Below are 56515 nucleotides of genomic sequence, written 5' to 3'. Positions count from 1 at the left end.
CGCAACTGGCGCAGCACCCGATCATCGGCTACGTGGACGACCTGGTCTTCAGTTCGGAACTGCGCTACATGGACAACGTGGCGCCCGATTCCCTGCGCGCGTTTCGCAGCACCAGCGTCATCGCCCAGTACCACGCGGCGCGCGCGGGCCAGGCGCTGGCGATCCTGCCCTGCTTCGTGGCCCAGCAGTCGAACGAACTGGTGCCCGTGCTCGACGGCGAGATCGACCTGCTGCGCGCCTTCTGGATGATCTCGCCGAGCGAACGGCGCAATATCGCCAGGGTCAGCGCCCTGTGGAACTACCTGCGCAGCGCCATCGATTTGAACCACGCCTACCTGATGGGCGAAACGGCCACGCCCAGCTGGCCAGCTTGAGCACGCTGCCGCGCGCTACACTGTCGCCACATACTAATAAGGAGAACGCCATGCTGATGGATGCGAACCAGGCCGTACTGGTCATTGTCGACCTGCAAGGCCGCTTGATGCCGGCCATCCACGATGCGGGCCTCGTGCTGGCGCAAAACCTGCGCCTGGCAAAGATCGCCCGCCTGCTCGACGTGCCCGTGCTGGGCACGGAACAGAACCGCCAGGGACTGGGGCCGAACGTGGAAGAGATCGCCGCGCTGTGCGAACGGACCTTGCACAAGACGCATTTCGGCGCCTGTTTTGATGGCTTGCAGCAGATGCTGCCCGCCGGGCGCAAACAGATCGTCGTCACGGGGTGCGAAGCCCATGTGTGCATGCTGCAAACGGCCATCGGCCTGCTGGAGCTGGAATACGAGGTCATCATCGCCATCGACGCCGTCGGTTCGCGCCAGGGAGCCAGCCGCGACGCGGCGCTGGCCCGCCTGGGCAAGCTCGGTGCCCATCTGGTGACGGTGGAGATGCTGGCCTTCGAATGGCTGCGCGACTGCAAGCACCCGCGTTTCCGCGAAGTATTGGCGCTGATTAAATAGCCATACTTTTACGCAGGATCAAGCCCGACCGCCGCTCATTTGCTAGCTTGGTAACAGCGCCGCCATTCCGAGCGGCGCGCCGTCCACATCAGCAAGGGAGCCATCATGGCCTATATCCTGAGAGGCAAGCTATGCGGCTTGATCTGTGCCGAGTGCCCTGAAGCATTGTCCCACGTCATCGTGCGCCTGTACCGGCCGCGCGAGTCGCAAAACGTCACGGCGCTGGCCATGGCCAGCGCCAAGGAAACCTTCGCCATCCTCACGGAAGAAGAGGTGCAGGCGAAAGCACCGTTCCTGCTGGCCGAAGCGCGCACGGACGAGGACGGCAACTATAGTTTCACCTTGGCAGGCGATTACCAGGGCGAGGCCGTGGAAGTCGATATCCTGTGCCCTACCGTGCCGCGGTTGAAACCGGGGCCGAAAGACCCCGTGCCGCTGCAGTTTTCCATCACCACCATTCAGCCCCGCTGGCGCCAGGCCGAAAACGACTATCTCGCCATCTGGGACTATTGCCTGCCGCAACGCTTCTGGTGCCTCGTGCGCGCCCGCTTCGGCGCCTGGACCATCTGCGGCCGCCTGCGCACCTGCGACGCTCCCCACGCGCCGATCGCCGGCGCCACCGTGCGGGCCTTCGACGCCGACTGGCTGCAGGACGATGCGCTCGGCGTCGCGGTGACGGACGCCAGCGGGCGCTTCCGCATCGATTATCTGACGTCGGACTTCACGCTCACACCGTTTTCACCGTTCATCAACGTGGAGTTCGCCAGCGGCCCCGACGTGTATTTCACGGCGCAACTGGGCAGCGTGGCCATTCTGTCGGAAACGCAGGCCAACGGGCGCCAGCCGGGCCGCGAAAACGTGGGCCACTGTTTCTGCGTGGAATTGTGCTCGAAAGAAGTCTTGCCGCCCGACGTGGAAGGCGTGCCCCACTGGCAGCAGGTGGAAATCTTCGACATCCACCCGTTTCCCTCGCTGGCCGGCTTTTCCGCGCAAGGCTATGCAGGCGGCCCCGGCGCCTCGTATGTATTCGCCGGCGGCGTCACCCTGAAGGGCAATTGCCCGCTGCGCAACAGCGCCATTCCCGCGAACCCGCTCGAATACCGTTTCCTCATCGGCGAATGGTCCTGGCCCGGCGGCAGCGACGACCCGACGGCCATCCCCCCGGTCGCGCCCGCCAGCCTGGCGCCGTTGACGCAAATCCTCGGCACGCACGTCGGCTATGTGTTTTATACGAATGGACTGGGTCTCGGCGATTCGGCGCCCGTCATCATCGATGCGGGCGACTTGAAACCGGGCGGCTGGATACGGGTGGACGGCAAGCCCGTCACCGTGGACATGCGCGACGGCACGACGGCCATCGTCAACGTGGCGCCCAACATCTTCCTGCGCACGTTCGACTTGCTGACCGTGAATACGCCGGCCATCACGAGCTTGCACCCGGCCAAGCTGCCGGGCGGCTTGCCCATCCTCGACGCGGGGCGCAGCCTGACGGCGGCCGAGAGCGAACCGATACGCCGCTACCGCCTGGGCTTCGAAGTGCGCGACGGCATCAGCCTGGCGCTGGTGTCCACGGACGGGCTCGATTCCATCGTCTTCGACAACTCGCCCGTCATCGTGGCGCTGGACCTGGAAGAGCTGCGCAGCAATGCCTGCAATCCCATCGCGGGCGGCCTCGTGCATATCTTGTACACGATAGACCACCCGCATCTGCGCTTTTTCAATGTCACGATTTCCAACAACAACGGCATTACGCATCCGCCGCCACCGCTGCCGGCCGCCAGCTTCACGCCGCCACCACCGTCCAGCAACTATCTGTTCCGTGGCGGCGCGGGCGGGCCTCATTTATCGGGCAACAATGGCGGCTTCCCCGTCAACGTGGCGCTCGATCCGCCGTGCGCCTACCGGGTGGCCATCGGTTGGCAGACGCGGCATTACCTGGCGTCGCCGCACAGCATTGACCGCCTCTACTGCAAATAGGCGAGCTCAGAAGTAGCGCACCCAGGCCTGCTTCGAGGTGCGCTTGTAACTGGCGAACGCGCGGCAAGGGAAATACAGCACGGGCATCAGGGCCAGCGCGATCAGCCACACTTGCCAGATGTGCTCGACGCCATAACGGTTGCCATGGTTGGCGCCCAGCACAGCCGTCAAGGTGATGCCGATGGCCAGCAGCAGATACAGGTGCAGCAAATAATAGAACATGGGCGCGCCGCCAAAGGTGGCGCAAGCCCGCGTAAACCAGTTATCGACGCTTTCCAGCCAGGCCATGCCCAGCAAGCCCAGGCCCAGGGTGAACAGCAGGAAGTCCAGCGACGGCGGATACTTGGTGAAGTTCAGCACGCTCATCGCCGTGCGCAAGGCCGTGTCGCCGGCCCCCCACGGCAAGGTCTCGCCATAGATATTGAAGCCGCGCAGCACGGCCAACAGCAGCAAACTGCCGCCGCCCAGCGCCAGCAGCAGGCGGCGACGGCCTTCGGCAGACAGCCCGCGCGCATACAGGGGCCCGGCTGCATAGCCGAGCACAATCACGCCTATCCACGGCAGCAGCGGATAGCTGACCTTGATTTTCATGGCGCCATCGGCGACCAGATAACCGCGTTGCAGCAGCACCGTCAGCAGATAGTAGCCAAGGCTGCCCTCTTCCGCGTGCAGCCAGGTAAACAAATGCTGGCCGGCGATAATCGCCACGCCCAGCACGACCAGCACTTTCAACGGCAGCTTGTGCAGCACGGCCAGCGCCATCATGGCCAGGCCGATGACCCAGATCACCTGCAGATACAGGATCGCCGGCGTGAAAGTGCCCATCCAGGCAAAGTTGACGAACACCAGTTCCAGCACGACGAGCAGCAAGCCCCGCTTGAACAAAAAGCCGGTAGCACTGCGCGGACCGGCGGCCGGATGCGCATAGAGCCAGGCCGACAAACCCGTCAAAAAGACGAACATGGGCGCGCATACGTGGGCGGCCAGGCGCGTGAAGAACAGGGCCGGGTCGACGTGGGCAGCATCCATCGGGTCGCTGACCTGGTGATGCAGAAAGAACGTTTCGCGCACATGGTCGAACAGCATGATCAGCATGACGAGGCCACGCATGACGTCGATGACGGCGATGCGGGCGCGCAGGATGGCGGGGGAAGTCAGGGGAGTGGTCATTGGTTGATGTAAAAACTTTAGTGAGTCGACAGTGTTATTTCAGCCCACAGGCAAAAACTGGGGTCAGACCCGGCGGGTCTGACCCCGGCTCTATGCTGCTGGTTTCGAACAATTCTGTGGCATGTACAGAGGGCCACAGTTAAAACCTGTAATGCGCATTCAACGTCACCATACGCTCGGCCCCCGACGCCACCCACAGCTGGCTATACGAACTCGCATAGTAGCTGCGGTTGAACAGGTTTTCCACGTTCAGGGCCAGGCGCAGTTTCGCCGTCGGCGAATACGATGCCAGCAGTTTGGCCGTCGTGTAGGCCGGCAAGGTAAATTTGCTGCTGACGGCCACGTCACCGAGGCGCTCTCCCACGTATTGCAGGCCGCCACCCACGCTGGCCGTGCCCGTGCCCAGCGCGAATTGCTGCGTGGCCAGCAGGTTGGCGCTATGGAGCGGCACGTTGGCGAAGCGGCTGCCCGTCACGATCGTATTGTCGCCGCGCGTGACGGTGGCGTTGGTGTAGGCATAGACGCCCGAGACGCGCAAGCCGCGCGCCATTTCGCCCGACACGTCGAGCTCCAGGCCCCGGCTGCCCACCTCGCCCGCCGCGATGGCGAAGTCCGTGTTGGCGGGATTGGTCGTCAGCACATTGCTCTTGCGGATGTCGTACACGGCCACGGTACCCGTCAGCTTGCCCGTTTCCAGCTTGGCGCCCAGCTCATACGAGCGGCTGCGCTCGGCCGGGAACGCCTGGTTGGCTATGCTGATGCCGCTGTTGGGCCGGAAGCCCTTGGCCGCGCTTGCATACAGCGACCACGCCTTCGTCGGCTGGTAGACGAGGCCAGCGCGGGGGCTGGTGGCCGACAGCGACTGGCGGTTGCTCACCTGCAGGCGATTATTCGTCACGTCCTGCGTGTACGTATCGTGGCGCACGCCAACCAGCGCCTTCCATTGCGCACCGAGGTCGATCTGGTCCTGCGCATACAGGCCGCGCGCCCTTTGCCCTTCCTGCGTATCGATGGACAGGGCCAGCGGATCGGCCTTGCCGCCGTACACGGGATTGAAAATATCGATGGCATAGGCATTCGCGGCCGAGGGATTGCGGCGCAGCTGCACCCGGTGGTCGTCGAAATGATAGGCGTCGACGCCGGCCAGCACTTCGTGCGCCAGCACGCCCGTCCTGAACTTGCCCAGCACTTCAACGCGTGCCGACACGTCGGTGGCCGAGAAATCGCGGTGGCGGCGCTGGCGTTGCAGGGTGCGGCCATCGGCCAGCAGCCTGTTCGCCTCGGTTGAATAACCGCGCAATTCGCTGTCGCGGTAGGACGCGCCCGCCTGCACCGTCCAGTCGTCGGACAGCACGTGGTGGATGAACAGCTGCTGCCCCAGCGACTTGACCGTCATGGGGCCGTCGCCTGGTTCGCCCAAGAAGCGTGACACGGGGACAAGTCCCAGCTGGCCATTCACGGCCACGACGCCGCGGTCGAATGGCGCGCGCTGCCGCACGGCTTCGATTTCATACGACACGGTCGTGTGCTCGCCCAGCAGCCAGAGGAAGGACGGCGAAAACAGGCTGCGCTCGACTTTCACCGTATCGCGGAAGCTGTGCCCTTCTTCATGTGCCGCGTTCAGACGGTAGGCGATGGTGTCGCTCAACGGTCCCGTCAAATCCAGGGCGGCGCGGCGCGTCTGGAAGCTGCCCAGCGATACATCGGCGCTGTATTCAGGCGCGAACTTCGGCTTTTTCGTCGTGATGTTCACCGTGCCGCCCGGCTCGCCCCGGCCGTACAGGGCCGATGCGGGGCCTTTCAGCACTTCGACAGCCTGCGTATTGCCGCCGTCGCGCATGCCGTTGTAGCCGCGGCTGGAACTGAAACCATTGACCATGTAGTCGGAGCCGAAATTCGGGTCGCCCGTGAAGCCGCGCATGGCGTAGCTGTCCCACAGGCCGCCCAGCGGGCTTTGTTTTGCAATGCCGCTGGCCAGGTCCAGCGCTCCGGCCAGGGTCGTCACGCCGGCATCGCGCAGCAGGTCGCCTGTCAGCACGCGCACGCTTTGCGGCAAGTCCATCAGCAAGGCGTCCGTCTTGGTGGCGCCCGTGGCGGACAGGCTGCGGTAATGCTGGCGCTCCGCCTTGACGGTGACGACGTCCTGCGCGTCGGGCTGGTCGGCGGCAGGGTCGGCTGCCAGCGCCAGGGGACTGGCGGCGGCCAGAAAAAGCGCCACGGGGCGGCGTAAAAACACGGACATGGGGATTCCTGACATGGGCAATTCAATGCAATAGGCTTGCATTATAATTGATAATCAATTCTCATTAAAGCCTTCATCAAACATCTGCGTCAAAAACTCCACGAACACCTGCACCTTGGCCGCGCGCAGCTGACGCGGATGGAACAGCGCCCACAGGCCCGGCCCCCGCGTGCGGAACGGTTGCAGCACGGGCACGAGGCTGCCCTCACGCAGCGGCTGCAGCACGGAAACGGACAGCGCCTGGACGATGCCGCAGCCGGCCTGGGCGGCGGCGATCATCGATTCGACATGGTCGAAGGACAAGGCGGCCGGCGGCGTGTGTGCATACGCGGCAGCGCCCGCCTCTCCTTCCATGGCCTGGAACAGCCACGGCCGCACCTGGCGCGATTTCGGATACAGGAAATGCAGGCAGGCAAACTGGTCCAGCTCCTGCGGCGTGCGCGGCAGGCCATGCCGAGCAACAAAGGCGGGCGAGGCGCAGCACAGATAATCCATGTTCAGCAGGCTGCGCGCCACCAGCGACGAATCCTGCGGTTCGCCGATGCGCAGCATCACATCGATACCCTCTTCCACCATGTCGACCAGGCGGTCGCTGACGGTCAGGCGCAGGGAAATGTCGGGATAGGCGGCGGTAAAGCGGGGCAAGGCGGGCGCCACGAGGTTGCGGCTGATGCTGCTGGGCATATCCACGCGCAAGCTGCCCGATGGTTTCCCGGCCGCTTGTTCAAGACTGGACTCCAGCGCCGCCATATCGGCCAGCATCTGGCGCGCCTGCGCGTGGCATTGCCGGCCTTCGGCCGTCAGCGACATGCTGCGCGTGGTGCGCTGCAAGAGGCGCACGCCGAAGTGTTTTTCCAGCGCCGCCACCTGATTCGTCACGGATGAGGTCGAGATGCCCAGGCGCTGCGCCGCCTTGCTGAAGCCGCCCGCCTCGACCACGGCGCAAAACACCTGCATCGCTTCCAGCCTGTCCATGCATTCCCCTCCCGTTTGCCTATGATTATCCACGATATCGAAATAGTGCATGGGGCCGCGCCCTGTTTTTCTTTGTGCCGTCACCGCCTAGACTGAAGCATCAACCACAGGAGAACACCATGCAAGCCCTCGTCCTCACCAGCTTTGCCGCCCCCATGACCATCGAAAACGTTCCCGTGCCGCAGCCCGGCCCCGGGCAAGTCCTCGTGCGTATCGCTGCCAGCGGCGTCAATCCGCTCGACACGAAAATCGCCGCCGGCGCCGCCCCGCACGCCCGGCCCCGCCTGCCTGCCATCCTCGGCATCGACGTGGCCGGCACGGTGGAAGCCGTCGGCGATGGCGTGACGACTTTTCACGTTGGCGCAACAGTGTATGGCATGGCGGGCGGCATCGGCGGCATCCAGGGCTCGCTGGCCGAGTACGGCGTCTTTGACGCCGCGCTGCTGGCGCCCGTGCCGCTTGGGCTGAGCATGCGCGAAGCAGCCGCCCTGCCCCTCGTCTTCATCACGGCTTGGGAAGGATTGGTCGATCGTGCCCACGTGAAGGTGGGCGACAGTGTGCTCGTGCATGGTGGCGCGGGCGGCGTGGGCCACATGGCCGTGCAGCTCGCCGTGGCCCTTGGCGCCACGGTGTTTGCCACGGGCAGCGCCGCCAGCCGCGACGCCATCGAGGCGCTGGGCGCGCGCTTCATCGATTACCGGACCAGCACGGTGGACGACTACGTGGCCGAATACACGGGCGGCGCCGGCTTCGACATCGTCTACGACACGGTGGGCGGCGCCACCCTGGACGCCAGCTTCCAGGCGGCACGCCTCTACGGCGGCCACGTCGTCAGCTGCCTCGGCTGGGGCACGTTCGCGCTGAGCCCGCTGACGGCGCGCGCGGCGACGTACTCGGGCGTGTTCACCCTGCTGCCCCTGTTGAGCGGTGAGCATCACGCGCGCCATGGCGCCATCCTGCGCGAAGCCAACAAGCTGATCGAGGCGGGCAAGCTGCAGGTGCGGCTTGATCCACGCCGCTTTACCTTGCACACGGCGCACGATGCGCACGCGGCGCAAATCGACGGCAGCGCGCGCGGCAAGCTGGTGGTGGAGATGCGGGATTGAACGCGGGCTTGTTACTTGCAAGAGGAAACGTTAATATGCAAGAATAAACTTGCATATTAACGGGGCTCTTGATGCGTGAAAATCTGGAAAAACTGCTGGCGCAGGGGCGCGACAACGCGCTGCTGCGCTTTGGCCTGGGCGACGCCTGCCTGAAAGAGCATGACGCCGAGCAAGCGGCCCTGCACCTGGCGCAAGCCACCGTGCAGCAGCCCGGCTATTCCGCCGCCTGGAAACTGCTGGGCAAGGCCTTGCACCAGCTGGGCCGGCTGGACGAAGCGCAGGCCGCCTGGACCACCGGCGTGACAGTGGCCCAGCAGCAAGGCGACCTGCAAGCCGACAAGGAAATGACGGTATTCCTGAAACGCCTGCACAAACAGCGCCAGGCGGCAGAGTAAAAAACTTAATGCACGTGCGCGGCACCCTTGGCGTCAAGAGGCGCCGGCTCGCCCCGCTCTTTCGCCAGGCGTTTGGCCAGCAAGCCGCCCGCTTCGGCCGCATAGGTGCGGCAGGCGTTGGCGTCGATCAGGGGATTATCTTTACCGCTGCGCTTGGCAGCCTTGCCCAGCACATCCGTCGTGCCCGGATGGACGGGGATGATGATGTCGCATGGCAAGGCAGCCACCTTGGCGATACTCGCTTCGAACGAGGCCGAAATATCGGGCGCGCCGCCTTTGCCCGCGCCTTTGCCCGTATAACGGAAATCGCCGCTCGCATATGGGTTCAGGCTATCCGCATACACGACGTCCAGGCAGCGCTGGCCTTCGCACGACGTCCACGTCCACGTCGTGCCACCGGGAGTGTGGCCCGGCGTCATGTGGGCCGTCAGGGTCAACGGTCCCAGCTTGACGGTATCGCCCTCGGCCAACAGGCTGACCTTGCTCACCTTGGCGACATGCACGACGGGATTGGCCTGGTACTGCGGATCATCCTTGCCATTGGTGCCGCTTTGCAGCACGGGGGCGGCCGCTGCGCTGGCCATCACGGTGGCGCCGCTGGCCCGCTGCAGCGCGGCGATGCCGCCCGCATGGTCCCAATGCGCGTGGGAATTGAGGATGTATTTCACGTCCTCGATACGAAAGCCCAGCGCCTTGATGTTTGCGATGATCAATGGTGCCGATTGCGGCAGCGCGCCGTCGAGCAGGATATGGCCCTGCGGACTCGTCACCAGCACGGCGGACAGGCCGGCCGTGCCCACATACCAGGTATTGCCAAAGACATTGAACGGCTTGGCGGGCGCGTTCCATTCCTTGCAATTGTCGCAATTAACCGGTTTATCCTGCACAGTCGCCGGCGTCTTCGCCTGCCCCGTACCAGCCGCCATGGTCGCAACCGTAGCCAGCATCAACTTCGCCAATAGTGTCATCTTCATCTCCAGAGTGTAAAAAAAGGGCGCCCGCACTGGCGCGCCCCGGGGGGGTATCAATGCATGCGACCGGTCCTGTCGGCCAGGGTGTCGCGGATGTGTCCGGCGTCGAGCGAGCGCCGCTGTGCGCCGTCGGCGTCCAGCAGTACGATGGTGACGTGCTTGCCGCCGCTGCGCATGCGCATCGTCAGGCAGCTGCCCGCCTCGTGGCTGCTGCCCGTCTTGGACAGCACAATGTCCCAGCCCTTGCCACCGACCAGCGGGTTGGTGTTGTGCAAGGTGCGTGTCTTGCCATTGACGGCCACGCTCGCTTGCGGGTGGCTGGTGATGCGCGCGATGTCCGGATAGCGCGCGGCGGCCGCGACAATCTTCGCCACCTCGCTGGCCGTGGACGTATTCGCGGGCGAACTGCCGACGGGGTCCAGCAAGGTAGTACGGCGCAAGCCCAGGCTGCGGATCTTCGCTTGCAAGGCGTCATTAAAAGCCGCGCTGCCGCCAGGATAAGTGCGCGCCAGCGCGGCGGCGGCGCGGTTTTCGGACGGCAGCAGCGCCAGTTGCAACAGCGCGCCGCGCGACACGGCCACGCCATCGGCCAGCAGGCTGTGGCGCTGCAAGGACGCATCGCCATCGGCGCGCACGATGCGCACCTGCTCACCCCTATCCTGCCCCGCGTCGAGCACCACCATGGCCGTCATCAGCTTGGTGATCGAGGCGATGGGCACGACGGCGTCCGCGTCTTTCGCCATCAGCACCTTGCCGCTGGCGTCATCGAACACCAGCATGTGTTTCGCGCTGACGGGCAAGTCCAGCATGCCGGCTGCGGCTTCGGCCAGGATCGCCCCGCTGACTTCGGGCTTGCCCTGCGTCTGCAGCAGCAAGGTGGCGCAGGCCAGCAGCAAGGCGGGCACGGCCATCTTCCAGCTGCCGGTATCAAGGCCGGGCGCCATCAAGCGTTCTATGCGCGTGAGCAATGCCCCGCCCCGGGCCGACATCAGCAAGCCGGAGTGCTGCGGCGCCGCCGTCTGCAGGGACAAGGCATGCAGCGCCGTGGCCAGCCGCTGCGGATCCTGCAGCGCTTGCGCAGCCAGGGCGTCGGCCACCTGTTCGCGCTCGGCCCGCATGCGCGCCGACAGCCACCAGACGACAGGGTGAAAGAACAGCAGCGCCTCGGCCACGCTTTGCAGCAGGTTGACCAGGTAATCCCAGCGCCGCACGTGGGCCAGTTCATGCGCCAGCAGCGCTTCGAGCAAGGCGACGGGCATGCCGCTCAGCAAGGCGGCCGGCAGCAGGATAACGGGGCGCCAAAAGCCCACCGTCACAGGACTGGCCAGGCCCGCGTGCAGCTTCAGCGGCGGCCGCCGCTGCAAGCCCATGCGCAGGGCCAGCGCATCGAGGCGCGCCTGCCAGACGGCCGGGGCGGCTACTGCCTGGCGGCGCAGCTTGCCGACCCAGGCCAGGCCCAGGCACAGGCGCAAGCTCATCAGGCCAACACCAGCGCTCCAGGCCAGCACCAGGGCTGGCATCCACGCTTGCAGCGCGGCGCGCCAGGCCGGCGGCGCGTCTACCGCCAGCTGGGCTGGCGATGTGCCCGACAGCAGAGACAGAAGGTGGAGCGAGGGAATACACAGACACAGCAGCAGCGCCAGCGCGCACACGGCATAGCGCCAGCGCGCGCTGGCGTGGCGCAGCAGCCAGAGCAGGACGGCGGACACTGCGCCGACGATCACGCCCTGCCAGACAAAATACAGCAGGACCCAGCCCAGCGCAGGGACAAGCTTGCCCAACTCAACGCCCAAGCCCATGTCCAGGTTCATGGCGCGCCGCCATCCTTGCTGCGCAGGATTTTTTCGATTTCCAGGCGTTCCGCGTCGCTCACGTGCTCGCGCAGCGCCGTCAGCACGAGCGCCTTGCCGGAACCGGAAAACACCTTGCCGATCAAGTCCTTGAGCAAGCTGGTCTGTAACTTTTCCTGCGCTTCGACGGCCGCATACAGTTGCGGACGCTGGCTTTCATCGCGGCTCAGCAAGCCCTTGCCATGCATCAGCTGCAACTGGCGTAGCACGGTGGCGTAACTGGCGTCGGCACGCTCGGCGGCCAGCGCGTCATACACGGCGCGGGCGTCGGACGGACCGCGCTGCCACAAGATGCGCAGCAGGTCCAGTTCGGCGGCCGTGGGATGGGGAGTGGAGGTATTTTTTAACATGCCGCCAGAATACCGATTCTAGAACTCTATGTCTAGAACTTTTTTTCTGGATTGGCAACGAGATTAGAATTCCCGCAAGCGATCGAACAGGTCCAGCAAGGCCGCCTCATCAACCAGCACCGTCCCCTGCCCGGCCAGCTGCGCCAGCAGTTCCGCCAGCACCGAGTAGATTTCCTCGCGCTCGACCGTCTCGATGATGCTCGCGCGCCGCTCGATCTTGTTGAATACATCGACATAGGCGGTGACCATCGTCTCCAGCGCGGCTGTCGCCGCCGTCGCCTCCATGGCCACATCGATGCCGCGCGTCACGGCCAGCATGTTCTTGTAGGCCAGCGCCGCCTTTTTCGCATACGCGGGGGAAATATGCTCGCGGCCATCCCAGTCGCGGAAGGGGTTGAGCAGGTTGTCCGCCAGCCATTCCGGCTTGCGCGCCTTGGTCACCGACAAGTCCAGTCCCAGCGCCGCCGCCCTCTTGTAGCCGGCCTTGATGGCCTTGGCCACATCGGCGGGCAAGCTGGTCAGCCACAAGGCCGACAGCTGCGGCAATTGCGTGGCCGATGGAAACTCCTCCGCCGTGTAACCGAACAGGTCATAGGCGGTGAACATCCGCAGCTGGCTCAGTTGCGCCAGGCTGGCCATATGCGACGCCAGCCCCGGCTTGCCCCAGATGCGCAAGGCCGTCAGATAGGGAAAGCGCCGCGCCACTTGCTCCAGGTCGACCTCTTTCATGCTGACCAGCGACAGGCCGCCCAGTTGCTCGATGCCGTGGAACGGCGGCAGCGTCTGCGTGCACTGCAGTGTCAGATGGCGGCCATCGGCGCCATCGTTGATGCGCAGCGCCGGCGATGGCGCGCCGCGCAACGCGAGCAAGCTCAAGCCTTTGTTCAAGACCAGGTTGGTAACGCCATCGGGTTGCAGGATCAGCCGGCTCAAGCCGCTGCCGCTGAAATCGAGCGCATGCACCGTCGATGACTGCCACTGCAGCTCATTGATGAAGGGATTGCCCTGGATAAACTCCATCAAGGCTTGCGTGCCTTCGCAGGTCTCGATCGACATCAGGCAAGGCAGTTGCTCCAGCTCGGATATGTCGCCCAGCGCCTGCAAGACACTGTCATCGATTTTCGTCGCGTCCTGCCGCAAGACCTGGCCGCCGACGGTTACTTCACGCTCGTCCGACGCCGCCTTGAATTGCTGGCGCCGCAACGGGTCGATGCGCTCCCAGTTGCGCTGGCGCAGCACGCTGTCGCCCACGTTCCAGCCGCTGCGGTAGCTGTTGACTTCCACATCGACCAGCGGCGCGATATTGCCCACGAGGGTATGGCCAGGCGGCACGTTTGCCGTGGCATAGCAGTGGTCGTGGCGATTATTCCAGAAGAAATAGTCGCACAGCAGCGGCCGCATGGCTTGTACGGCCGCCGCATCGGGCAAGGCGTCGCCGGTCCAGTCCAGCTCCAGCACGGCAGCTACCGGCCTGGACGAGGACGCATCCTTGATGCGGGTGACCTGGCAAGCCACATACTGCTGCAGCTCGGACGAAAACACACTGTAAACATCGCCAACATTCGGTAGCACGCAACTTCCTTTCAAAACACCTGACGGTCGAATGTTGAAAGATAGCAAATATGACAGCGCAGCGTCGTCCTGTTCAGTCCGCGTGCAGCTTGTGGTGCATGCGGCGCAGGCCCAGCCAGACGGCGGCCGCCACGAACGGCACCAGGGCACCGACGAGGATTTCCGGATTCACGGGCAGCCCCATCACCTTGGCCGCCTTGCCCGTGTAGCTGAACAGGCCGATCACGTAATAGGAAATGGCGGCAACCGACAGGCCTTCCACCGCTTGCTGCAAGCGCAGCTGCTGCGCGGCGCGGGCGTTCATCGATTGCAGGATTTGCCGGTTCTGCAATTCCTGCACGATGCCCACCCGCGTGCGCAGCAAGTCATTCGTGTTGGCAATACGCTGCGCCATCGCTTCCTGGCGGCTGGCCATCGCTTCGCATGTATTCATGGCGGGCGTCAGGCGGCGGTCCATGAATTCCTCAACTGTCGGGATGCCTTCGATGCGCACTTCGCGCAACTCGTCGATGCGCGCCTTGACCAGGCCCATGTAGGCTTTCGAGGCGGAAAAACGGTAGCTATTGTCGAGTGACAGCTTTTCAATGCGGGCGGCCAGGCGCGTGATGCGGTCGAGCAAGGCTTGCTCGGAGACACCGTCGTCGCTCTTGGCCAGGCCAGGCGCGTCGTCCGTGTCGACCATGGCGGCGGCCAGGGTCGCCAGCTCATTTTCGATGGCGTTCAACGATGGTGCCGCCTGCATGGCGTAGGGCAGGCCCAGCAAGGCCATCATGCGGTAGGTTTCGATTTCCAGCACGCGCTGCACCAAACGGCCCGACTGCTGCGAGCGCATGCCCGCATCGCGGATGACGAAACGGCTGAAACCGTCCGACTGGATCGTGAAATCCGTCCACAACTCTCCGCCCTGCAGCACCTTGCTGCCGGCCAGGGTATTGCCCTCGAACACGCGCGACAAACCCTGCATGAAGATCTCGGCAGGCTCGGTCGCCTGCTCGAGCACCACGTGGGCCGCCACCATCAGCTTGCCCTTCAAGCCCACCAGCCACTGCTGCGGCAATTGCTCCAGCGGCATGCGCTCGAACGCCTGTTCCAGGGGCAAGGCGGCACCAGGATGCTCGGCGAAGGTAAACGTGGCAAATTCCGTGTGGCATTCCCATTTCAGGCGGAAGCGGCCAAAGTCGTAATAGAAGTACTTGGCTTCGGCAGCGGGCGGCGTGACGCCGAAATGCGTGCACAGGGCCGCCAAGGTGGCGTGCTGGACCGCCATATTCGAGGCGCCCAGCGCCGCGCTGTCATCTTTATACACGGCCAGATGGGTGATCAGCTCGGGGGCGTCGAGCTGCAAAAACGGCCGCGAGTGGATTTCCGCAGCCAGCGGCACGCGCAAGGCGTGGTTCAAACTGGAGTTAATCAAGTGCATGATAGCCAAAGGTAAAGTTGCAAAACTGCTTAGACCCACGCGGGTGCTGCGCTGCCGCAGCAGGGGTCTGATTGTCACAGTGTAACAAAGCAGGAAGCATGCCTACCTTTTCAAACCCCGCTCATGCCGTTTTGATAACCCCTTTCGCGCCGTGCGCCGCGTTCTGGCGCGTGCCCAGCCACCAGAAAAACGCGGCCAGCGCCACGGCCGAGGCTTGCCCCAGCGCCAGCTTGAATGCGCTGTCGAACAGCAATGGTGCGACAAAACCGGACACCAGCGCAAACACCAGCATTTGCACGAAGTTTTGCAAGGAGGCGGCCAGGCCCCGCATCTGGGGGAATATGTCGAGCGTCGACATGGTCATGCCCGGCAAGGCCAGCGACATGCCGAACGCATACAGCATCACGGGCACGACGGCGAACGGGATGCTGGCCGCGAACCAGTGGTTGTAAGCAATATTGAGCGCGCCCGTGGCCGCCATGGCCAGCAAGCCCCAGCGCACCAGCACGGTGCTTTTCACCGCGTGGGCCAGCCTGCCCGACAGCGCAGAACCCAGCACAAGACCGGCCACCATGGGGATGAACATCCAGCCAAACGCCGTTTCCGGCAGGTGCAGCAGTTCCAAAATAAAATGCGGTGCCGACGCGATGTACAGGGCGAAGCCGCCAAAGGCGAAGGCCACGGCCAGCGAACGCAGCAGGAACGCCCGATGGCGCAAGGCCAGCCAGTAATTGCGCGCGATGTTGCCTGGGTGAAAAGATTGGCGTTGCTCGACAGCCAAACTTTCCGGCAAGCCTTTCAGGCAGGCCAGCAACAGCAGCACGGTGACGGAAAAGGTGAACACGAACGTCGATTGCCAGCCGTAGGCCACATGCAGCCAGCCGCCGATGATGGGGGCGATGGCGGGCGCGATGCCGAACACCATCATGATATTGGCCAGCATCTTTTGCGCGGCCGCGCCCGACAGGCTGTCGCGCACGATGGCTTGGCCGATCACCCTGCCCGCCCCGGCCGAGGCGCCTTGCATGCCGCGGAAGAACAGCAGCCAGCCAAAGCTGGGCGCGAACGCGGCACCGATGGAGCCGGCCGCAAAGATCAGCAGGGAAGCGAGGATCACGGGACGGCGGCCAAACGAGTCGGACAAGGTGCCGTAGAACAAGGTCATGAAGGCATAGGCGGCCAGGTAGACGCTCAGGGTCTGCTGCACCAGCACGCTGCTGACGTCGAAATGCGTGCCGATCGCGGGGAACGACGGCAAGAAGGTATCGGTGGCGAACGGGCCCAGCATGGCCAGCCCGGCCAGCACGAGAGTCAGGTTTCTGGTCTTCATGCAAGCTCCTGCGCAACATGCAGGCGGCGCAAGCCATCGAGGGCCGCCAGCGAGAAGGCGGCGACATGCCGGGCGATGCTGGCGGTGCCCGCCTCGTCATAGGTGATCTCGGGCGCCACCAGCTCATGCACGATGCGCGAACGGGCATAGAACACGGCCTGGCCGATCACGCTGAACACGCATTTCTGCACCACGTCGTCCGGCATCGCCTCCCCCACCACGCCACGGATCAAGCCAGTAAACAGCGCATGGTGCGCGCGCACGTCGCGTTCGGCCAGCAGGTGGATGGCGGCCGTCGGCTCGATCAGTTCGCGCGCCACCAGGCGGCTGAACAGCGAAGCCGCGCCCGGGCGCAGCATGTCGCATACCATCGCTTCTATCGCCAGGCGCAACTGTTCCACGGGCGCCATGGCCACCACTGGGCCCGCATCCGGCGCGGCAGCGGCCGAGGCACGCGCCAGCGCGCGCGCATGGTCGAAGGCGGCCAGGTACAGCTCTTCCTTGCCATGAAAGTAATAATTGACCATCGCCACGTTGACGTGGGCCGCCTCGCAGATCCTGCGCACGGATGCGAGCTTGTAGCCCTCATCGGCAAACAGCTGGACCGCCGCCTGCAGGATGCGCGCGCGCGCCGGTTCGCTTTCTCTTTCGTTTCCCTTGTCTTGCGTCATGCCATTCCCATCACTTAAACAGCTGTTTAATATTGTGCGGAATTATATCAAACAACCGTTTAACTTTCAGGCGGGCGCAAAAAAGCCCGGCGAACCGGGCTTCTGGCCAGAATGATGGTGATCAGTGCTTCATCGCCGGCATCGGGGCCGAGGTGGCGCCCAGCGGACGGGCCACGGCATTGACTTCGATGGTTTCACGGCGCTTGTCTTCGCCTTCGACGACGAGAGTCAGCGGAATCTTGTCGCCCGCCTTCACCTGTGCTTTGAGGTCCAGCAACATGACGTGGTAGCCGCCCGGCTTCAGCTCGACGGATTTGCCGGCTGGCAAGGCGATTTCCTTGACCTGGCGCATGCGCATCATATTGTCCGCCATGCTCATTTCATGGATTTCCGCCACGCCGGCCACGGACGAGCGAACTTCCAGCAAACGCATCGCTTTCGGCGCCGTGATCTGCATGAAGGCGCCCGTGGCTTTTTGCTGTGGCACGGTGGCGCGCACCCACGGGTCGGTGATCTGCACGGAAGTCTGGGCAGCGGCGGAGAAGGACAGCACGGCCAGGGTCGTGGCCAGCAGGGTTTTCAGATGGGTCATGATTATTTCCTCGCGATGGTTATAAGGTGTATTTCGATTTCATCAGGGTCTTGATGTCCTGCACGCACTCGTCGCCCGTCAGCTGGTGCTTCAAGCCCAGGCGCATGCGCCCTTCCGTATCGAGCACATAGCTGATGGCCGTGTGGTCCATTGTGTACGAGCTGCCGCTCGGTACGCGGCGGTAGAAGACCTTGTAGTTGAAGGCCGTCTGCGCCGTGTTCTTCGGGTCCGTGCGCAAGCCGAGGAAGCTGGGGTCGAAGGCGCGCATGTACTCGCCCAGCAACTCGGGGGTATCGCGCTCGGGGTCGATGCTGATGAAGATCACTTGCAGCTTATCGGCGTCCGGCCCCAGCTTCTGGCGGATTTCCAGCGCGCGCGACAGAGCTGTCGGGCACACGTCCGGGCATTGCGTAAAGCCAAAGAAGACCATCACATATTTGCCCTTGAAGTCAGCCAGGGTGTACACCTTGCCGTCGGGGCCGCTCAACTTGAAGTCGGGCTTGTAATCGCCTCCCGTCAAGTCGAGACCGTTGTAATGGGGTTTCGGCGCTGGTTCGCAAGCGGCAAGCGTGAGCAATCCCGCCGTGCCGGCGAGAAGGAATAAACGACGTTTCATGATAATTCCGGCCCGATGGGCGTAGTGGATACAGTTAAGACGTGGAAGGCGTGACTTGAGGTTCAGGCAGCCGAAGGGGGACCGCGCGGGCTGGCGGCCAGCCACGCGAACGGGGCTCGCGGCGCCTGGTAAAACAAGGGTGGATAGTCGTCGTGGCCCGTGATGACGGGCAACGGCGCTGAAGACGGCGGCGGCAGGCCCACGCTGCCCGCATGGCTGATGCAGAACGGGCAATGCTCGATGTGGTGCAGCACGGAACCGGTGGTGGATGTGGCGGCAGGCGCCAGGTCGGCCTGCGTGTAGACGGCGCCGCTGGCCGAGCAGATGTCGACGGCGGCATTGTTCGCGTTCGCATGCTGCGAGGCAAACGCATAGGACAGGGACGGCGACAGCGCATTGAGCAGTATCGCCAGGCAGGCGAACCACATGTGCCACTGTTTGCGCTTCAATAAGTATCCCATGGCGCGATTATAACGGAGTCTGGCTATCCGGGCGCCTGGCCGCGCAGGAACAGGCTGGGGCGCACGCCGGCCACATCCACGCAGGCGTCGCAGAACGCGGGGATCGAGGCAAAACCGGAGCCGGCCGCCACTTGCGCCAGGTCGCGCCCGCCATCTTCGCCATCGGCGCCCGCTTGCGCCGCCGTGTGCAGCGCGTGCGCGAGGCGCTGTTCCCGCACCAGGCTCAATAAGGCCTCGCCCTCGGCAAACAGGCGCGCCCTGGCCTTGTGCGGCGTCACTTGCCACAGGGTGGCCAGGCGCGCCGCCGTCCATTTGCCTTGCGGCGTATCAAAGATGTGCTGTGCCAGCGCCTGGCTCCAGCGCTTGCCGCCGCCGTGGCCGCCATCGGGCTCATCGCCCTCCAGCGCCAGGGTGAACACGGCCGGCTTGCCCCGCCCCGGCATCACGTCGCAGGCAAAGCGCAAGAAGGCGGGCACGACGAAACTGTCGCCGCTGGCCAGTTTCTTGGTCGTGATTTCATTATGCAAGGTCACAAAACCCTGGCGCACGGTGACGCGCAGCCGGAGCGGAAAGCGCAAGCCCAGCAAATGCAAGGGATGATCGGAAACGAGGGCCATGCGTCAGGTCGATATGGTGAACGAGCCGCCAGCATGCCATACATCGCGCAAGCAGTCTGTCATCACAGCGACGCTACGCCATAACGGCGCAAGCCGTCGAGGTCGACCACGCGGATCGACTGGTAGGCAATGCTGATGAGCTTTAGTTCGGCCAGATGGCCCAGCGCCTGGTTCACACGCTGGCGTGAAATGCCGGTCAGCAAGCCGATTTCTTCCTGCGACAGCTCAAGCACGCTGGAGGTGCGCGGATATAGCATGGGGTGGAACAGCTGCGCGATGGCTTGCGCCACTTGCGCGTCGACGGCCAGCAGGCGCTGGTTCTGGATGGTGGCGATGAACTGGCCCATGCGTTCGTTCAGCTGGCGGATGACGAAGGCGTTAAAGGAGAGGCTCTCGGCCAGCAGCAAATGAAACAGGTCCACCGGCACGAGAACGATGCTCGACGCGCGCACGGCCACCACGTCGTAGCGGCGCAGTTCGCGCTTGAGCACGCTGCCCTCGCCGCACCAGCCGCCGGCCGGCACGCCGGAAAACGTGGCGCCGCGCCCATCGGCGTTGTAGACAGCCAGCTTGATCAAGCCCGTGTGCACGCCGATCCAGTGCACGGACGGTTCGCCGCGCCGCGTGATGACGGCGCCCGCCTCGACATGCCGGAGCACGCTGCCGGCGCGCAACAGGGTCTGATGCCGGGGATCAAGGGCCGCGAACCAGTCGTGGCTGTCGAATTCCGGCATCGCACGTTCTACACTATCGTTGCTATCCATTCCATCCTTCAGACCTGTCACTAAGATGACAGTGATTTTCCAGCACCGGTGCTATGCTAACCGGTATCAATCCCGAAACAGGGAGCTACAAGATTCTTTTACCAGGAGACAAGCATGACAGCTGATTTCAACACCGGCCTCGGCAAAAACAGCGCCAACTACGCCGCCCTCACCCCGCTCGACTATATCGCCAGGGCAGCCGCAGTATATGGCAATCGCCTGGCAATTGCACATGGCGCCGTGCGGCAGACGTGGCAAGAAACGTATGCGCGCACGCGCCGCCTGGCCTCGGGCTTGATCAAGCTGGGCGTGGGCACGGGCGATACGGTGGCCGTGATGCTGCCGAACACGCCCGCCATGGTGGAAGCGAGCTTTGGCGTCCCCATGGCTGGCGCCGTCCTCAATGCATTGAATATCCGCCTCGACCTGGCCTCATTGACCTTCATGCTGCGCCATGGCCAGGCGAAAGTCTTGCTGGCCGACACGGAATTTGCTGAGCTGGCGCGCCAGATGGCGGCGCAGATTCCCGGCTTGCGCGTGATCCAGGTCAACGACGTGCTGGGGCCCGAAGTGGAACCATTTGCCGACCTCGACTATGAAAGCTTGCTGGCCAGCGGCGACCCCGATTACGACTGGCAGCCGCCGGCGGACGAATGGGATGCCATCGCCCTGAACTACACGTCCGGCACCACGGGCGACCCGAAAGGCGTCGTCTACCACCACCGTGGCGCGGCCCTCAATGCCCTGTCGAACATCCTGGAATGGGACATGCCCAAGCACGCCGTCTACCTGTGGACCTTGCCCATGTTCCACTGCAATGGCTGGTGCTTCCCGTGGACCGTGGCCGCGCGTGCCGGCGTGAACGTGTGCCTGCGCAAGTTCGAACCGAAGCTCGTGTTCGACCTGATGCGCGAATTGCGCATCACTCACTATTGCGCGGCGCCCATCGTGCACGCGGCCCTGGCCAACGCACCGGCCAACTGGCGCGACGGCATAGCCTGGACCGTGCGCGGCATGGTGGCCGGTGCGCCGCCGCCGGCGGCCATGGTGGCAAAGATCGAAGCCATGGGCTTTGACTTGATCCACTCGTATGGCTTGACGGAGGTGTATGGCCCGGCCGCCATCTGCGCGGAGCAGGACGAGTGGGCGGCGCTGTCGCAGGAAGAGCGGGCCGTATTGAAATCGCGCCAAGGCGTGCGCTACCACTTGCAAAGCGCCGTCGCCGTGCTCGATCCGGAAACGATGCAGCCTGTGGCGGCCGATGGAGAACAGATCGGCGAGATCATGTTCCGTGGCAATATCTGCATGAAGGGCTATCTGAAAAATGAAAAGGCGACGCTGGAAGCGTTCGCCGGCGGCTGGTTCCACACGGGCGACCTCGGCGTCATGTATCCGGACGGCTATATCAAGCTGAAGGACCGCAGCAAGGACATCATCATTTCCGGCGGAGAAAACATTTCCAGCGTGGAAGTGGAGGACGCTTTGTACCACCATCCGCAAGTACTGGCCGCCGCCGTCATCGCCCAGCCGGACGAGAAATGGGGCGAGACGCCGTGCGCCTTCGTCGAATTGCGCGAAGGCGGCACGGTGACGGAAGCGGAATTGATTGCGTTTTGCAAGAACAACCTGGCCGGTTTCAAGGTGCCGAAAGCCATTTATTTCGGTCCCCTGCCCCGCACGTCGACGGGCAAGATCCAGAAGTTCGAACTGCGCAAGCGCATGCAGTCGGACAAGGCCATCGACGTCTAGGCGTTTAGCTGCCCTTGCCAGTCAGCCACGCCGGCTGCGCCACCACCAGGCGCGAGAAGCTGGCGATGCTGGCCATGGCGGCGAATCCTGCCGCCAGGCACAGCGCATACGTCGTGCCCCGGCTGGCCGAGACCGTGAAGCAATACGCGACCAGCGCCGCGCCCGTGGCTTGCCCGATCAGGCGCGAGGTGGCCACCACGCCGCTGGCGCCGCCGGCCCGCTCGGGCGGCGCGCTGCCCATGATGGCTTTCAGATTGGGCGCCTGGAAAAAGCCGAAGCCGATGCCGCACAAGGCCATGCGCCAGCCGATGTCAAAGACGCTCGGGTGCGCCGGTATCCACACGAGGGTCAGCAAGCCGCCAGCCAGCGCCGCCAGGCCAATGCCGCCCAGCACGCCCGGCGAATAGCGGTCGCTCAGGCGCCCGGCGACAGGCGCCATCACGGCCACCAGCACGGCCCATGGCGTCATCAGGAAGCCCGTCTCGACGGGCGAACGGCCCAGCGTCACTTCAAAATAGAATGGCAGAGACACAAACGCCAGCCCCTGCGCGGCAAACGTGCAGATGGCCGTCAGCGACGACAGCAGGAATAATGGACGGCGGAACAGATCAATCGGCAGCATCGGTGCAGCGTGCCCCGCCTGGCGGCGCAGCAGCAAGACAAAGAAGACCGCCACGGCCACCAGTTCCGGCAGCAAGGTCGACAGGGCCGCGTGATGGGCCGCATCGCCAAACAACAGGATCAGCAAACCGAAGGCGCCCACGTTGTACAGCGCCGTGCGCGCATCGAGCGTGTGGCCAGACAACCTGGTGGCCGGCAGCATGCGGCTGGCGAGAAAAAAACCGGCCACGCCCAGCGGCACATTGATGGCGAACAGCCACGGCCACGAGGCCGTCGCCAGGATCAGCGACGCGGCCGTGGGCCCGATGGCGAACGCGACGGCCACCACCAGCGCATTGTTGCCAAACGCGCGGCCCAGCAAATGTTTCGGATACAGGGCGCGCAGCAGCGCCGTGTTGACGCTCATCATGGCGCTGGCGCCGACACCCTGGAACAGCCGCGCCACCACGAGCGACGGCAAGGACCAGGCCAGTGCGCAGGCGAGCGAGGCCAAGGTAAACAGAAACATGCCGGAGATAAACACGCGCCGGTAGCCGGCGATTTCACCGAGTGCGGAGAACGGCAGCAAGGTCGCCACCATGGCCAGCTGATAGACATTGACGATCCAGACGGAGGCGGCCGGCGTCGTGTGCAGCTCGCTGGCGATGGCCGGCAAGGCCGTATTGGCGATCGCCGTATCGAGCGAGGCCATGCCCACGCCGATGGCCAGCGCCAGCATGGCCCATAAACGGGCGCCGGGCGGCAAGCCGTCCTCGCCTACCATGACGGCTTGCGTGTGCCGCTGCCTAGTCTGCTGCATAAATACACTACCTGTTCATCTTGCGGATCCGGGCAATACACTAGCATGGATGGGCGGACTCTGCCGGGCAGGCAAGGTCCATCACTTCTGGCAGTCGATGACCTTGAAATCTTTCGAATAACAGATGCGCAACTCGCCCGAATGCTTTTCATAGCCAAGCCAGCGGCCTTTCAGCTGTGGGTTGTGCTGCTTCATCCACTGGAACAGCTCGTTTTTCGGCATGGTGGAATCAGGCAACTTCAAGGCCTGGAACAGTTCGCGTTCCTTCTCGAAATATTCCTTCGCCGTATCGAAATCGCAGGCGCCATGCTTTTCCCATTCACCCTGCAGCAAGGCTTCGCCCGGCTGCATGCACATGTAGGGCAAGATGTCGGAAGGCGCCAGTTTCGGCAAATTGCCCTTGCAATAGCGCGGGTGCATGTCCGTCTTGCGCGGCGGCGTCACGGAAATGTCTTCGCACGTGGCAGGATTGTTCGACTGCGCCCACAGCCCATGCACGATCCAGCCGAACTGGTTGCTCTCGGCGCACTGGAAAGCGGCCTTCTTCGACACGGCGCCACGGCGGCGCTGGCTGTCGCAAAAGCCTGGCGACCACGACAGCGCCAGCATGAAGTAATCGGTGGGCACGTTCGTGCTTTGCTTGTAGCAGGTGTTTTTCTCGTCCGACGGCTTCACGTCGTAATCGTAGTAACTGACGTTGCGGGGAATGGCGCAGCTGGCATCGGCCGCATGGACGGCGCCAGCGGACAGGCTGAGGAAAACGGCGGCCAGCGCGGGCAGGACAGAGTGAATTTTCATCATATTCCTTCAGGATATAAAAACGCCGGCAACTGGGTGCCGGCGCGGTATCAATCAAACAAGCTGATCAGCAGACCTTGTGCATCCAGCCATGCGTATCGGCCGCCGTGCCATGCTGCAAGCCCAGCAGCGCTTCGCGCAGGGCCAGGGTGACGGCGCCGTTTTCATTGTTGTTGATGGTCATTTCAAAACCGTTGGCCTTGGCCACGCCCACCGGCGTGATGACGGCGGCCGTGCCGCAGGCGAACACTTCCGTCATGCGACCCGAGGCGATGTCATCGCGCCATTGCTGGACGGACAATTTACGCTCTTCGGTCGCATAGCCGAGGTCTTTCGCCATTTCCAGCAGGCTGCGGCGGGTAATGCCTGGCAACAAGGTGCCCGTCAGTTCCGGCGTCACGACGGTGATCTTTTCGCCATCCTTGTAGACGAAGAACAAATTCATGCCGCCCATTTCTTCGATGAACTCGCGGTGCACGGCGTCCAGCCACACGACCTGGTCGCAGCCCTTCTCTTGCGCTTGCGACTGGGCCATCAGGCTGGCCGCGTAGTTGCCCGCGCACTTGGCTTCACCGGTGCCGCCCGGCGCGGCGCGCACGAAGTCTTCGCTGATCCACACGGTAACGGGTTTCACGCCTTTCGGGAAGTAGGCGCCGGCTGGCGAGGCGAACAGTACGAACAAGTATTCTTCCGATGGACGCACGCCCAGGTACGGGTCGGTGGCGATCATCAGCGGACGCATGTACAGGCTCTCGCCCGTGTTTTTCGGCACCCAGTTGCGGTCTTGCGCAATCAGCGCATCGCCCGCTTCCAGGAACAGCTCGACAGGAATGGCCGGCATGGCCAGGCGCGCGGCGCTGCGGTTGAAGCGCTCGGCGTTTTGTTCTGGGCGGAAAGTCTTGATGCTGCCGTCCGGCTGGGCAAACGCCTTGTAGCCTTCGAAGATGGCCTGGCCGTAGTGCAGGGACGAGGCGGACGGGTCCAGCATCAGCGGGCCGTAAGCCTTCAGTTCGCCCTGCTGCCACTTGCCGTCACGGTAAGGAATCACCACCATGTGGTCCGTGAAGATGCGGCCAAAGGCGGGATTGACCATGCGTGCGGCGCGCTCGGCGTCGGACAAGGGGTGGGCGGACGGGGTGACGACGAGATTCGGTGTGGAAGTGATCATGGCAGCAATGGGAACTAGTGAACAGTATCCCTATTGTAGCGCCTATGGCGCCCGATCAGGCAAACGGGGATGTCCCCCCGCCCCGTGAACACAGGCTGCCATCATTTGCGAATGATTCTCGTTTGCGTTAAAATGTCAGCCTTCCTTCTTCCCGCCATGCCTGACGCACTGCATGGCGGCGCTATCGAAAGCCGCCATGACCACTTCCTCCCTCCCCCAGCTGCGCGCCAGCACCGACGCCCTGTCCGCAGTGCGTCAGCCAAGCGCGGCCCCGCAACAACGGCGCTGGCACTGGACCTGGAAGCAGATATGGTTTCAATTGCACTGGTTTATCGGCATCACTGCCGGCACGGTGCTCGTGATCATTGGCCTGAGCGGCGCCACCCTGGCCTTCAAGGATGAGTTACTTGACGTCATGAACCCCGGCGTGCGCCATGTGCCCGTGGAAACGCGGGCGCCGCTGACGCCGGCGCCGCTGAGCAACATTGCCGCTGCCGAACACGGCCAGCGCGTGGCATCGATCACCATGTATGCGCAAGCGGGCACGGCGCCACGGCTGTTCTTCGCGCCGAAGAACGGCCAGCGGCGCGGCGAGTCCATCTATATGCATCCGTACACGGGCGCGACCCAGCCTGCGCTGGCGGGTGCGGAATTTTTCGAGTGGACGGAATCGCTGCACCGCTGGCTGCTGCTGCCGCGCGATCCGGGCCGGCAAGTGGCGGGTGCGCTGGCCCTGTGCCTGCTGGGTCTGGCATTGTCCGGCCTGTATCTGCGCTGGCCCCGCCGTCCGCTGGACTGGCGCACATGGCTGACCTTCGATCCCGCCCTGAAGGGCCGCTCCTTTTTGTGGAATCTGCACGCCGTGGCCGGTACCTGGTGCCTGGTCGTCTACGTGGCGCTGACCTTGACGGGCATTTACTGGAGCTATGACGTGGTGCGCGACAATATCGACGCCTGGGCCGGCAAGCCGCCAAGGATGGCACAGGCGCCCGCGAAAAAAGGCGGCGGCAAGGAGAAGGCGCCCGCCGTCGACATCAGCCTGGCCTGGACCAGCTTCCAGCAGCACGCCGCCGGCTGGACCCTGGCCAGCGTGCGCCTACCCACGCGCGCCGGCGAAGCCGTGCAATTCACGTGGCTGGCCAGCGATGCGCCGCACGAGCGGGCGCGCAGCCGCATGAGCATTGCACCGGCCGACGGCACGGTCACGGAAAACGAACCTTACAGCCAGCAGGGGCTCGGTGCACGCCTCGTCAACATCATTTATCCGCTGCACATGGGCACGTATTTCGGCTTGCCGGGCCGCATCATCGTTACTTTGGCCAGCCTGGGCCTGCCCCTGTTCGCCATCACGGGCTGGATGCTGTACCTGGGCCGCCGCAAGGCAAAACGGGCAATCCAGGCGCAGCGCGCCATGCTGGGCGCCGGCGCAGCGGACAAGAAAAATACCGGCTTGCCCACCCTCGTCGCCTACGCCAGCCAGTCGGGACAGGCCGAGCGCCTGGCCCTGGAAAGCGCGCGCGCCCTGCAGCAGGCCGGGGTCGCCGTCGACGTGCAGTCGCTGGACCGGTTTGATCCTGCGCAATTGCGCCAGTACGAACGGGCGCTGATCATCGCCAGCACCTTTGGCGAAGGCGAGGCGCCGGACGGCACGCGCCGCTTCGCGCGCCTGCTGCACGCAACATCGGGCACGCCGCTGGCGGGCCTGGAATTCGGCATGCTGGCCCTGGGCGACCGCCATTACAGCGCCTTCTGCGGCTTTGGCCATGCGCTGGCGCAGCAATTGCAAGCGCTGGGCGCCCATCCATTATTCCCGCTGATCGAAGTGGACAAGCACGACCCCGCCGCCCTGGCCGACTGGTCCCAAGCACTGGCCCGCTGCAGCGGCAGCGCCATCGACGCCATCGGCGTACAGGAAGAAGCGTCGTATGCCGAGTGGCGCCTGGCGCGGCGCGTGCTGCTCAACCCGGGCAGCCTGGGTGGCGAATTGCATGAAATCACCTTGACGGGCCCTGCCGGCGCCAGCTGGGAAGCGGGCGCGCTGGCGGAAATCATCGCCCGCAACGCGGATGGCAGCGAGGGCGATGCGGACAATGCGCACCACGCGCCCCGCAGCTATTCGCTCGCTTCGCTGCCATCCGATGGTGAACTGCAATTGCTGGTGCGCCAGGAACGCCATGCGGGCGAGGCAAACCAGGGCCATGGCCTCGCTTCCGGCTGGTTGACCCGTTTCGCCACGCTGGGCAGCCCCATCCGCTTGCGCCTGCAAGCCAATCCCGCCTTCGCACCCGCCCTGGTCGACGTGCCCTGCATTTATATCGGCAACGGTTCCGGCCTGGCAGGCCTGCGTGCCCACCTGCGCGCGCGCCAGCGGGCGGGGCTGGCCCGCAACTGGCTGCTGTTCGGCGAGCGCCAGCAAGCTTTTGACAGCGTCTGCGGTGAAGAGTTGCAAGGCTGGCTAGACACTGGCCACCTGGCGCGCCTGGACAAGGTCTTTTCGCGCGATGGTGAAACCCGGCAATACGTGCAGGACCGCCTGCGCGCCAACGCTGACGAGCTGCGCGAGTGGCTGGCGCAAGGCGCCATCGTCTATGTGTGCGGCAGCCTGCAAGGCATGGCCACAGGAATCGATGCTGTACTGCAAGAAGTGCTGGGCCAGGAGGGCCTCGACACCCTGCTGGCGGCCGGGCGCTACCGCCGCGACGTGTATTGATCTGGCTCAGCCTATCGCCAGTACCGCCCGGCTATGTGGGCAGGCGCACGGTCAGCGCCCGCCATCGGACTAGAGTGGAGACATCCCCACCCATTGTCTGCGAGGCTAGTCATGAAAAACCCTTGGATGAGCATGTACCTGAGCGCCGCCAACCGCATCGCCAACACGGCGCGCGGCCACGCCACGGCCGCCGTCAAGCGCGAGGCGGCGAAAAATACGCGGCAGTTGACGCAAGTGTGGTTCGATTCCTTCCTGCCGCCCGCAAGCAAGCCACGGCGCAGCCGCAAGGCCAAATAGGCCCCTGGGAGCAGGCGAACTGGTGCAGTGCATCACAGCAATAAGTTGAAGTTACGACCAGGTGAACTAAACTGCAAGCATGGTAGTACATATGGAAGTGACCGGCAGGCCCCGCATCCCCGCGCCGCCGCCGGGACACCGGGAGACGACCATGTTGACGCTCAAAGTGCTGGCCTGCCTTGCCCTGTCGGCCCTGATGCTTGCGCCCCTCGTGTTGAGGGATACGATGCAGCTATCCGCCGGGCAGCAGTTGCAGGTGCCCAATGTCGATGCGCATGCCATGTGGAGCCATTGGCCTCGGCAATAAGACGCATCGCTGAAACCGCTTTATTACGGAGGGGAAATTGGTTCCTACATCCATTTGTTTTTGCTTTGTTTTCCTCGCCCCCTCTTCACCATACTTTTGATCCAGGTCATGGATTTCCCTCTTCGCTGCGCCCACACTGGAACAGTCCGCTTCGCACCGCGACGGACTTAACCGGGAGCATCGGCATGGGTAAATCGCATTGGAAGGATGAGATGGCGCTGGGTGTTCCCGTCATCGACGAGGCGCATGAGGCGCTGTTTCAGGAGCTGGCGCGGCTGCAGCAATTGGGCGACCAGCATTTCAGCGTGGCGTTTCGCGAACTGATTGCGGCCGTCGAACGCGATTTCCGCGAGGAGGAGGATTTGATGGAACAAATCGCCTTTCCCTCGCTGGCCAACCACCGCGAACAGCATGCGCGCGTGCTCAGCGGCTTGCACCATGCCTGGGCCGCCGTCGATGAAGGCGACCTGGAACAGGGACGCCATGCGCTGTCGCTGTTGCCGCAATGGCTGATCTTCCACCAGGCCACCATGGACCTGGCCCTGGCGGCGGCGCTGGAACTGGTGCAGCGTCAGCCCAACTAGCCTCTACAGCAGCAGCACCGTCGCCTGCTCGGGCATGACCACGCGGTAGTGTCCCGGGTATTTGTCTTCGCCATCGAAAATCTTGCAAAACACGGGCTGGTTGATGTCGTTGACGGCCTGCTCGTTCATGGGCAAGGTGGCGATCAATTGCTCGCCATCCATCAACTGCAAGGCACTGCCCCGCTCGGCCGCGCAAAAGGCCAGCGATTGCACATCGCTGGCGAACGGCCGCTTGTACCACGGTGTGATGGCCCGCACGGCGCGCCGGGCGTCGTGCAAGACTTGCCCCACGCGCGTGACGTTCCACGCATCGCGCGCCACGGCGGGCTGCAGAACGATATTCGCCGTCAGCTCGCCCCTGCCCTTGTTCACCAGGAAAGTGCCATCTTGCGCAGCGATATCGTCGTTGAGCGGCACGACAAACACGCCGCCGTCGGACACCTTGATCGGCATGGGCGCGCCATTGCCTTGCAAGGCTACGCGCACGTCGTCGATGGTGGCGCTCAGCTTGGCAGGAATCAGGCGCAGGGCCATGACCACGCTGCCGCTCGACACTTGCCACACTTTCCTGGCCGTCAGATAACTTTCGCGGTAAGCCGTGAAGCGCACGCGCGGCGCCTTGGCGTCGCTGCTGGCCGTGATCGTCACCGTTTGCGGTGGCAGCGCCTCTTCCGCTGGCGCGGCGGGCGTGACCGGCGCAAGAGGTGCTGGCATGGTATCGGCGGCGGGCGGCACGCTGGCGCTCTGCAACTGCACGGGAACTGCCGGCGGCGGCGCGTGTTCCTGGGCCTGGCCCAGCGACACGACACACAACCATCCGGCACAAGCGATCCATGTACGCATGCATTTCTTTCAATGAGGAAAATATTTGTCAGCGCCTGCATTATCGCAGAAGGCCAGACCTTACGCCGCCATGGGCTTCTGCACAGTTTTGGTGCGCACGCTTGATTATTTGGCAAATACCACCTATATTGATAATGATTCCTATTCACGAAATTGAAGGGAATCGCGCGCCCTTCCTTTCCACTGCCCGTCCGCGCCGGGCCTTGCGGTGGAACTGCTATCCAAGCCAGACCACGGGCCAGCGTCACGCCATCCCCCCAGCTACTGCGCACCTCGCCAGACGAGATAGGAACACTCACGACTAAAAATATTCCAGGAAAATGATGCAATCAACGACAGTCTCCTCTTCTTCGCGCCAGCCCGCCTTGCGCCCCCATCTGTTACACATCAGCTTGCTGAGCCTTGCCGCCGGCGTGGTTTTGCCGGCACAGGCCGCCGACGCGGCCGCGGCCGCGGCCGCGGCCGACGTCACCATGCCGGCCGTCACCGTACTGGGCCAGTCGACGGCGACGACGGAAGGCACGCAGTCGTACACGGCAGGCGAAGCACATAGCGCCACGCGCATGGAGCTGACCTTGCGCGAAACGCCGCAATCGGTCAGTGTCATCACGCGCCAGTTGCTCGACGACCTGGGCGCCGTGCGGCTGGACCAGGCGCTGGCGCAGACGACGGGTATCCAGGTGGGCCAGAACGACACGGAGCGCACGCGGTTTTATGCACGCGGCTTCGGCATCAATAATCTCCAGATCGACGGCATGGCGCGCGGCGGCAATGCGCCGCTGCAAGACACGATTTTGTACGACCGCATCGAAGTCGTGCGCGGCGCCACCGGCTTGATGGGCGGCACGGGCGATCCGTCGGCCACCATCAACATGATACGCAAGCGGCCTACGAAGGAGTTCCAGGCCAGCGCCGGCCTGATCATGGGCCGCTGGGATGACCAGCGCTTCGAAGCCGACCTGTCCACGCCGCTGAACGCGGAGGGCAGCGTGCGGGCGCGCACGGCCCTGGCCTGGCAAAAACGCGATTCCTACCTGGACATGTATCACGAGCGCAAGACGGTCGGCATGGTCATCGTCGAGGCGGACTTGCGCCCCGGCACCCTGCTGACGGCCGGTGTCGACTTCCAGGACAACAAGCCCACGGGCGCCACCTGGGGTGCCGTGCCTTACTGGAATGCGGATGGCAGCCTGGCGAACTTGCCGCGCAACACCAGTTTCACGACGCCATGGAGCACCTGGGCCAACAAGCAGCACACGCTGTTCACGTCGCTGGACCAGCGTCTGCCCGGCAACTGGAATATGCATCTGGGCTACGCGCGCACGGAAAGCACGAACCGCACCACCGTCGCCTATGCGGGTGGCGGCCATCCAGACCCGACCACGGGCGCAGGCATGCTCCTGTGGACGGGCGCCTATGGTCCGGGCAAGACCACCAACGACAACTTCGACCTGTACGCCAGCGGCCCGTTCACCTTGCTGGGACGCAAGCACACGGCCATCGTCGGCTGGAACGGCGGCAACCAGCGCGCCCGTTCGCTGGGTGGCGAGGCGGACATCGATTACCCGGCCTTCGTTCCCGATTACCGCAGCTGGACGGGCAACATTCCCCGCCCCGTTTTCCATCCGGACGGTTCGCACTCGGAAACCGTCACGCGTCTGGCAGGCGGCTATGTCGCCACGCGTTTGAGCCTGGCCGATCCGCTGCACGTCATCATCGGCGCGCGCACGAGCACTTACCGCACCGATACGCGCAACTACGATACACGGGGCGTGCACACGGACAATAGCGACTTTTCCGAGACGCGCAATGAAGTGACGCCCTATGTGGGCGCCGTGTTCGACATCAACAAACAATATTCGGCCTATGCCAGCTTCACGCAGCTGTTCAACCCGCAATCGAGCAAGGACCGCAACGACAAGTTTTTGCCACCGGAAACGGGCGACAACGCGGAACTGGGCATCAAGGGGGAATTCTATGAAGGCAAGCTGAACGCATCGGCCGCCCTGTTCCACACGAAGAAAAAGAACCTGGCGGAACTCGACCGCACGGTGCCGCCCGGCTTCTTGCTGCCCGACGGCGGCCAGGCCATGGTGGCCAACGGCAAGGGCGTGACGGCCAAGGGCGTCGAGTTCGACGTTGCCGGCCAGATCACGCCCGCCTGGGAAGCGAGCGGCGGCTATACCTATCTGCACGCGGCCGAGGCCGATGGCCGCCGCGCCGCCACCACGCAGCCGCGCCATTTGCTGCGCCTGGCCACCAGCTACCGTTTCGACGGCAAGCTGGCCGGCTTGAGAGCGGGCGCCAGCATGACGGCACAGAGCGCCACCTACAGCGAATCGTGGTATGGCCGCCCGCCATCGAACGCGATCACAAATATCCCGCAAGCGGGCTACGCGCTGGTCAACGCCATGGCCAGCTACGCGCTCAACCGGCACGCCAGCGTGCAACTGAACGTGAATAACTTGCTCGACAAAAAGTACTACCGCAACGTGGGCTTCTTTGACGGCGTGTTCTGGGGCGAACCGCGCAACATCAGCCTCTCCGTGCGCACTGCGTTTTAAGCACGCCAGTGCGCGGGCGCCGGCAGGGTAAATCCTTCCAGCAAGGGACCGCCCACGGGCGCCAGCACGGCGGCGGCGACTTGCTCGAAGGCGCGCTGGCCGGCCGGCAAGTCGCTGGCAACCAGGCGCAGCGCACCGTCGAGCTGCGCCGCGAAGGCGGCATCGAACGCTTGCAGGCGCCGGAACAGATGCTTGCCGCCGCCGCTCCATTCGCCGGCCGCGCGCAAGTGCAGGTCGGCCAGCGCTTCGTACAGCTGGCAAGCGACGGCCAGCGCCTCGCCCGGATGCGTGCTGTCGACCAGGTCTTCCAGCGCGGTGGTGATGGCATAGCGGCGGCGCTGCAGGTTTTCCACGTCGAGCACGGGCGGTCCGGCCGTCTCGATGGCGTGCGCCAGCGCATGCAGCCGGGCGTAGGCGTCGCCGGCAGCGACAATGTTTTCCCCTTCGACCACCATCATCGCCAGCGGCACCTTGCCGCCGGGCGCATCCATTTCCTTGCAAAAATACGTAAACGTGGCCATGTCGTGCCCGAACAGTTCCACCGTGCGCCCTTCGGCGACGAGGGTGTCGCGCCAGGCGCAGTCGACGTGGTCGAACAGCAGCAGCAAGTCGATATCGGAAGTGGTCGTTTGCCGGCCCGTGGCGAACGAGCCGCCGATGATGGCCGCCACGGCCGAGGGATAGCGTTCGTGCACCAACCGCAGGGCAATCGCGCGGATATCGTCATAAGTGGGGATCGTCGTCAAAGCCTGTGCTCCATGCCGAAAACGCCATCCTACACGCAATATGCGGCATGCCGCCATCCTGCTACACTGGCGCCATCTGACCGAGGAACAAACATGGAATACGACTGCATCGTGGTGCCCTCGCCCGTGGGCGAGCTGACCCTGGTGGCGCGCGGGGAAGCCCTGACCGCCATCCTGTGGGAAAACGACAAGCCGAACCGCGTGCGTCTGGGCGCCATGCGCGTCGATGACGGTTGCGCCGTGCTGCAGGAAACGGCGCGCCAGCTGGCTGAATATTTCGCCGGCACGCGCCAGCAATTCGACGTGCCGCTCGACTTTGCCGGCACGCCATTCCAGCAGGAAGTGTGGCGCGCGCTGCTGACGATACCGTACGGCCAGACGCGCAGCTATGGCGAGATCGCGCGCCAGATCGGCCGCCCCGCCGCCGTACGCGCCGTGGGTGCCGCCAATGGCAAGAATCCCATTTCCATCATCGCCCCCTGCCACCGTGTCATCGGCGCCACGGGCGAGTTGACGGGCTTTGCGGGCGGCCTGCATGCCAAGGAAACCTTGTTGGCGCTGGAAGGCATCACCCTGTCCAGCGACCGCGAAGCGCTGAAGACGGGCCACGCGCGCCGCCGCGCCAAGCAGGTTGATACGGCGCAAGGCTGTCTGTTTTAGGCTGCGGCATCGCGTCCCTTGTGGGATACTCACGCCCTCCGCTCAAGCCAACACATCCTATGTCCTATCTTGTCATCCTGTTCTTTGTCGTTCTGTATTTGCTGGCCACGTTCTTTTTCCACATCCCCGTCTTGATCGCCCTCGTGTATGGCGTGCTGAGCCTGAGCTGCTTTGTTGCCTACGCAATCGACAAGTCCGCCGCCAAGGAAGGCCGCTGGCGCACGTCGGAGCGCACCTTGCTGCTGCTGGGATTGTTGTGCGGCTGGCCCGGCGCCGTGCTTGCCCAGCAATGGCTGCGCCACAAGTCCAGCAAGCGCTCATTCCGCGTGCTGTTCTGGATCACGGTCGCCATCAATATCGGCGCTTTCGTGTATTTCAGCATGCATTACGCGGCGCCCGATATCGGCACCGAAGTGGCACCCATCGAGCTGTAAATCTATCAACGCGAAAATGTAACAGTTATTGCGGCGCGTTGTAGGTGAAAAGCTCGCCTGTCAGAATATCAATATATCGGGCAGTCAACCTAATTCATCGACACGGGAAAGCACTTTTCGACCATGCGCACTTTGCAAATCCACAATTTCTACTTGTTCCGCCTTGCTGTTGCGATTTGTTTCGCAATCACCTTGGCCGGCTGCACAAGCTATCGCTATATTCCTCCGGATTCGGATGCGGGCCGTCAATGCGTGACGAGTTGCGGGACCAATCAGCAAATATGCATTGCCGGCAAAGAGCAGATCGCGGCGAGCCAGGCACAGGCTTGTGAAATGCGCAACACCAGTACCGTTTCCATCTGCCTGGCCGTAGCGAAAACAGATGCGGACCGCGAACTATGTGCGAAGAAACGCCAATATTGTTCATCCAGCGCATCGACATGGCAATGCGACTCCGATTACAGAGCTTGCTATACGCAGTGCGGCGGCAGGATCGAGGAAAGCCAATAAACGGCCGGAAGGCATATGCCGCTTAACAAGACGCCGGCGCGGCCGGCTAGCTTCGTCTAGTTACTCGCCCAGCAAGCGCAGCGATTCCAGCCAGTCGGCCTTCCATTCGCGCAGCAACGGTTGCGTGGCGAAGGCCTTTTTCAGATGCGCCATCGGCACGCGGTGCACGTCGTGCAAACCGAACGCCAGGGTCACCGGATGCCACAGGTGGCTGTTCTTGCCGCCGCGCGAATTCTTGCGCACGCGCGCGCCATCATCGCCAAAGATACCGACGCCACTAGCCAGGCCCTGTTCCAGGTCAACCTTGCCCACACCGGCAAAGGCAATCAGAATCTGCTCGCGCCCCAGACCCTTCAGGGCGCTGGGCAGAACGGCGGGCGCCTTCTCCGCTTCCGCTTCGGCCGGCTGCGGGTGCTGCAATTCCTTGAGCAAACGCAGCAGATCGCGCTCCTGGAAATGCAAGCCGTCCAGCGGCACGCGCAGTCCCGGCGCCTTCAGTTCGATGGCGATGTTGCTTGAATCGCGCGTAAAACGCAGCCACACATCGTCGGCGCCCGAAGCCAGATGCTGCTTGTCGCCGATGAACACGACGGGCGCCGCGTAGCGCGTCACGCCGTCATGGAACAGCTCGGCCCACGCTTCGCTGTAATCGAGCCAGACGTACGGCAAGCCGCCCTGCTCCAGCAAGCGCGCCAGGCTCCAAGGCGTGCCTGTCTGTTGCGCCAGCCAGGCACAGGCCTCAAGTGCGGTGGCGCGGTATGGCAAAGGAAGGGAGGTCATGGCGGTTCCATCGATAAAAGTGGAGCGCAGTGTAGCAGACGCCGCCACCATCGCTTCGGCAGGCGCATCCGGCGCGCCATTCCTGCACGATGTGCTAGGCTGGAAACAGCAGCACGCGCCACGGCCACCTCGGCAGCGTGGCGCACCACCGCGAGGAGATCATCATGCATTCGAGCACCAACGCCGCCACCGCACCCGCCCCGCCACCGGAGCGCGATTCACCCACGCCGGCCAGCGAAAGCCACGCCGAGGAAATCCTCGATGAAGCGCTGAAGGAAAGCTTTCCGGCCAGCGACCCGATTGCCATTGCAACACCCAAACCGCCGAGCAAGCCACCTGCCGGTAGGTCGTAAGCCGACGACACCACCGTCGCGGCCAACAATATTGTCGGATTACGCGCTTGCGCGCCTCGGCGGCCCCGCTAATCCGACCTACCTCCCCACCGCCAGCAACCCATCCACCCGCCAGTAGGTCGGCTTGGCCTGCAGGGCGTAAGCCGACGACACCAGCGTCGCCAGCCACCGCCATGGTGGTTTTTTATGCCTGCACCACATCCAAATGACGCTCCCGTGCGTAGATGGCTATGCCATCACCTTATTTGTTACCACGCGGAAAGGGAAAGCCATGCAGCATTACAGCAAAAAGACGGATCCCATGGACCAGCGCCTGTACCTGGCCCAGCGCATCGACCGGGCCGATGCGCGCCTGCGGCGGCTGAACGAGGCGCTGGCCGATGCGGCGGCGCGCGAACGCTGTGCACGCTGGATTACCGCCTGGGCCGTGGCGGCGGGTGCCGACGCGCCGCGCGGCATGAAACTGCGCATCCGTGGCGAATTCATCTTGCTGTAGAAAGCAAAAAAGCCCCGCCGGGCATTGCGCCGGGCGGGGCTGTTCAGTCCGTACTGCGGCCAGTTGAACTAGTCGCGGTACTGCTCGGGCGTCGTGTCGCCATCGGCGATTTCATACCACATCGCATTGAGTACGGCGAAGGTCGCCGCCAGCGGCAGACCCAGTATCCAGGCGAAATACCACATAGTTAATTCCTTTCGTAAATTCTTAGTAGGCGTGACCGCTGTCGTCGTTGATGGCTTTTGCATCAACCTTACCCCACAGCACTTTATACACCCACGTCGTGTACGCCACGATGAGGGGAATGAAGACGGCCGTGACGACCAACATGATGAACAGGGTCATGTGGCTGGACGAGGAATCCCACACCGTCAGGCTGGCGCGCGGGTCGATCGACGATGGCAGGATAAACGGAAACATGGCCGCACCCACGCTGAGGATGATGCCGGCGATGCTGGCCGCGCTGGCCAGCAAGGCGGGCACTTCGCGGCGCGCGCGCAGCAAGGCGAACGCCAGCAAGGGCCCAAGCAAGCCCAGCGCAGGGGCGATCCAGGTCCACGGATGGGTGGCAAAGTTGAGGAACCAGGCGCCCACGTGCACCTGCGCCGTTTTCAGCATCGGGTTCGACGGGCCATCGGTGACAACGGCGCTGGTGACGCGGTAGCCATCGACCCACAGCCACAGGGCCAGGCCGGCCAGCGCATACAGCACGACGGTGGCGATTGCCGCCACGCTGCCGTAGCGGCGCGAGCGTTCAGCCACGGCACCGTCCGTTTTCACTTGCAGCCAGGTGGCGCCGTGCATCACCAGCATGGCCACCGAGACGAGGCCGCATAGCAGCGCGAACGGGTTGAGCAGCGCAAAGAAACTGCCGTCATAGAAGATGTGCATGTCCGGCGAAAAACGGAACGGCACGCCTTGCAGCACGTTGCCGATCGCCACGCCGCAGATCAGGGCCGGCACGAAGCCGCCCACGAACAGGGCCGCATCCCAGCGGGCGCGCCAGCGCGGATCTTCGCGCTTGCTGCGGAACTTGAACGCCACGGGACGCACGATCAGCGCCACGAGGATGACGAACATGGCCAGATAAAAGCCCGAGAACGAGACGGCGTACAGCTGCGGCCAGGCGGCAAAGATGGCGCCGCCGCCGAGGATCAGCCACACCTGGTTGCCTTCCCACACGGGGCCGATACTGTTGATGATGACGCGGCGCTCGAGGTCCGTCTTGCCGGCGAACGGCAGCAAGATGCCCGTGCCCAGGTCGAAGCCGTCCGTGATGGCAAAGCCCACCAGCAAGATGCCGATCAGCAGCCACCAGATCAGGCGCAGGGTTTCATACGAAATCATTTCATGCAAAATCATGGTCTGGTCCTCCTCAGGCGCGTTGAGTATGAATGGCTGCGGCCGCTGGCACGGGGGCCGGTGCCGTCTCTTCCGGCCCCTTGCGGATGGCCTTGAGCATGAGCTTCATTTCAATAACCAACAGCACGGTGTAGATGGCGGCAAAGCCGGCAATGGTGATGAGCAAGGTCGTCGCGCCCAGGTTAGAGACGGCCACGGCCGTCGGCAGCACGCCTTCGATGACCCACGGCTGGCGGCCCACTTCGGCCACGATCCAGCCCGCCTCGATCGCTACCCACGGCAGCGGGATGGCGAACACGGCCAGCTTCAGCAGCCAGCGGTGCTTGTCCAGCGTACGGCGCGTCGACAGCACGAAGAACGTGCCGGTCAGCAGGATAAAGAACATGCCCAGGCCCACCATCACGCGGAAGGACCAGAACAATGGCCCCACGGGCGGCACGGTATCGAGCGCGGCCTTGCGGATCTGCTCGGGCGTGGCCTGGCGCGGATCGTCGACATAGCGTTTCAGCAGCAAGGCATAGCCCATGGACTGGCCTTTCGACTCGAACACATCCTTCGCGTCCTGCGGCACGGGGCTGCCCGGCGCCACGCTGCGGATGGTTTGCAGCGCGTCATACGCCTTGATGCCATCCTGGATCAGCAGTTCGCCACGGTCGACCAGCTGCTCGATGCCGGGAATTTCCGTCGTCAGCGAACGCGTGCCGATCAAGCCCATCACCATCGGGATGTGCACGGCGTAATGCGTCTCGCGCGCTTGCGCATCGGGGAAGCCGATGGCCGTAAAGGCGGCCGGGGCCGGCTCCGTCGTCCACATGGCTTCGATCGCGGCCAGCTTCATCTTCTGATGTTCCGACGACAGATAGCCGCTTTCATCGCCGAGCACCACCACCGACAAGGTGGCGGCCAGGCCGAACGAGGCGGCCACCGTCATCGAGCGCTTGGCCAGCTGCACGTGGCGGCCCTTCAGCAGATACCACGCGGAAATACCGAGCACGAAAATCGATGCTGCCGTGTAACCCGCCGACACCGTGTGCACGAATTTCGCCTGCGCTACCGGGTTCGTCAGCACGGCGCCAAAATCCGTCACTTCCATGCGCATGGTTTGCGGATTGAAGGCCGCGCCGACGGGATTTTGCATCCAGCCGTTGGCGATCAGGATCCATAACGCCGAGAAGTTCGAGCCAATGGCCACCAGCCAGGTCGTGACCAGATGGCCCCGCTTCGACAGCTTGTCCCAGCCGAAGAAAAACAGGCCGACGAAGGTCGCTTCCAGGAAGAAAGCCATCAAGCCTTCGATGGCCAGCGGCGCGCCGAAAATGTCGCCCACATAATGGCTGTAATAGCTCCAGTTCATGCCGAACTGGAATTCCATGACGACACCCGTCGCCACGCCCATGGCGAAGTTGATGCCGAACAAGACACCCCAGAACTTGGTCATGTCGCGCCAGATGGGACGGTTCGTCATCACGTAGACCGTCTCCATGATGGCGAGCAGCACTGACAAGCCTATCGTCAGCGGAACAAATATAAAGTGGTACAGAGCTGTCAGCGCGAACTGCAGTCTGGATAAAGCGACAATATCGAAGTCCATATGATTTCCTTGGTGTTACCCTACTGTGTGTAAACTTGCTACCTTTCTAATACTGACCGGTTGCCCGTCAGTCCCCCCGCAAGCGCGCCAGAGCAGTCTCGAAGGCATCCGTACCACGCCGCGCGTCGCCCACGATACGGCCATCGCGCAGGCTGACCAGCCGGTCCGCCAGCGCCGCTTCGCGCCGCAAGTGGGTTGCGATCAGCAAGCTGCGCCCTGCGCTGCGGGCGCGCAGGCGCTGCAGGACGTCAATCGCCGTCTGCGCATTGAGCGCTTCCGTCGCTTCATCCAGCAGCCACAAGGTCGATTCATGCAGGAACAGCCGCGCCAGCGCCAATCGCCGCGCCTGGCCGCCGGACAAGCCCAGGCCGCCCTCGCCCAGCATGGTGTCGAGGCCGTCCGCAAACGCGCGCACTTCCTCGTCCAGGCCGGCCGATTGCAGCGCTTCCCACAGCTGCGCATCGCTGGCGGACGGGTCGGCCAGGCGCAGGTTGTCGCGCAAGCTGTCCTGAAATAGTTCCGTCTTCTGCGTGAACAGGCAGGCGCGCGGCGCGGCCACCTTGCCTGACAGCGGCGCCAGTTCGTGCGCGGCGATGGCCAGCAAGGTGGACTTGCCCGCGCCGCTGGGGCCGATCAAGGCGACGCGCTCGCCATCGGCGATGTGCAGCGATACGTCATGCAAGATGGCATTATTGCTGCCCGCATGCGCGGCGCTGACGTGTTCCAGGCGCAGGCCCGGTGCGGCGTCGACAGGCGGTGCAGTGATCTCTTCAACATCGAGGCGCGGCGCCAGACGCCGTACGGCCAGCAGCATGCGCCCCGCTTCCAGCGCGCCGCGGCGCAATCCGGCAAATGGTTCCACGGCCGTCAGGGCGATCAGCAAGGCCAGGGCCGCCAGCGGCAAACTCATCGTTTGCTGCTCCACCAGCACGGCCACGGCCAGCAGCATGCCAGCCAGGGTTGCGCTGCCGGCCACGCCATACGCGGCGCCCGCCGCCGTCTCGAGGCGCAGCAGGGCAAAATCGGCTTGCGCCAGCGAGCGGTCGATCTGCCCCAGCGCCGCGCACTGGGCGTCGATGCGGCCCGCCATCACGAGGTCCGTCTGGCCCGCCACGAGGTCGATGGTGCCGGAACGCAGTTTTTCGATGGCGCGCGAGCGCACGATGGCGGGACGGCGGGCGCCGCGCGCCACAAGCCAGCTGATGCCGCCACCGGCGGCCAGGAGCCACACGGCCAGGCCCAGGCCCAGCTGCCACTGCATGACGCCCAGCGCCACCCCGGCCAGCAAGGCCGCGCACAAGGCCGTAAAGGCGGGCACGAGCAGGCGCAAGTACAGCGATTCGAGCGCGTCGATATCGGCCGTCAGGCGGAACAGCAGCTTGGCGGGCTGGCGCAGCAAGCGGCTGGCCGCTTCCGGACGCGACCAGCCGCGGAACAGGCGCACGCGGATGCTGGCCAGCGCGGCGAACGTGGCGTCGTGCGTGACGAGCCGCTCCGCATAGCGCGAACCCGTGCGGCCGATGGCCAGCAGGCGGATGCCGGCCGACGGGCCGAAGACGTCGAAGACGATGGCCGTCGAGGCGTGCAGGCCGGCAATCGACGTGGCCGTGATAAACCAGCCGGACAAGCCCAGCAAGGCCATGCCGGCCACCGCCGTCAGGGCCGCCAGCAAGGCGCCCACGATCAGCTTGCGGGGCTGGGCCAGCAGCAATTGCCGCAGGACGGGGTTCGATATGAGTGAAGTTTTCATGCGCGCAACTCCTGCACTTGGGCATGCGCATCGACCTGCACTGTGCGCTGCAGGCGGCCAGCCAGCACCGGGTCGTGCGTGGCGACGATCATCGTCTTGCCTTTCGCCAGTGCCAGCAGGGCGTCCGTCACGCGCGCCGCCGTTTCGCTGTCCAGGTGGGCCGTCGGTTCATCGACCAGCAGCAAATCCGCATGCGGATGCAGGGCCACGCGGGCCAGGGCCAGGCGCACGGCTTCGCCGCCGGACAAGCCCTGGCCGCCATCGCTGAGCATGACGGCCGGCTGCGCCTGCGTCACCTTGGCCAGGTCCGCCAGGTGCAGCGCCTGCGTCACTTGCGCGGCGTTCGCCCCAACGCGGCCCAGGGTCACGTTCTGACTGACGGACGCGGCAAACACGTGCGGGCGCTGGCCCATCCAGGCCATACGCTGGCGCAAGGTATTGACCGTGCTGTCGGTCAGGCGCACGCCGCCGATGCGGATGTCGCCGCCGCTGGCGGGCAGCAAGCCGGCCAGCAGGGACAGCAAGGTGGTCTTGCCGACGCCGCTGGCGCCCAGCAGGGCCACATGTTCGCCAGCGCGCACGGTCAGGTCGAAGCCGTCGAACACGGGCGCTTCGCCGGGATGGGCAAAGCGCAATTGCCGGAGTTCCACGGCGGGCGCCGCCGCCACGGCCATGGCGGCGCTGGAAACGGCGGCCACTTCCACACCAAAACCAGGCAAGGGCACGCCATCGGCAGCCAGGTCGTGCAAACCGGCCAGGCCCGCTTCGCCGGCCGCCTTGTCGTGCCAGACGGCGGCCAGTTCGCGCAGCGGCTCGAAGAACGCGGGCGCCAGCAGCAGGATGAACAAGCCCTGCCCCAAGCTCAGCTCGCGGCCCCAGGTGCCGAAATGGATGCTGCCCAGCAGGGAGAAACCGATGAAGGCGGCCACCATGGCGACACCGAGCGCGGAAAACAGCTCGAGCACGGCCGACGACAAGAAGGCGATGCGCAGCACCACCATCGTGCGCCGGCGCACCGATTGCGACGAGGCATCGAGCCGTTCGGCCGTGGCGTCGACGGCGTCGAGCGCGCGCAAGGTGGCCAAACCGCGCAGGCGGTCCAGCAGGAAGGCGTTCATGCTGCCCATTTCCACCATCTGCGCGCGGCTGGCCGCTTGCGCGCCCATGCCGACGAGCGCCATGAAGACGGGAATCAAGGGGGCGGCGATGAGCAGGATCAGCGCGGCGATCCACGACAGCGGCGTCACCACGGCAAGGATCACGAGCGGCACGAGCATGACTTTCCAGCGCGCGGGTTTGTAGCGCACCAGATACGGCACGATGGCTTCGGCCTGTTCGGCGATGACGCTGGCCGCCTGGCCCGACTGGGCGCGCTGGCGGTCCAGCGGCGAGCGCTGCGCCAGCGCTTGCGCCACCTGTTCCCGCAAGGTGGACAGGTGTGCGCGCGCCGCCGCATACATACGCCGCGCGCCCCACGCTTCGCAGCCGGCGCGCAGCACGCCCAGCAGCAGCACGCCAGCGGCCGGCAACAGGGCCGCGCGCCAGGGCGCACCGTCTTGCATGGCTTGCACGGCCCAGGCCAGCAAGGCCGCCTGCGGCAGCCACAGCAAGGCGGCGCCGCCTTGCGCCAGGCTGGCGGCACGGGGAAGAATAAAGTGGGGCAAGGACAAGGACGTGGTCGGCATCTTCTATACTTCTTGAGTTTTCAGAATTTTCTGTAAATTCGATATTTTGTATAATACTGCGAAACATGACATATATCAATTGACCCCACCAGTATGGCGTGAAAAAATTCAGATAATTATGAAAACTCAACATATCCAAATGACGCCGCTGATCCTGACCTTTGTCAGCCATTTCGGCGAGATGGGCAGCCGCTGGGGCTTTAACCGTACGGTAGGGCAAGTGTACGCCTTGTTATTTGTCGCGGAGCACCCTTTGCACGCGGATGAAATCGCGGAGCACCTGAGTTTTTCACGCTCGAACGTGAGCATCGGCCTGAAGGAATTGCAGGGCTGGGGCTTGATCCGCCAGTCGCGCATTCCCGGCGACCGGCGCGAGTATTTTTCCTCGCTGGGCGATGTGTGGCAAATCTTCCGTGTGGTGGCCGCCGAGCGCCGCCGCCGCGAAGTGGCGCCCACCCTGACGGTGCTGCGCGAATCGCTGCTGGCGCCGGCCACGGAACCCGTGGATCAATATGCGCAGGAGCGCATGCGTGAAATGTATGAACTGGTCGACCTGGCCAATACCTGGTTCGACGACTTGCAGCGCCTGTCGCCCGAATCGATGGCGCAGCTGATGAAAATGGGCGCCAAGGTACAAAAGCTGCTCAACGCCAAGGATCGCCTGTTTGGCGTCAGCAACAACGACTGAAGCACCCGCCCCCCCCTCCCTCCCAAAAAGCCGAGACGCCGCTAGCACAAGCTGGCGCGCCTTGTCACGCCATTTCTTGACCTCATGTTGGCTATCGCTAGCACAGCCATGCATAGCCGTATGCGATGTTGCCAACCAAACCAATAGAATTATTAAAATTGTATTAATTTATATCAAGAGTAAGCTTTCATTTGCGTACTTGCTACGCGCAGGAAATAACTAAAAACGGGCAATGGGATGACTTCCCCGGTATGTAGGAACGCGTCCCAACACTATGAAGCGACTGTCTCAAGCACAAGGGGATTTTCATGAAAAGCGTAAAGAGCATTGCCATCAAGGCATCCATGCTGGCCGCAATGACCGTACTGGCAAGTGCGGCCCAAGCCGCCACCTGGGTGGATGTGGGCCCGGCCAGCGGTTTCGTCATTGACGGCAGCACCGTCACTTATTCACCATCTCCGGCACTGCAGGTGAAATATTATGACGACAATCTCGTGCCACAAAGCCCCTCGGACATCCAGGGTTATATCAATGGCGTGTTCGGCACCAGCCTGGGCACCGCCGTCTCGTATTGCGAAAGCGCCACCTCGGGTTGCACTGCCGGCACCACGGCAGGCTTGAGCGGCGGCGTCAATTCCTATACGAGCGCGGCCGCCTATGACTACCTGGCCATCCACTTCGGCCAGGGCGAACTGGTGTTCCACTGGGCCGCGCCCGTGGCTGCCGGCACCACCTTCACGATCGAGGGCCTGCCCAAAGGTCTGAGCAATTACAGGGCCTTCATTTCAGCCGTGCCGGAACCTGGAACCTATGCCATGCTGCTGGCCGGCCTGGGTCTGCTGGGCTTCATGGCACGCCGCCGCCAGGGAAAGTAAGCCTCATCTGCGGCAGCGGCGCACCAGCGTCCGCTGCCGCCCTCAACGCCAGCGGCCTGTTTGGCCCGTTTACACCGCGCTTGCGGCGCAGGTCCCGCTTTTTACACCATCTTTAGACTCCCCTCGCTATGCTCGACGGCATCCACTGCTGACCGACGAGGGAGTACTCATGCATGAACAACCGTTTCAGCCACGCGCGCGCAGCGTGATTCGCCAGCACCTGCCCGTGCGGGAACGGCTGCGCCTGGCACGACTGGCCAACAGGAAAATCATTTCGGCATGCTCGGCGCTGCTGTGCGGGGCGCCGCTGTTGTATTTGCTGAGCGTGGTGCTGTTTGCGCAGCCGTGACACGGCTTGCAGGCCAGCGAAGAACAGAGATGAAGAGTGATGGCAATGCGACAGGCTGTCGCATGCATGGCCAGCATGAGCTGGTCCGCCCAGAGGGAATCGAACCCCCATTCACGGTTTAGAAGACCGTTGTCCTATCCGTTGAACGATGGGCGGAAGGTGCAGTATTTTAATCCATGCGCGCCAGCAATGAAATGCCAGCGCGGAATAGAAAACGGGCTGTCATTTCTGACAGCCCGCTTATGACTTTGGTCGGAGTACAAGGATTCGAACCTTGGACCCCCTGGTCCCAAACCAGGTGCGCTACCGGGCTGCGCCACACTCCGAAGACAAGATAATAACGCCCCCACCCAATTTCGTCAATTGCCATAGACGAATTAGATGGAAATAACTATCGTCCCTGCCCCGTGCCCGCCCCTTAAGCGCCGACTTTATCGGCGATGCGGCGCGCCATGCTCTCGGCCTTCTCCTTGTCTTTCGCTTCCACCATCACGCGGATCAGCGGTTCCGTGCCCGAAGCGCGGATCAGCACGCGGCCCGTATCGCCCAGTTCGGCTTCGACCAGCTCTTTCTCGGCCACCATGGCGGCATTTTTCTGCCAGTCGAAACCGGGTGCCACGCGCAGGTTGATCAGGGTTTGCGGGAACAGCACCAGTTCGGCCAGGCATTGCTGCAGGCTCTGGCCGCTGCGCTTGAGCGCGGACAGCACTTGCAGCGCGGAGACGATACCATCGCCCGTCGTGTGGCGATCCAGGCACAGCAAATGGCCCGAGCCCTCGCCGCCCAGTATCCAGCCCTTTTCCTTCATGACTTCCAGCACGTAGCGGTCGCCCACCTTGGCGCGCGCAAAGCCGATGCCCTGCTGCTTGAACAGCACTTCCAGCGCCATGTTCGTCATCAAGGTGCCGACGGCACCGGCCACGGGACCCGTCGCCAGGCGGTCCTTGACCATGACGTACAACAACTCGTCGCCGTTGTACATACGGCCCGTGGCGTCGCACATGATCAGGCGGTCGGCGTCGCCATCGAGCGCGATCCCCAGGTCCGCGCCGTGTTCGATGACGGCTTCGGCCATGGCCTTGGTTGCCGTGGCGCCGAAGCCCGCGTTGATATTGAAGCCGTCAGGCTTGTTGCCGATGGCGATGACTTCCGCACCCAGCTCATGGAACACGTGCGGGGCGATATGGTAGGCGGCGCCGTGCGCGCAATCGACGACGATCTTCAGGCCGCGCAAGTCCAGCTCGTTCGGGAAGGTGCTCTTGCAAAATTCGATGTAGCGGCCCTGGGCATCATCCAGGCGCTTGGCGCGGCCCAGCTTGTCCGATGGCACGCAAGCCATGGGTTCGTCGAGCGCCGCCTCGATTTCCAGTTCCACGCTGTCCGGCAACTTGGTGCCCTGGCCGGAAAAGAATTTGATGCCGTTGTCGTGATACGGATTGTGCGAGGCGGAAATGACGACACCGGCCGCCAGGCGCAGCGCCCGCGTCAGGTAGGCAATCGCCGGGGTCGGCATGGGGCCGGCCAGCATCACGTCCACGCCGGCGGCCGACAGGCCCGCTTCCAGCGCCGCTTCCAGCATGTAGCCGGAAATGCGCGTGTCCTTGCCGATCAGCACAGTCGGGCGCGCCTTGCCGCCTTGCGACTTGGCCAGCACCTTGCCGGCAGCATAACCGAGGCGCATGACGAAGTCGGGGGTGATCGGAGCCGTGCCCACCAGGCCGCGGATGCCATCGGTGCCAAAATATTTACGCGTCATAGTTTTCTCTTTTTGTTGTTTATAATGAATCTTACAGGCTCAGTGCGCCATGCGCCATACCTTCAGTGCATCGGCGGTTTCCGCGACATCATGCACACGGATAATTTCCGCGCCTTGCGCTACCGCAGCCAGCGCGCCGGCAACGCTGCCGGCCAAGCGCTGCTCGACGGGACGGCCCGTGACGGCGCCGATCATCGACTTGCGCGACAGCCCTGCCAGCACAGGCAGGCCCAGTTCGCTGCGCAGCTGGCGCGTGGCACGCAGCAAGGCATAGTTCTGTTCCACCGTCTTGCCAAAGCCAAAGCCGGGATCAATGCACAGGCGTTCGCGGGCGATGCCGGCCGCCGTCATCGTGTCGATGCGCTCGCGCAGGAAGGCAATTACTTCGCGCACCACGTCTTCGTACTGCGGCTGGTCCTGCATGGTTTGCGGCACGCTTTGCATGTGCATGATGCACAGCGCGCAGTCGCTGTCCCGCACGGCCTCGATGGCGCCCGGCGCACGGAAACCGTTGATATCGTTGATCATGTCGGCGCCCGCCAGGATGGCTTCGCGCATCACTTCCGGCTTGTACGTGTCGACGGACAGGGGCTTGCCGCAGTCGCGCAAGGCGTACAGCACCGGCATGACGCGCGCAAGCTCGTCCTGCAGCGGCAGCGGCGGCGCGCCGGGGCGGCTCGATTCGCCGCCGATATCGATGATGTCGACGCCGTCAACAATCATCTGCTCGGCGCGCGAGATGGCAAACTCCAGGTGTTGATACTGGCCCGCATCGGAAAACGAGTCGGGCGTGATGTTCAGGATACCCATCACCAGCGCCTGCGTGCCTTGCAGGTTGAAGCCGAAACGGCCGAATTGCAAATAATGTCGCATGTGAATCTTTGTAGTCGTCAGGAAAAAACTGCCGCGGCAACGAAAAAGGGCAAGGATTGCTCCTTACCCCTTTTGATTGCACGCCGCCGGTCAGGGCGGCCTTTATCAGGCTGGCGCCGTCACGTTTGGCGAGATGCCGCCCGTGCCGCTGTCGCCCGCATTGCGGCGTGGCGGAATGACTTTCGGTGGACGCGGCTCCAGGCCGGCCATGATGTCATTGATTTGCTCGGCATCGATGGTTTCCCATTCCAGCAAGGCTTTGGTCATCATTTCGACCTTGTCGCGGTTGCTTTCCAGCAAGGTGCGCGCCAAAGCATATTGCTTGTCGAGAATGTTGCGGATTTCAGCATCGACCTTTTGCTGGGTCGCTTCCGAGATCGTCTTGGTGGCGCCACCGAAGAAACCTTCGTTTTCGCTGTCTTCGTAGACCATCACGCCCATGCTGTCGGACATGCCGAAGCGGGTCACCATGGAGCGGGCCAGCTTGGTGGCACGCGAGAAGTCGTTCGACGCGCCCGTGGACATTTGCCCCACGAAAATCTCTTCGGCGATACGGCCACCGAACAGGATGGAAATTTCTTCCAGCATCTTGTCCTTGTAGGCGGACAGATTGTCGTGTTCCGGCAACTGCCACGTCAGGCCCAGGGCCCAGCCGCGCGGCATGATCGTAACTTTATGCACGGGATCGGCCTTCGGCAGCAGCTTGGCGACGACGGCGTGACCGGACTCATGGTAAGCCGTATTGCGACGCTCTTCCTCGCGGATGATCATCGATTTACGCTCAGGACCCATGTAGATCTTGTCTTTCGCATCTTCGAAGTCGATCATTTCCACCAGGCGCTTGCTGCGGCGTGCCGCAAACAGGGCTGCCTCGTTGACCAGGTTGGCCAGGTCCGCACCCGAGAAACCAGGGGTGCCGCGGGCCAGGATATCGGCTTTCACGTCGGTACCGATAGGTACTTTGCGCATATGCACGTTCAAGATCTGTTCGCGGCCGCGGATATCGGGCAAGCCGACGGACACCTGACGGTCGAAACGGCCCGGACGCAGCAAGGCTTTGTCGAGCACGTCGGCGCGGTTGGTGGCGGCCACGACGATCACGCCGGAGTTCGCTTCAAAACCGTCCATCTCGACCAGCAACTGGTTCAAGGTCTGTTCGCGCTCGTCATTGCCGCCGCCCATGCCGGCACCGCGGTGACGGCCGACAGCGTCGATCTCGTCGATGAAGATGATGCACGGCGAATGCTTTTTCGCGTTTTCGAACATGTCGCGGACACGGCTGGCGCCCACGCCGACGAACATTTCCACGAAGTCGGAACCGGAAATCGAGAAGAACGGCACCTTGGCTTCGCCGGCGATGGCGCGCGCCAGCAGGGTTTTACCCGTGCCAGGAGGACCGACCATCAGCACGCCGCGGGGAATGCGGCCGCCCAGTTTCTGGAATTTGCTCGGATCCTTGAGGAAGTCGACCACTTCGTTGACTTCTTCTTTCGCTTCGTCGCAACCGGCGACATCGGCGAAGGTGACGGTGTTGCTGGCTTCATCCATCATGCGCGCCTTCGACTTGCCGAACGAGAATGCCCCGCCCTTGCCGCCGCCTTGCATTTGACGCATGAAGAATACCCACACGCCGATCAACAGCAGCATGGGGAACCAGGAAACAAAAATAGTTTGCAGGAAAGACGCTTCCTCAGGCGGACGCACATCGAAATGCACGCCATTGTCGCGCAGGTCGCCGATCAGGCCCTTGTCGAGGCTGGTGGCGGTGGTACGCACCTTGGTGTCGTCCATCAGCTTGGCGGTGATCGACGAACCTTCGATCACGACATCCTTGACGCGCTTGGCTTTGACTTCATCCAGCAAATCGGAATAAGCGATGGCCTTGCTGCCGCCTGTGGCGCCATGACTGTCGAATTGCTTGAACAGCATGAACAACAGCAGCAATACGACTACCCAGATGGCAGATTTGGAAAACATGTTATTCACGAAGACTCCTTGGATGCAGTGCGCATCTCTTTACCTATAGCTAGAAACACGATTTTACTCGCAATAAGCGGGCCGTGCCAAAGCCCGCCGATCCGTGCGCGCGAAAAAATCGCGTTCACGCAAAAAAATGCAGTATAAACAATTTAGGCTTTTATACCATCAGACGCTACTGCACTTCTCGTTCCCATGTGCGGATTCCCTCTTAAATATCAAGGGCGGAATCATCTTCTTCAACGGCATTTTTCAGCGGATTCTTGATTCCACGTCCCATCAGGAAGATTTCCGACGATTTATCGCGGCTGGCCTTGGGCTTTTTCTGCACCACGACCTTGAATTCAGCGCGGAATTTCTCCACGATCTGGCTGAAACCCATGTCTTTGAAGCATTTCACCAGCAGCACGCCAGACGGTTTCAGGTGCAATTGCGAAAATTCGATGGCCAGGTCGATCAGATGCTCCATGCGCGCGGCGTCCGCCGTGGCGATGCCCGACAGGTTGGGCGCCATGTCCGACAGGACCAGGTCCACCTTGCGGCCCTGCAACACCACTTCCAGCTGACGCAGCACGCGCGCTTCGCGGAAGTCGCCCTGGATGAAGTGGAAATCGGCGATCGGTTCCATTTCCAGCATGTCCAGGCCAATCAGGGTACCATTGACCCCGCCGCCGTCCTTGCCGGCCAGCTTGCGCCGTGTGTACTGGGCCCAGCTGCCAGGAGTGCAACCAAGGTCGACAATCACCTGGCCAGGTTTGATCAGTTTTTCGTCTTCATCGATTTCTTTGAGCTTGTATGCTGCCCGGGCGCGGTAGCCCTCTTTTTGCGCCAACTTCACATATGGATCATTTATGTGGTCGTGCAACCAGTTTTTGTTTAATTTCTTCTTTGCCATTCGCGTAGAATACTGCTTTTAAGGGAATTACTAAATATTATTATGCTAAAACTTACACCCGTAGAGCGCAGCGCACTGCGCGCCGAAGCACACGCGCTGAAGCCTATCGTCATTATTGGCGAAGCGGGCTTGACACCTGCTGTCCTCAAAGAGATCGACCTTGGCCTGGATTCGCACGGCCTGATTAAAGTCCGCGTGTTCGGCGACGACCGCGAAGCCCGCGTCGGAATGTACGATACGATTTGCGGCAATCTCGGCGCCGCCCCGGTACAACATATTGGCAAACTGCTGGTAATCTACCGTCCGAAAAAAGAAGTGGTTAAGGAGAAGGTCAGCGCCGGCAAAGGCATGCGCGAAGTGACCATCGTCAAGGCCAGCGCCAGCGGCACCAAGCGCCCGAGCGTGACGAAAGTCATGATCAAGGGCAATGAGCGCGTTACCGAAGGCGGTTCCATCAAGCGTGCCAAGCCACGTCAGAAAAGCGCCAAGAAAAGCGCACTGGGCAGCAAGTAAGCCTGTCGTTCAGCAGCCGCAAGGCTGTTGAAACAAGAAGCGGAGCACGGGATCTTCCCTGCTCCGCTTTTTTATTGCAATTGCGCTTGTCGGATTACACGGCGCCAGGGCGCCGCTAATTCGACCTACGGCATCGATCGGTAGGTCGGATTAGCGCGCAGCGCGTAATCCGACACACACGGCAACAATTACTGCTGTTTCCAGATCAGCACGCCCGCCAGCAGGCTTTGCACGGCAAAGATCACGGTCGACACGCCATGCAGCATGCCGAAGCGGCTGCGCATGGCCTCGCCCATGATTCCCGACGGGGCTTGCGCCTTGAGTTCGGCCATCAGCGGCGAAATACCAAAATGGCTGAGCAGCGCACACACGAGCATCGACAGCACCAGCGCCCCCAGCAGGCGGCGGCGCTTGAGTTCCAGCGCGCCGGGCGCCCATTGCAGCAAGGCCAGCAGTATCAAAGCGCAAACGATCGACAGCCAGGCCTCGGCGCGGAACATGCTGCCCGCGATATTGCCTGCCAGCACGCGGTCGCTCAAGGTAGCGAACAAGGTCGGCGCCACGATGAAGCCGATGGTCCACAAGCTGCCGGCCCACAGGGTGGCAACGAGGATGCGCACGCGGGCGAGCATCAGATGTACAGTACTTCCAGGATTTCGTATTCGCGCGGGCCGGACGGCGCCTGCACTTCCACCACGTCGCCGGCGTACTTGCCGATCAGCGCGCGGGCGATCGGGGACGTCACGGACACCTTGTTCATTTTCAGGTCGGCTTCATCGAGGCCGACGATCTGGTACGTGACTTTCTGGCCCGACTCCAGGTCTTCCAGGTTCACGGTCGAGGCAAACACCACGCGGCCTTCCGCGTCCAGCGCGGTCGGGTCGATGATTTGCGCTGCGCCCAACTTGCCTTCGAGTTCGGCGATGCGGCCTTCGACGAACGCCTGGCGCTCCTTGGCGGCATCGTACTCGGCGTTTTCCGACAGATCACCGTGCGAACGCGCTTCGGCGATCGCATCGATGACGATGCGGCGTTCCTTGGTCTTCAAATGATGCAGCTCTTCTTTCAAGAGTTCTGCGCCGTATTTGGTCAATGGGACTGAGGTCATGTTATCTCTACTATCTGCTAGTTATCGGCGCCGTTGCAGTGTGTTGCCACGTTTAACGGCCTTACCAAGTGAAAACCACAGAGGCCGCGCGCTGCTCTGCACGGAACTCTGTGGTTGATAAGCATGCAGTGTACCGCCTAACGGCGGTCACTGCAAATGGCACGCGGACTACGCTTGCTGCAGGGTCTTGTGCAGGCCTTGCAAATCGTACACACGCAGCTCATCCAGGTGACGGATGCCTTCGACGGCCGCTTCCGCGCCCGCGATGGTGGTGTAGGTCGTCACGCGCGACGCCAGGGCCGAGGTGCGGATGGCCCGCGAATCGACGATGGCGCTGCGCTTTTCTTCCACGGTATTGATCACCAGCACGATTTCATGGTTCTTGATCATGTCGACCACGTGCGGACGGCCTTCGATCACCTTGTTCACTGGCGTGACGGCGATGCCGGCAGCAGCGATCACGGCGGCGGTACCCTTGGTGGCGACCACGGTGAAACCGGACTCGACCAGGTCACGCGCCACTTGCACGGCGCGCGGCTTGTCCGACGCTTTCACGCTGATGAAGACCTTGCCCGATTTTGGCAGGTTGACGCCGGCGCCCAATTGCGATTTCACAAACGCTTCGCCGAACGTCAGGCCCACTCCCATGACTTCGCCCGTCGATTTCATTTCAGGGCCCAGGATGGTGTCCACACCAGGGAACTTGACGAACGGGAACACGGCTTCCTTGACGCTGAAGTAAGGCGGCACGACTTCCTGCGTGATGCCTTGCGAGGCCAGCGATTGACCGACCATGCAGCGCGCGGCGATCTTCGCCAGTTGCAGACCGGTGGCTTTCGAGACGAAAGGCACGGTGCGCGACGCGCGTGGATTGACTTCCAGCACGAAGACGACGTCTTTCATTTCGCCATCGATCTCTTGCTTCTGGATCGCGAACTGCACGTTCATCAGGCCAACCACGTTCAAGCCCTTGGCCATCAGCGCCGTCTGGCGTTTCAGTTCTTCAATGGTTTCCGGCGCCAGCGAGTATGGCGGCAGCGAGCAAGCCGAGTCGCCCGAGTGGACGCCAGCCTGTTCGATGTGTTCCATCACGCCGCCGATGAACGTCGTTTCGCCGTCGGAGATGCAATCGACGTCGCACTCGATGGCGTCGTTCAGGAAGCGGTCCAGCAGCACCGGCGAATCATGCGAGACCTTGACGGCTTCGCGCATGTAGCGCTCGAGGTCGCGTTGCTCGTGGACGATTTCCATGGCGCGGCCACCGAGCACGTACGATGGACGCACGACCAGCGGATAGCCGATTTCCTGCGCCAGCGCCAGGGCGTCGGCTTCCGTGCGCGCGGTGCGGTTAGGCGGCTGGCGCAATTCCAGCTTGTGCAGCATCTGCTGGAAACGCTCGCGGTCTTCGGCAGCATCGATCATGTCGGGCGAGGTGCCGATAATCGGCACGCCATTCGCTTCCAGGTCCAGCGCCAGTTTCAATGGCGTCTGGCCGCCGTACTGCACGATCACGCCGACCGGTTTTTCGATGGCGACGATTTCCAGCACGTCTTCCAGGGTCAGGGACTCGAAGTACAAACGGTCCGAGGTATCGTAGTCGGTCGACACGGTTTCCGGGTTGCAGTTGACCATGATGGTTTCGTAGCCGTCTTCGCGCATGGCGAGGGCAGCGTGAACGCAGCAATAGTCAAACTCGATACCCTGGCCGATACGGTTCGGGCCACCGCCCAGCACCATGATTTTTTTCTTGTCGGTCGGGTTCGATTCGCACTCTTCGTCGTACGTGGAATACATGTACGCCGTGTCGGTCGAGAACTCGGCCGCGCAGGTGTCGACACGCTTGTAGACGGGACGGATGTTCAGCGCATGGCGCTGCTGGCGCACGGCCGTGTCGGTCGTCTGCAGCAAAAAGCCGAGGCGGCGGTCCGAGAAGCCCTTCTGTTTCAACTTGTACAGGGTGTTCTTGTCCAGGTTTTCCAGCTTCTGCGTATCGAGCCACAGTTCCAGGTCGACGATTTCCTTGATCTGGATCAGGAACCATGGGTCGATCTTGGTCAGCTGGTGCACTTCTTCCAGGGTGAAACCCTGGGCAAACGCGTCACCCACGTACCAGATGCGCTCAGGACCAGGCTCGCCCAGTTCTTCTTCGATCTTTTCGCGGTCCTTGGTCTTCTCGTTCATGCCGTCCACGCCCACTTCCAGGCCGCGCAAGGCTTTCTGGAACGATTCCTGGAAGGTACGGCCGATCGCCATCACTTCGCCGACGGATTTCATCTGCGTCGTCAGGTGGTGGTCGGCGGTCGGGAATTTCTCGAACGTGAAACGGGGAATCTTCGTGACGACGTAATCGATCGACGGTTCGAACGATGCCGGCGTGGCGCCGCCCGTGATTTCATTGCGCAGCTCGTCCAGTGTGAAACCGACGGCCAGCTTGGCGGCGATCTTGGCGATCGGGAAACCCGTCGCTTTCGATGCCAGGGCCGACGAACGCGATACGCGCGGATTCATCTCGATGACGATCATGCGGCCATCGACCGGGTTGATCGAGAATTGCACGTTCGAACCACCGGTGTCGACGCCGATCTCGCGCAGCACTGCCAGACTGGCATTGCGCATGATCTGGTATTCCTTGTCCGTCAAGGTCTGCGCAGGCGCCACCGTGATGGAGTCGCCCGTGTGCACGCCCATCGGGTCAAGATTTTCGATCGAGCAGATGATGATGCAGTTGTCCGCCTTGTCGCGCACCACTTCCATCTCGTACTCTTTCCAGCCCAGCAACGATTCTTCGATCAGCAACTCTTTCGTCGGCGACGCTTCCAGGCCGCGTTTGCAGATGGTTTCGAATTCTTCTTCGTTGTAGGCGATGCCGCCGCCGGAACCGCCCATGGTGAACGATGGACGGATGATGGTCGGGAAGCCCAGGGTGCGCTGCACGGCCCACGATTCTTCCATCGAGTGCGCCACGCCGGAACGGGCCGAACCGAGGCCGATCTTGGTCATCGCGTCCTTGAATTTCGAACGGTCTTCCGCCTTGTCGATGGCTTCCGGCGATGCGCCGATCAATTCGACGTTGTATTTCGCCAGCACGCCATTGTTGAACAGATCCAGCGCGCAGTTCAGCGCCGTCTGGCCGCCCATCGTCGGCAGGATCGCGTCAGGACGCTCCTTGGCGATGATGCGCTCGACAACAGACCAGGTGATCGGTTCGATGTAGGTGACGTCGGCCATTTCCGGGTCCGTCATGATGGTCGCAGGGTTGCTGTTGACCAGGATGACTTTGTAGCCCTCTTCGCGCAGGGCCTTGCACGCTTGCGCGCCGGAATAATCGAATTCGCAGGCCTGGCCGATCACGATCGGGCCAGCGCCAATAATCAGAATACTTTTAATATCTAAACGTTTAGGCATTTTTCTTTTTCTCCTCCGCAGCCATCAAGTTGATGAAGCGGTCAAACAGGTAAGCAACATCCATCGGGCCCGGCGACGCTTCAGGGTGGCCCTGGAAGCAGAAGGCCGGCTTGTCCGTGCGGGCAAAGCCCTGCAGGGAACCGTCGAACAGCGATTCATGGGTCACGCGGCAATTCGCGGGCAGAGTTGCCGCGTCGACTGCGAAACCGTGGTTTTGCGAGGTAATCAAGACCTGTTTCGTTTCCAGGTCCTGCACCGGGTGGTTGGCGCCGTGGTGGCCGAACTTCATCTTCAAGGTTTTCGCGCCGGAAGCGATCGCCATGATCTGGTGGCCGAGGCAGATGCCGAAGGTCGGGATGCCCTTCTCGATCAATTCCTTGGTGGCCGCAATGGCGTAATCGCACGGTTCCGGGTCGCCGGGACCGTTCGACAGGAAGATGCCGTCCGGATTCAGTGCCAGGGCGTCGGCGGCCGTCGCTTGCGCAGGCAGCACGGTGACTTTGCAGCCGCGTGCCGTCAGCATGCGCAGGATGTTGCGCTTGACGCCGTAGTCGAAGGCGACCACGTGGTATTTCGCGTCCGCGTCAGCCAGCTGGCCATAGCCTGCACCCAGGGTCCATTCCGTTTCGCGGTATTCGTAGGCAGCCGGGGCCGACACTACTTTAGCCAAGTCCATGCCGGCCAGGCCGGGGAAGGAGCGGGCCAGTTCCAGCGCTTGCGCGGCGGATGGCTCGTTGCCTTGCGTACCGACGAGGATGGCGCCGCCTTGCGCACCTTTTTCACGCAGGATGCGCGTGAGCTTGCGTGTATCGATGCCGGCGATGGCGACGATATTTTCAGCTTTCAGGTAATCGGACAGGGAGAGGGTGGAACGGAAATTGGATGCCAGCAATGGCAGATCGCGGATGATGAGGCCAGCGGCGTGTACCTTGGAAGATTCGACGTCTTCCGGGTTGACGCCTGTATTGCCGATATGCGGATAGGTCAGGGTGACCATCTGGCGGCAATAGCTTGGGTCGGTAAGGATTTCCTGATACCCGGTCATCGAGGTGTTGAAAACAACCTCGCCCGTGGTATGACCGGCGGCACCGATCGAAAAACCTTTAAAGATCGTTCCATCAGCAAGCGCTAATATGGCTGGAACGGCAGGGCCAGAAAAAAATGGCGGCAAGGGCAACTCCTGATAAAGTTACCGTAGCTGCGCCACGTCAGACCGACCGCCTAGATACCCGAGC

The 56515-nt window shown here is 63.2% G+C and carries 54 protein-coding genes and 2 tRNA genes (1 of these 56 running past the window's edge); 20 read left to right on the top strand and 36 right to left on the bottom strand.

The window, feature by feature from the left end:
- The 3 genes from JAB6_RS21140 to JAB6_RS21130 form a co-directional block, all read left to right on the top strand.
- Positions 1-374, top strand: the 3' portion of a protein-coding gene (locus JAB6_RS21140; RefSeq protein WP_034757572.1) for a LysR family transcriptional regulator. It extends 544 nt beyond the left edge of the window; the window shows 374 of its 918 coding nt (coding positions 545-918); its start codon lies beyond the left edge, outside the window; its stop codon occupies positions 372-374.
- A 50-nt stretch (positions 375-424) separates the two neighbouring features.
- On the top strand, positions 425-955 hold the full coding sequence (locus tag JAB6_RS21135; protein ID WP_034757569.1) for an isochorismatase family protein: 531 nt from the start codon (positions 425-427) through the stop codon (positions 953-955).
- A gap of 105 nt (positions 956-1060) precedes the next feature.
- Positions 1061-2932: a carboxypeptidase-like regulatory domain-containing protein gene (locus JAB6_RS21130; protein WP_070304387.1), complete on the top strand. Its 1872-nt coding sequence runs from the start codon at positions 1061-1063 to the stop codon at positions 2930-2932.
- Positions 2933-2938: 6 nt separating this feature from the next.
- Here the strand turns inward: JAB6_RS21130 and JAB6_RS21125 are convergent, their stop codons facing one another.
- The 3 genes from JAB6_RS21125 to JAB6_RS21115 form a co-directional block, all read right to left on the bottom strand.
- Positions 2939-4102, bottom strand: coding sequence for a DUF1624 domain-containing protein (locus JAB6_RS21125; protein WP_070304386.1), 1164 nt, complete (start codon positions 4100-4102; stop codon positions 2939-2941).
- Between the two features lie 139 nt (positions 4103-4241).
- Positions 4242-6344: a TonB-dependent siderophore receptor gene (locus JAB6_RS21120; RefSeq protein WP_070304385.1), complete on the bottom strand. Its 2103-nt coding sequence runs from the start codon at positions 6342-6344 to the stop codon at positions 4242-4244.
- Between the two features lie 54 nt (positions 6345-6398).
- The gene (locus tag JAB6_RS21115) at positions 6399-7319 is read right to left on the bottom strand and encodes a LysR family transcriptional regulator (RefSeq protein WP_070304384.1); all 921 of its coding nucleotides are present in this window, start codon (positions 7317-7319) and stop codon (positions 6399-6401) included.
- A 119-nt stretch (positions 7320-7438) separates the two neighbouring features.
- On the opposite strand from JAB6_RS21115, the gene JAB6_RS21110 reads away from it, so the two are divergent.
- Both JAB6_RS21110 and JAB6_RS21105 read left to right on the top strand, forming a co-directional pair.
- Positions 7439-8425 (top strand): zinc-dependent alcohol dehydrogenase family protein, encoded by a 987-nt coding sequence (locus JAB6_RS21110; RefSeq protein ID WP_070304383.1) that lies wholly within the window; start codon positions 7439-7441, stop codon positions 8423-8425.
- 71 nt (positions 8426-8496) lie between these two features.
- Complete coding sequence (locus tag JAB6_RS21105; RefSeq protein ID WP_070304382.1) at positions 8497-8820, top strand: tetratricopeptide repeat protein; 324 nt, start codon at positions 8497-8499, stop codon at positions 8818-8820.
- A gap of 5 nt (positions 8821-8825) precedes the next feature.
- On the opposite strand, the gene bla is transcribed toward JAB6_RS21105, so the two are convergent.
- From bla to JAB6_RS21045, 12 genes are all read right to left on the bottom strand, one after another.
- A complete protein-coding gene (gene bla, locus JAB6_RS21100; protein WP_254671721.1) occupies positions 8826-9788 on the bottom strand; it encodes a subclass B3 metallo-beta-lactamase in 963 nt (320 codons plus the stop codon).
- A gap of 56 nt (positions 9789-9844) precedes the next feature.
- Positions 9845-11602 (bottom strand): M56 family metallopeptidase, encoded by a 1758-nt coding sequence (locus JAB6_RS21095; RefSeq protein WP_070304381.1) that lies wholly within the window; start codon positions 11600-11602, stop codon positions 9845-9847.
- Positions 11599-11991 carry a BlaI/MecI/CopY family transcriptional regulator gene (locus JAB6_RS21090; protein ID WP_034757543.1) on the bottom strand — a complete coding sequence of 131 codons (393 nt, stop codon included), beginning with the start codon at positions 11989-11991 and terminating at the stop codon, positions 11599-11601. Before JAB6_RS21090 ends, JAB6_RS21095 begins: the two co-directional genes overlap by 4 nt.
- 63 nt (positions 11992-12054) lie before the next feature.
- The gene (locus JAB6_RS21085) at positions 12055-13563 is read right to left on the bottom strand and encodes a hypothetical protein (protein ID WP_070304380.1); all 1509 of its coding nucleotides are present in this window, start codon (positions 13561-13563) and stop codon (positions 12055-12057) included.
- A gap of 73 nt (positions 13564-13636) precedes the next feature.
- Positions 13637-14983, bottom strand: a complete 1347-nt coding sequence (locus JAB6_RS21080; RefSeq protein ID WP_070304379.1) for a DUF3422 family protein — start codon at positions 14981-14983, stop codon at positions 13637-13639.
- Between the two features lie 121 nt (positions 14984-15104).
- On the bottom strand, positions 15105-16313 hold the full coding sequence (locus JAB6_RS21075) for a multidrug effflux MFS transporter (protein ID WP_070304378.1): 1209 nt from the start codon (positions 16311-16313) through the stop codon (positions 15105-15107).
- Positions 16310-16984, bottom strand: a complete 675-nt coding sequence (locus JAB6_RS21070) for a CerR family C-terminal domain-containing protein (RefSeq protein WP_070304377.1) — start codon at positions 16982-16984, stop codon at positions 16310-16312. The genes JAB6_RS21075 and JAB6_RS21070 overlap by 4 nt, the downstream gene beginning before the upstream one ends.
- A gap of 121 nt (positions 16985-17105) precedes the next feature.
- Positions 17106-17576: a copper chaperone PCu(A)C gene (locus JAB6_RS21065; RefSeq protein WP_070304376.1), complete on the bottom strand. Its 471-nt coding sequence runs from the start codon at positions 17574-17576 to the stop codon at positions 17106-17108.
- A 19-nt stretch (positions 17577-17595) separates the two neighbouring features.
- Positions 17596-18192, bottom strand: coding sequence for an SCO family protein (locus JAB6_RS21060; RefSeq protein ID WP_034757529.1), 597 nt, complete (start codon positions 18190-18192; stop codon positions 17596-17598).
- Positions 18193-18254: 62 nt separating this feature from the next.
- A complete protein-coding gene (locus JAB6_RS29420; RefSeq protein ID WP_175444587.1) occupies positions 18255-18641 on the bottom strand; it encodes a DUF2946 domain-containing protein in 387 nt (128 codons plus the stop codon).
- Between the two features lie 35 nt (positions 18642-18676).
- Positions 18677-19270 carry a hypothetical protein gene (locus JAB6_RS29415; protein WP_070304374.1) on the bottom strand — a complete coding sequence of 198 codons (594 nt, stop codon included), beginning with the start codon at positions 19268-19270 and terminating at the stop codon, positions 18677-18679.
- Positions 19271-19332: 62 nt separating this feature from the next.
- A complete protein-coding gene (locus JAB6_RS21045) occupies positions 19333-20034 on the bottom strand; it encodes a Crp/Fnr family transcriptional regulator (RefSeq protein WP_175444586.1) in 702 nt (233 codons plus the stop codon).
- Between the two features lie 114 nt (positions 20035-20148).
- Here JAB6_RS21045 and JAB6_RS21040 point away from each other — a divergent pair, with 114 nt between their 5' ends.
- Positions 20149-21783 carry an acyl-CoA synthetase gene (locus tag JAB6_RS21040; protein WP_070304372.1) on the top strand — a complete coding sequence of 545 codons (1635 nt, stop codon included), beginning with the start codon at positions 20149-20151 and terminating at the stop codon, positions 21781-21783.
- A gap of 4 nt (positions 21784-21787) precedes the next feature.
- On the opposite strand, the gene JAB6_RS21035 is transcribed toward JAB6_RS21040, so the two are convergent.
- From JAB6_RS21035 to JAB6_RS21025, 3 genes are all read right to left on the bottom strand, one after another.
- On the bottom strand, positions 21788-23203 hold the full coding sequence (locus tag JAB6_RS21035) for an MFS transporter (RefSeq protein WP_070304371.1): 1416 nt from the start codon (positions 23201-23203) through the stop codon (positions 21788-21790).
- 81 nt (positions 23204-23284) lie between these two features.
- Positions 23285-24001, bottom strand: a complete 717-nt coding sequence (locus JAB6_RS21030) for a hypothetical protein (protein WP_070304370.1) — start codon at positions 23999-24001, stop codon at positions 23285-23287.
- Between the two features lie 67 nt (positions 24002-24068).
- Entirely contained in the window at positions 24069-25169 is a 1101-nt protein-coding gene (locus tag JAB6_RS21025; RefSeq protein ID WP_070304369.1) for a branched-chain amino acid aminotransferase, read from the bottom strand.
- Positions 25170-25365: 196 nt separating this feature from the next.
- Here JAB6_RS21025 and JAB6_RS21020 point away from each other — a divergent pair, with 196 nt between their 5' ends.
- The 4 genes from JAB6_RS21020 to JAB6_RS21010 all read left to right on the top strand — a co-directional run bounded on the left by JAB6_RS21020 (position 25366) and on the right by JAB6_RS21010 (position 29067).
- A complete protein-coding gene (locus tag JAB6_RS21020) occupies positions 25366-27879 on the top strand; it encodes a sulfite reductase flavoprotein subunit alpha (protein ID WP_083292882.1) in 2514 nt (837 codons plus the stop codon).
- A gap of 111 nt (positions 27880-27990) precedes the next feature.
- Positions 27991-28176, top strand: coding sequence for a hypothetical protein (locus JAB6_RS29100; RefSeq protein ID WP_139143467.1), 186 nt, complete (start codon positions 27991-27993; stop codon positions 28174-28176).
- Between the two features lie 151 nt (positions 28177-28327).
- Positions 28328-28483 carry a hypothetical protein gene (locus JAB6_RS29410; RefSeq protein WP_161781522.1) on the top strand — a complete coding sequence of 52 codons (156 nt, stop codon included), beginning with the start codon at positions 28328-28330 and terminating at the stop codon, positions 28481-28483.
- Between the two features lie 185 nt (positions 28484-28668).
- Positions 28669-29067: a bacteriohemerythrin gene (locus tag JAB6_RS21010; protein ID WP_070304367.1), complete on the top strand. Its 399-nt coding sequence runs from the start codon at positions 28669-28671 to the stop codon at positions 29065-29067.
- Between the two features lie 3 nt (positions 29068-29070).
- Here JAB6_RS21010 and JAB6_RS21005 read toward each other — a convergent pair whose 3' ends face one another.
- Positions 29071-29910, bottom strand: a complete 840-nt coding sequence (locus tag JAB6_RS21005; RefSeq protein WP_139143466.1) for a hypothetical protein — start codon at positions 29908-29910, stop codon at positions 29071-29073.
- Between the two features lie 323 nt (positions 29911-30233).
- On the opposite strand from JAB6_RS21005, the gene JAB6_RS21000 reads away from it, so the two are divergent.
- Positions 30234-32474 carry a TonB-dependent siderophore receptor gene (locus JAB6_RS21000; RefSeq protein WP_175444585.1) on the top strand — a complete coding sequence of 747 codons (2241 nt, stop codon included), beginning with the start codon at positions 30234-30236 and terminating at the stop codon, positions 32472-32474.
- Here the strand turns inward: JAB6_RS21000 and JAB6_RS20995 are convergent.
- Complete coding sequence (locus tag JAB6_RS20995) at positions 32471-33220, bottom strand: nucleotidyltransferase domain-containing protein (protein ID WP_070304364.1); 750 nt, start codon at positions 33218-33220, stop codon at positions 32471-32473. The genes JAB6_RS21000 and JAB6_RS20995 overlap by 4 nt on opposite strands.
- Before the next feature lie 93 nt (positions 33221-33313).
- Here JAB6_RS20995 and JAB6_RS20990 point away from each other — a divergent pair, with 93 nt between their 5' ends.
- From JAB6_RS20990 to JAB6_RS29095, 3 genes are all read left to right on the top strand, one after another.
- Positions 33314-33880: a methylated-DNA--[protein]-cysteine S-methyltransferase gene (locus JAB6_RS20990; protein ID WP_070304363.1), complete on the top strand. Its 567-nt coding sequence runs from the start codon at positions 33314-33316 to the stop codon at positions 33878-33880.
- A gap of 59 nt (positions 33881-33939) precedes the next feature.
- Entirely contained in the window at positions 33940-34314 is a 375-nt protein-coding gene (locus JAB6_RS20985) for a DUF1294 domain-containing protein (RefSeq protein ID WP_034757483.1), read from the top strand.
- 123 nt (positions 34315-34437) lie between these two features.
- Positions 34438-34824, top strand: coding sequence for a hypothetical protein (locus JAB6_RS29095; RefSeq protein ID WP_139143464.1), 387 nt, complete (start codon positions 34438-34440; stop codon positions 34822-34824).
- A gap of 60 nt (positions 34825-34884) precedes the next feature.
- On the opposite strand, the gene JAB6_RS20980 is transcribed toward JAB6_RS29095, so the two are convergent.
- A complete protein-coding gene (locus JAB6_RS20980; protein ID WP_070304362.1) occupies positions 34885-35604 on the bottom strand; it encodes a hypothetical protein in 720 nt (239 codons plus the stop codon).
- 164 nt (positions 35605-35768) lie between these two features.
- Here JAB6_RS20980 and JAB6_RS20975 point away from each other — a divergent pair, with 164 nt between their 5' ends.
- Together JAB6_RS20975 and JAB6_RS20970 are read left to right on the top strand one after the other, a co-directional pair.
- Complete coding sequence (locus tag JAB6_RS20975; RefSeq protein WP_070304418.1) at positions 35769-35957, top strand: hypothetical protein; 189 nt, start codon at positions 35769-35771, stop codon at positions 35955-35957.
- Positions 35958-36228: 271 nt separating this feature from the next.
- The gene (locus JAB6_RS20970; RefSeq protein WP_034757471.1) at positions 36229-36453 is read left to right on the top strand and encodes a hypothetical protein; all 225 of its coding nucleotides are present in this window, start codon (positions 36229-36231) and stop codon (positions 36451-36453) included.
- 68 nt (positions 36454-36521) lie between these two features.
- Here JAB6_RS20970 and cydX read toward each other — a convergent pair whose 3' ends face one another.
- The 5 genes from cydX to cydD form a co-directional block, all read right to left on the bottom strand.
- Positions 36522-36638 carry a cytochrome bd-I oxidase subunit CydX gene (gene cydX / locus JAB6_RS20965; protein WP_034757467.1) on the bottom strand — a complete coding sequence of 39 codons (117 nt, stop codon included), beginning with the start codon at positions 36636-36638 and terminating at the stop codon, positions 36522-36524.
- Between the two features lie 22 nt (positions 36639-36660).
- Positions 36661-37815, bottom strand: a complete 1155-nt coding sequence (gene cydB, locus JAB6_RS20960) for a cytochrome d ubiquinol oxidase subunit II (RefSeq protein ID WP_070304361.1) — start codon at positions 37813-37815, stop codon at positions 36661-36663.
- Positions 37816-37828: 13 nt separating this feature from the next.
- Complete coding sequence (locus JAB6_RS20955; protein ID WP_070304360.1) at positions 37829-39406, bottom strand: cytochrome ubiquinol oxidase subunit I; 1578 nt, start codon at positions 39404-39406, stop codon at positions 37829-37831.
- Positions 39407-39473: 67 nt separating this feature from the next.
- Positions 39474-41156, bottom strand: a complete 1683-nt coding sequence (locus JAB6_RS20950) for an amino acid ABC transporter ATP-binding/permease protein (protein WP_070304359.1) — start codon at positions 41154-41156, stop codon at positions 39474-39476.
- On the bottom strand, positions 41153-42841 hold the full coding sequence (cydD, locus tag JAB6_RS20945) for a thiol reductant ABC exporter subunit CydD (RefSeq protein WP_070304358.1): 1689 nt from the start codon (positions 42839-42841) through the stop codon (positions 41153-41155). Before cydD ends, JAB6_RS20950 begins: the two co-directional genes overlap by 4 nt.
- Before the next feature lie 139 nt (positions 42842-42980).
- On the opposite strand from cydD, the gene JAB6_RS20940 reads away from it, so the two are divergent.
- From JAB6_RS20940 to JAB6_RS20930, 3 genes are all read left to right on the top strand, one after another.
- Complete coding sequence (locus JAB6_RS20940; protein ID WP_175444584.1) at positions 42981-43529, top strand: GbsR/MarR family transcriptional regulator; 549 nt, start codon at positions 42981-42983, stop codon at positions 43527-43529.
- Positions 43530-43837: 308 nt separating this feature from the next.
- Entirely contained in the window at positions 43838-44404 is a 567-nt protein-coding gene (locus tag JAB6_RS29745) for a PEP-CTERM sorting domain-containing protein (RefSeq protein ID WP_070304357.1), read from the top strand.
- A 169-nt stretch (positions 44405-44573) separates the two neighbouring features.
- Positions 44574-44753 (top strand): hypothetical protein, encoded by a 180-nt coding sequence (locus tag JAB6_RS20930; RefSeq protein WP_070304356.1) that lies wholly within the window; start codon positions 44574-44576, stop codon positions 44751-44753.
- An 81-nt stretch (positions 44754-44834) separates the two neighbouring features.
- On the opposite strand, the gene JAB6_RS20925 is transcribed toward JAB6_RS20930, so the two are convergent.
- From JAB6_RS20925 to JAB6_RS20900, 6 genes are all read right to left on the bottom strand, one after another.
- Positions 44835-44909: transfer RNA gene (locus tag JAB6_RS20925), tRNA-Arg, on the bottom strand.
- A gap of 93 nt (positions 44910-45002) precedes the next feature.
- Positions 45003-45079: transfer RNA gene (locus JAB6_RS20920), tRNA-Pro, on the bottom strand.
- A gap of 92 nt (positions 45080-45171) precedes the next feature.
- Positions 45172-46509: a phosphoglucosamine mutase gene (glmM, locus tag JAB6_RS20915; protein ID WP_070304355.1), complete on the bottom strand. Its 1338-nt coding sequence runs from the start codon at positions 46507-46509 to the stop codon at positions 45172-45174.
- A 39-nt stretch (positions 46510-46548) separates the two neighbouring features.
- Positions 46549-47382, bottom strand: a complete 834-nt coding sequence (gene folP / locus JAB6_RS20910; protein ID WP_070304354.1) for a dihydropteroate synthase — start codon at positions 47380-47382, stop codon at positions 46549-46551.
- 105 nt (positions 47383-47487) lie between these two features.
- Positions 47488-49368, bottom strand: a complete 1881-nt coding sequence (gene ftsH, locus JAB6_RS20905) for an ATP-dependent zinc metalloprotease FtsH (protein WP_034757438.1) — start codon at positions 49366-49368, stop codon at positions 47488-47490.
- Positions 49369-49570: 202 nt separating this feature from the next.
- Positions 49571-50254, bottom strand: a complete 684-nt coding sequence (locus JAB6_RS20900; RefSeq protein ID WP_034757436.1) for an RlmE family RNA methyltransferase — start codon at positions 50252-50254, stop codon at positions 49571-49573.
- Positions 50255-50296: 42 nt separating this feature from the next.
- On the opposite strand from JAB6_RS20900, the gene JAB6_RS20895 reads away from it, so the two are divergent.
- Complete coding sequence (locus JAB6_RS20895; RefSeq protein WP_010397237.1) at positions 50297-50767, top strand: YhbY family RNA-binding protein; 471 nt, start codon at positions 50297-50299, stop codon at positions 50765-50767.
- A 188-nt stretch (positions 50768-50955) separates the two neighbouring features.
- Here JAB6_RS20895 and JAB6_RS20890 read toward each other — a convergent pair whose 3' ends face one another.
- The 4 genes from JAB6_RS20890 to carA form a co-directional block, all read right to left on the bottom strand.
- The gene (locus JAB6_RS20890) at positions 50956-51399 is read right to left on the bottom strand and encodes a DUF4149 domain-containing protein (RefSeq protein WP_175444583.1); all 444 of its coding nucleotides are present in this window, start codon (positions 51397-51399) and stop codon (positions 50956-50958) included.
- Positions 51399-51875: a transcription elongation factor GreA gene (gene greA / locus JAB6_RS20885; RefSeq protein ID WP_034757428.1), complete on the bottom strand. Its 477-nt coding sequence runs from the start codon at positions 51873-51875 to the stop codon at positions 51399-51401. Before greA ends, JAB6_RS20890 begins: the two co-directional genes overlap by 1 nt.
- Before the next feature lie 168 nt (positions 51876-52043).
- Positions 52044-55280, bottom strand: a complete 3237-nt coding sequence (carB, locus tag JAB6_RS20880; RefSeq protein ID WP_034757425.1) for a carbamoyl-phosphate synthase large subunit — start codon at positions 55278-55280, stop codon at positions 52044-52046.
- Positions 55273-56451, bottom strand: a complete 1179-nt coding sequence (gene carA / locus JAB6_RS20875) for a glutamine-hydrolyzing carbamoyl-phosphate synthase small subunit (RefSeq protein WP_070304352.1) — start codon at positions 56449-56451, stop codon at positions 55273-55275. The genes carB and carA overlap by 8 nt, the downstream gene beginning before the upstream one ends.
- Between the last annotated feature and the right edge of the window lie 64 nt (positions 56452-56515).

The organism is Janthinobacterium sp. HH104, from assembly GCF_001758715.1.
Lineage (GTDB): Bacteria > Pseudomonadota > Gammaproteobacteria > Burkholderiales > Burkholderiaceae_D > Janthinobacterium > Janthinobacterium aestuarii.
Note: the sequence above shows the minus strand (reverse complement) of the source record. Positions and strands in the feature narration are given on the sequence as shown.

Coding starts and splice junctions, on each gene's coding strand:
- JAB6_RS21135 (WP_034757569.1), top strand. CDS start 425: ATGCTGATGGATGCGAACCAGGCCGTACTGGTCATTGTCGACCTGCAA.
- JAB6_RS21130 (WP_070304387.1), top strand. CDS start 1,061: ATGGCCTATATCCTGAGAGGCAAGCTATGCGGCTTGATCTGTGCCGAG.
- JAB6_RS21125 (WP_070304386.1), bottom strand. CDS start 4,102: ATGACCACTCCCCTGACTTCCCCCGCCATCCTGCGCGCCCGCATCGCC.
- JAB6_RS21120 (WP_070304385.1), bottom strand. CDS start 6,344: ATGTCCGTGTTTTTACGCCGCCCCGTGGCGCTTTTTCTGGCCGCCGCC.
- JAB6_RS21115 (WP_070304384.1), bottom strand. CDS start 7,319: ATGGACAGGCTGGAAGCGATGCAGGTGTTTTGCGCCGTGGTCGAGGCG.
- JAB6_RS21110 (WP_070304383.1), top strand. CDS start 7,439: ATGCAAGCCCTCGTCCTCACCAGCTTTGCCGCCCCCATGACCATCGAA.
- JAB6_RS21105 (WP_070304382.1), top strand. CDS start 8,497: ATGCGTGAAAATCTGGAAAAACTGCTGGCGCAGGGGCGCGACAACGCG.
- bla (WP_254671721.1), bottom strand. CDS start 9,788: ATGACACTATTGGCGAAGTTGATGCTGGCTACGGTTGCGACCATGGCG.
- JAB6_RS21095 (WP_070304381.1), bottom strand. CDS start 11,602: ATGAACCTGGACATGGGCTTGGGCGTTGAGTTGGGCAAGCTTGTCCCT.
- JAB6_RS21090 (WP_034757543.1), bottom strand. CDS start 11,991: ATGTTAAAAAATACCTCCACTCCCCATCCCACGGCCGCCGAACTGGAC.
- JAB6_RS21080 (WP_070304379.1), bottom strand. CDS start 14,983: ATGCACTTGATTAACTCCAGTTTGAACCACGCCTTGCGCGTGCCGCTG.
- JAB6_RS21075 (WP_070304378.1), bottom strand. CDS start 16,313: ATGAAGACCAGAAACCTGACTCTCGTGCTGGCCGGGCTGGCCATGCTG.
- JAB6_RS21070 (WP_070304377.1), bottom strand. CDS start 16,984: ATGACGCAAGACAAGGGAAACGAAAGAGAAAGCGAACCGGCGCGCGCG.
- JAB6_RS21065 (WP_070304376.1), bottom strand. CDS start 17,576: ATGACCCATCTGAAAACCCTGCTGGCCACGACCCTGGCCGTGCTGTCC.
- JAB6_RS21060 (WP_034757529.1), bottom strand. CDS start 18,192: ATGAAACGTCGTTTATTCCTTCTCGCCGGCACGGCGGGATTGCTCACG.
- JAB6_RS29415 (WP_070304374.1), bottom strand. CDS start 19,270: ATGGCCCTCGTTTCCGATCATCCCTTGCATTTGCTGGGCTTGCGCTTT.
- JAB6_RS21045 (WP_175444586.1), bottom strand. CDS start 20,034: ATGGATAGCAACGATAGTGTAGAACGTGCGATGCCGGAATTCGACAGC.
- JAB6_RS21040 (WP_070304372.1), top strand. CDS start 20,149: ATGACAGCTGATTTCAACACCGGCCTCGGCAAAAACAGCGCCAACTAC.
- JAB6_RS21035 (WP_070304371.1), bottom strand. CDS start 23,203: ATGCAGCAGACTAGGCAGCGGCACACGCAAGCCGTCATGGTAGGCGAG.
- JAB6_RS21030 (WP_070304370.1), bottom strand. CDS start 24,001: ATGAAAATTCACTCTGTCCTGCCCGCGCTGGCCGCCGTTTTCCTCAGC.
- JAB6_RS21025 (WP_070304369.1), bottom strand. CDS start 25,169: ATGATCACTTCCACACCGAATCTCGTCGTCACCCCGTCCGCCCACCCC.
- JAB6_RS21020 (WP_083292882.1), top strand. CDS start 25,366: ATGACCACTTCCTCCCTCCCCCAGCTGCGCGCCAGCACCGACGCCCTG.
- JAB6_RS29100 (WP_139143467.1), top strand. CDS start 27,991: ATGAAAAACCCTTGGATGAGCATGTACCTGAGCGCCGCCAACCGCATC.
- JAB6_RS29410 (WP_161781522.1), top strand. CDS start 28,328: ATGTTGACGCTCAAAGTGCTGGCCTGCCTTGCCCTGTCGGCCCTGATG.
- JAB6_RS21010 (WP_070304367.1), top strand. CDS start 28,669: ATGGGTAAATCGCATTGGAAGGATGAGATGGCGCTGGGTGTTCCCGTC.
- JAB6_RS21005 (WP_139143466.1), bottom strand. CDS start 29,910: ATGCGTACATGGATCGCTTGTGCCGGATGGTTGTGTGTCGTGTCGCTG.
- JAB6_RS21000 (WP_175444585.1), top strand. CDS start 30,234: ATGCAATCAACGACAGTCTCCTCTTCTTCGCGCCAGCCCGCCTTGCGC.
- JAB6_RS20990 (WP_070304363.1), top strand. CDS start 33,314: ATGGAATACGACTGCATCGTGGTGCCCTCGCCCGTGGGCGAGCTGACC.
- JAB6_RS20985 (WP_034757483.1), top strand. CDS start 33,940: ATGTCCTATCTTGTCATCCTGTTCTTTGTCGTTCTGTATTTGCTGGCC.
- JAB6_RS29095 (WP_139143464.1), top strand. CDS start 34,438: ATGCGCACTTTGCAAATCCACAATTTCTACTTGTTCCGCCTTGCTGTT.
- JAB6_RS20980 (WP_070304362.1), bottom strand. CDS start 35,604: ATGACCTCCCTTCCTTTGCCATACCGCGCCACCGCACTTGAGGCCTGT.
- JAB6_RS20975 (WP_070304418.1), top strand. CDS start 35,769: ATGCATTCGAGCACCAACGCCGCCACCGCACCCGCCCCGCCACCGGAG.
- JAB6_RS20970 (WP_034757471.1), top strand. CDS start 36,229: ATGCAGCATTACAGCAAAAAGACGGATCCCATGGACCAGCGCCTGTAC.
- cydX (WP_034757467.1), bottom strand. CDS start 36,638: ATGTGGTATTTCGCCTGGATACTGGGTCTGCCGCTGGCGGCGACCTTC.
- cydB (WP_070304361.1), bottom strand. CDS start 37,815: ATGATTTTGCATGAAATGATTTCGTATGAAACCCTGCGCCTGATCTGG.
- JAB6_RS20955 (WP_070304360.1), bottom strand. CDS start 39,406: ATGGACTTCGATATTGTCGCTTTATCCAGACTGCAGTTCGCGCTGACA.
- JAB6_RS20950 (WP_070304359.1), bottom strand. CDS start 41,156: ATGAAAACTTCACTCATATCGAACCCCGTCCTGCGGCAATTGCTGCTG.
- cydD (WP_070304358.1), bottom strand. CDS start 42,841: ATGCCGACCACGTCCTTGTCCTTGCCCCACTTTATTCTTCCCCGTGCC.
- JAB6_RS20940 (WP_175444584.1), top strand. CDS start 42,981: ATGACGCCGCTGATCCTGACCTTTGTCAGCCATTTCGGCGAGATGGGC.
- JAB6_RS29745 (WP_070304357.1), top strand. CDS start 43,838: ATGAAAAGCGTAAAGAGCATTGCCATCAAGGCATCCATGCTGGCCGCA.
- JAB6_RS20930 (WP_070304356.1), top strand. CDS start 44,574: ATGCATGAACAACCGTTTCAGCCACGCGCGCGCAGCGTGATTCGCCAG.
- glmM (WP_070304355.1), bottom strand. CDS start 46,509: ATGACGCGTAAATATTTTGGCACCGATGGCATCCGCGGCCTGGTGGGC.
- folP (WP_070304354.1), bottom strand. CDS start 47,382: ATGCGACATTATTTGCAATTCGGCCGTTTCGGCTTCAACCTGCAAGGC.
- JAB6_RS20900 (WP_034757436.1), bottom strand. CDS start 50,254: ATGGCAAAGAAGAAATTAAACAAAAACTGGTTGCACGACCACATAAAT.
- JAB6_RS20895 (WP_010397237.1), top strand. CDS start 50,297: ATGCTAAAACTTACACCCGTAGAGCGCAGCGCACTGCGCGCCGAAGCA.
- JAB6_RS20890 (WP_175444583.1), bottom strand. CDS start 51,399: ATGCTCGCCCGCGTGCGCATCCTCGTTGCCACCCTGTGGGCCGGCAGC.
- greA (WP_034757428.1), bottom strand. CDS start 51,875: ATGACCTCAGTCCCATTGACCAAATACGGCGCAGAACTCTTGAAAGAA.
- carB (WP_034757425.1), bottom strand. CDS start 55,280: ATGCCTAAACGTTTAGATATTAAAAGTATTCTGATTATTGGCGCTGGC.